Annotated in this window: 52 protein-coding genes (2 of these 52 only partly in view); 22 read left to right on the forward strand and 30 right to left on the reverse strand. The window is 72.2% G+C overall.

Annotated elements, in window-relative coordinates; genetic code table 11:
• The 6 genes from ABD466_RS20095 to ABD466_RS20120 form a co-directional block, all read right to left on the reverse strand.
• Positions 1-143, reverse strand: the start of a protein-coding gene (locus ABD466_RS20095; RefSeq protein ID WP_344658639.1) for a tetratricopeptide repeat protein. Its footprint begins 748 nt before the window's first position; only the first 143 of its 891 coding nucleotides appear in the window; its start codon is at positions 141-143; the stop codon falls past the left edge of the window.
• 177 nt (positions 144-320) lie between these two features.
• Positions 321-3,737: an error-prone DNA polymerase gene (locus ABD466_RS20100; protein WP_344658640.1), complete on the reverse strand. Its 3,417-nt coding sequence runs from the start codon at positions 3,735-3,737 to the stop codon at positions 321-323.
• A gap of 19 nt (positions 3,738-3,756) precedes the next feature.
• Positions 3,757-5,334: a DNA polymerase Y family protein gene (locus ABD466_RS20105; RefSeq protein ID WP_344658641.1), complete on the reverse strand. Its 1,578-nt coding sequence runs from the start codon at positions 5,332-5,334 to the stop codon at positions 3,757-3,759.
• A 69-nt stretch (positions 5,335-5,403) separates the two neighbouring features.
• Positions 5,404-6,351: a hypothetical protein gene (locus ABD466_RS20110; protein WP_344658642.1), complete on the reverse strand. Its 948-nt coding sequence runs from the start codon at positions 6,349-6,351 to the stop codon at positions 5,404-5,406.
• A 125-nt stretch (positions 6,352-6,476) separates the two neighbouring features.
• Positions 6,477-7,052, reverse strand: coding sequence for a DUF6368 family protein (locus ABD466_RS20115; protein ID WP_344658643.1), 576 nt, complete (start codon positions 7,050-7,052; stop codon positions 6,477-6,479).
• Between the two features lie 53 nt (positions 7,053-7,105).
• Complete coding sequence (locus ABD466_RS20120) at positions 7,106-7,294, reverse strand: hypothetical protein (protein WP_344658644.1); 189 nt, start codon at positions 7,292-7,294, stop codon at positions 7,106-7,108.
• A gap of 541 nt (positions 7,295-7,835) precedes the next feature.
• Here ABD466_RS20120 and ABD466_RS20125 point away from each other — a divergent pair.
• On the forward strand, positions 7,836-8,513 hold the full coding sequence (locus tag ABD466_RS20125; RefSeq protein WP_344658645.1) for a phosphotransferase: 678 nt from the start codon (positions 7,836-7,838) through the stop codon (positions 8,511-8,513).
• Between the two features lie 82 nt (positions 8,514-8,595).
• Positions 8,596-9,552: an NADPH:quinone oxidoreductase family protein gene (locus ABD466_RS20130; RefSeq protein ID WP_344658646.1), complete on the forward strand. Its 957-nt coding sequence runs from the start codon at positions 8,596-8,598 to the stop codon at positions 9,550-9,552.
• A 17-nt stretch (positions 9,553-9,569) separates the two neighbouring features.
• On the opposite strand, the gene ku is transcribed toward ABD466_RS20130, so the two are convergent.
• On the reverse strand, positions 9,570-10,553 hold the full coding sequence (ku, locus tag ABD466_RS20135) for a non-homologous end joining protein Ku (protein ID WP_344658647.1): 984 nt from the start codon (positions 10,551-10,553) through the stop codon (positions 9,570-9,572).
• Positions 10,554-10,618: 65 nt separating this feature from the next.
• On the opposite strand from ku, the gene ligD (ABD466_RS20140) reads away from it, so the two are divergent.
• The 3 genes from ligD (ABD466_RS20140) to ABD466_RS20150 are packed head-to-tail and all read left to right on the forward strand — an operon-like array spanning position 10,619 to position 13,711.
• Positions 10,619-12,103 (forward strand): non-homologous end-joining DNA ligase, encoded by a 1,485-nt coding sequence (ligD, locus tag ABD466_RS20140; protein ID WP_344658648.1) that lies wholly within the window; start codon positions 10,619-10,621, stop codon positions 12,101-12,103.
• Positions 12,093-12,977 (forward strand): non-homologous end-joining DNA ligase, encoded by an 885-nt coding sequence (ligD, locus tag ABD466_RS20145; RefSeq protein WP_344658649.1) that lies wholly within the window; start codon positions 12,093-12,095, stop codon positions 12,975-12,977. The genes ligD (ABD466_RS20140) and ligD (ABD466_RS20145) overlap by 11 nt, the downstream gene beginning before the upstream one ends.
• On the forward strand, positions 12,974-13,711 hold the full coding sequence (locus ABD466_RS20150) for an HAD family hydrolase (protein WP_344658650.1): 738 nt from the start codon (positions 12,974-12,976) through the stop codon (positions 13,709-13,711). Before ligD (ABD466_RS20145) ends, ABD466_RS20150 begins: the two co-directional genes overlap by 4 nt.
• Positions 13,712-13,819: 108 nt before the next feature.
• On the opposite strand, the gene ABD466_RS20155 is transcribed toward ABD466_RS20150, so the two are convergent.
• Together ABD466_RS20155 and ABD466_RS20160 are read right to left on the reverse strand one after the other, a co-directional pair.
• Positions 13,820-14,284 carry a DUF2690 domain-containing protein gene (locus ABD466_RS20155; RefSeq protein ID WP_344658651.1) on the reverse strand — a complete coding sequence of 155 codons (465 nt, stop codon included), beginning with the start codon at positions 14,282-14,284 and terminating at the stop codon, positions 13,820-13,822.
• A 179-nt stretch (positions 14,285-14,463) separates the two neighbouring features.
• A complete protein-coding gene (locus tag ABD466_RS20160) occupies positions 14,464-15,651 on the reverse strand; it encodes an NADH:flavin oxidoreductase (RefSeq protein WP_344658652.1) in 1,188 nt (395 codons plus the stop codon).
• Positions 15,652-15,877: 226 nt separating this feature from the next.
• On the opposite strand from ABD466_RS20160, the gene ABD466_RS20165 reads away from it, so the two are divergent.
• Together ABD466_RS20165 and ABD466_RS20170 are read left to right on the forward strand one after the other, a co-directional pair.
• Positions 15,878-16,684, forward strand: coding sequence for an SDR family oxidoreductase (locus ABD466_RS20165; protein ID WP_344658653.1), 807 nt, complete (start codon positions 15,878-15,880; stop codon positions 16,682-16,684).
• A gap of 304 nt (positions 16,685-16,988) precedes the next feature.
• The gene (locus tag ABD466_RS20170) at positions 16,989-18,188 is read left to right on the forward strand and encodes an ROK family transcriptional regulator (RefSeq protein ID WP_344658654.1); all 1,200 of its coding nucleotides are present in this window, start codon (positions 16,989-16,991) and stop codon (positions 18,186-18,188) included.
• A gap of 78 nt (positions 18,189-18,266) precedes the next feature.
• Here ABD466_RS20170 and ABD466_RS20175 read toward each other — a convergent pair whose 3' ends face one another.
• Complete coding sequence (locus tag ABD466_RS20175; protein ID WP_344658655.1) at positions 18,267-20,168, reverse strand: glycoside hydrolase family 9 protein; 1,902 nt, start codon at positions 20,166-20,168, stop codon at positions 18,267-18,269.
• Positions 20,169-20,374: 206 nt separating this feature from the next.
• On the opposite strand from ABD466_RS20175, the gene ABD466_RS20180 reads away from it, so the two are divergent.
• Entirely contained in the window at positions 20,375-20,863 is a 489-nt protein-coding gene (locus ABD466_RS20180) for a hypothetical protein (RefSeq protein WP_344658656.1), read from the forward strand.
• A 7-nt stretch (positions 20,864-20,870) separates the two neighbouring features.
• Here the strand turns inward: ABD466_RS20180 and ABD466_RS20185 are convergent, their stop codons facing one another.
• The 4 genes from ABD466_RS20185 to ABD466_RS20200 are packed head-to-tail and all read right to left on the reverse strand — an operon-like array spanning position 20,871 to position 24,656.
• Positions 20,871-21,332 (reverse strand): MaoC family dehydratase, encoded by a 462-nt coding sequence (locus ABD466_RS20185; RefSeq protein ID WP_344658657.1) that lies wholly within the window; start codon positions 21,330-21,332, stop codon positions 20,871-20,873.
• A 48-nt stretch (positions 21,333-21,380) separates the two neighbouring features.
• Positions 21,381-22,898 (reverse strand): acyl-CoA synthetase, encoded by a 1,518-nt coding sequence (locus ABD466_RS20190; protein ID WP_344658658.1) that lies wholly within the window; start codon positions 22,896-22,898, stop codon positions 21,381-21,383.
• A 10-nt stretch (positions 22,899-22,908) separates the two neighbouring features.
• Positions 22,909-23,772 carry an amidohydrolase family protein gene (locus ABD466_RS20195; protein WP_344658659.1) on the reverse strand — a complete coding sequence of 288 codons (864 nt, stop codon included), beginning with the start codon at positions 23,770-23,772 and terminating at the stop codon, positions 22,909-22,911.
• On the reverse strand, positions 23,769-24,656 hold the full coding sequence (locus ABD466_RS20200; RefSeq protein WP_425558687.1) for an SDR family oxidoreductase: 888 nt from the start codon (positions 24,654-24,656) through the stop codon (positions 23,769-23,771). Before ABD466_RS20200 ends, ABD466_RS20195 begins: the two co-directional genes overlap by 4 nt.
• Positions 24,657-24,712: 56 nt before the next feature.
• Between ABD466_RS20200 and ABD466_RS20205 the strand changes: the two genes are divergently transcribed.
• On the forward strand, positions 24,713-25,609 hold the full coding sequence (locus ABD466_RS20205) for a PaaX family transcriptional regulator (protein ID WP_344658661.1): 897 nt from the start codon (positions 24,713-24,715) through the stop codon (positions 25,607-25,609).
• Here the strand turns inward: ABD466_RS20205 and ABD466_RS20210 are convergent.
• From ABD466_RS20210 to ABD466_RS20240, 7 genes are all read right to left on the reverse strand, one after another.
• Entirely contained in the window at positions 25,596-26,381 is a 786-nt protein-coding gene (locus ABD466_RS20210) for a DsbA family protein (protein ID WP_344658662.1), read from the reverse strand. The two genes, ABD466_RS20205 and ABD466_RS20210, sit on opposite strands and share 14 nt — an antisense overlap.
• A gap of 82 nt (positions 26,382-26,463) precedes the next feature.
• Positions 26,464-28,620: a 3-hydroxyacyl-CoA dehydrogenase NAD-binding domain-containing protein gene (locus ABD466_RS20215; RefSeq protein ID WP_344658663.1), complete on the reverse strand. Its 2,157-nt coding sequence runs from the start codon at positions 28,618-28,620 to the stop codon at positions 26,464-26,466.
• 17 nt (positions 28,621-28,637) lie between these two features.
• Entirely contained in the window at positions 28,638-29,852 is a 1,215-nt protein-coding gene (locus tag ABD466_RS20220) for an acetyl-CoA C-acetyltransferase (protein ID WP_344658664.1), read from the reverse strand.
• Positions 29,853-29,891: 39 nt separating this feature from the next.
• Complete coding sequence (locus tag ABD466_RS20225; protein ID WP_344658665.1) at positions 29,892-31,037, reverse strand: acyl-CoA dehydrogenase family protein; 1,146 nt, start codon at positions 31,035-31,037, stop codon at positions 29,892-29,894.
• Positions 31,038-31,068: 31 nt separating this feature from the next.
• Positions 31,069-32,412: a TetR family transcriptional regulator gene (locus ABD466_RS20230; RefSeq protein ID WP_344658666.1), complete on the reverse strand. Its 1,344-nt coding sequence runs from the start codon at positions 32,410-32,412 to the stop codon at positions 31,069-31,071.
• Between the two features lie 59 nt (positions 32,413-32,471).
• Positions 32,472-34,109: an APC family permease gene (locus ABD466_RS20235; protein ID WP_344658667.1), complete on the reverse strand. Its 1,638-nt coding sequence runs from the start codon at positions 34,107-34,109 to the stop codon at positions 32,472-32,474.
• A 57-nt stretch (positions 34,110-34,166) separates the two neighbouring features.
• Positions 34,167-34,469: a hypothetical protein gene (locus ABD466_RS20240; protein ID WP_344658668.1), complete on the reverse strand. Its 303-nt coding sequence runs from the start codon at positions 34,467-34,469 to the stop codon at positions 34,167-34,169.
• Between the two features lie 335 nt (positions 34,470-34,804).
• Here ABD466_RS20240 and ABD466_RS20245 point away from each other — a divergent pair, with 335 nt between their 5' ends.
• From ABD466_RS20245 to ABD466_RS20265, 5 genes are all read left to right on the forward strand, one after another.
• Positions 34,805-34,900 carry an Ms4533A family Cys-rich leader peptide gene (locus ABD466_RS20245; RefSeq protein WP_344658669.1) on the forward strand — a complete coding sequence of 32 codons (96 nt, stop codon included), beginning with the start codon at positions 34,805-34,807 and terminating at the stop codon, positions 34,898-34,900.
• A gap of 121 nt (positions 34,901-35,021) precedes the next feature.
• Positions 35,022-36,749: an ABC transporter substrate-binding protein gene (locus ABD466_RS20250; protein WP_344658670.1), complete on the forward strand. Its 1,728-nt coding sequence runs from the start codon at positions 35,022-35,024 to the stop codon at positions 36,747-36,749.
• Between the two features lie 14 nt (positions 36,750-36,763).
• The gene (locus tag ABD466_RS20255; RefSeq protein ID WP_425558688.1) at positions 36,764-37,714 is read left to right on the forward strand and encodes an ABC transporter permease; all 951 of its coding nucleotides are present in this window, start codon (positions 36,764-36,766) and stop codon (positions 37,712-37,714) included.
• Entirely contained in the window at positions 37,711-38,700 is a 990-nt protein-coding gene (locus ABD466_RS20260) for an ABC transporter permease (protein WP_344658671.1), read from the forward strand. The genes ABD466_RS20255 and ABD466_RS20260 overlap by 4 nt, the downstream gene beginning before the upstream one ends.
• Positions 38,697-40,487 carry an ABC transporter ATP-binding protein gene (locus ABD466_RS20265; RefSeq protein WP_344658672.1) on the forward strand — a complete coding sequence of 597 codons (1,791 nt, stop codon included), beginning with the start codon at positions 38,697-38,699 and terminating at the stop codon, positions 40,485-40,487. Before ABD466_RS20260 ends, ABD466_RS20265 begins: the two co-directional genes overlap by 4 nt.
• 52 nt (positions 40,488-40,539) lie before the next feature.
• On the opposite strand, the gene ABD466_RS20270 is transcribed toward ABD466_RS20265, so the two are convergent.
• From ABD466_RS20270 to ABD466_RS20280, 3 genes are all read right to left on the reverse strand, one after another.
• A complete protein-coding gene (locus ABD466_RS20270; RefSeq protein WP_344658673.1) occupies positions 40,540-41,622 on the reverse strand; it encodes a lysylphosphatidylglycerol synthase domain-containing protein in 1,083 nt (360 codons plus the stop codon).
• Positions 41,623-41,686: 64 nt separating this feature from the next.
• The gene (locus ABD466_RS20275; protein WP_344658674.1) at positions 41,687-42,619 is read right to left on the reverse strand and encodes a ketopantoate reductase family protein; all 933 of its coding nucleotides are present in this window, start codon (positions 42,617-42,619) and stop codon (positions 41,687-41,689) included.
• A gap of 70 nt (positions 42,620-42,689) precedes the next feature.
• A complete protein-coding gene (locus tag ABD466_RS20280; protein WP_344658675.1) occupies positions 42,690-44,066 on the reverse strand; it encodes a hypothetical protein in 1,377 nt (458 codons plus the stop codon).
• Positions 44,067-44,260: 194 nt separating this feature from the next.
• On the opposite strand from ABD466_RS20280, the gene ABD466_RS20285 reads away from it, so the two are divergent.
• The gene (locus tag ABD466_RS20285) at positions 44,261-45,025 is read left to right on the forward strand and encodes a VOC family protein (protein ID WP_344658676.1); all 765 of its coding nucleotides are present in this window, start codon (positions 44,261-44,263) and stop codon (positions 45,023-45,025) included.
• On the opposite strand, the gene ABD466_RS20290 is transcribed toward ABD466_RS20285, so the two are convergent.
• A complete protein-coding gene (locus ABD466_RS20290; RefSeq protein WP_344658677.1) occupies positions 45,022-45,474 on the reverse strand; it encodes a DUF6234 family protein in 453 nt (150 codons plus the stop codon). The genes ABD466_RS20285 and ABD466_RS20290 overlap by 4 nt on opposite strands.
• Before the next feature lie 93 nt (positions 45,475-45,567).
• On the opposite strand from ABD466_RS20290, the gene ABD466_RS20295 reads away from it, so the two are divergent.
• Entirely contained in the window at positions 45,568-46,332 is a 765-nt protein-coding gene (locus tag ABD466_RS20295) for an HNH endonuclease family protein (RefSeq protein ID WP_344658678.1), read from the forward strand.
• A 71-nt stretch (positions 46,333-46,403) separates the two neighbouring features.
• Here ABD466_RS20295 and ABD466_RS20300 read toward each other — a convergent pair whose 3' ends face one another.
• Together ABD466_RS20300 and ABD466_RS20305 are read right to left on the reverse strand one after the other, a co-directional pair.
• The gene (locus tag ABD466_RS20300; protein WP_344658679.1) at positions 46,404-47,675 is read right to left on the reverse strand and encodes a glycosyltransferase; all 1,272 of its coding nucleotides are present in this window, start codon (positions 47,673-47,675) and stop codon (positions 46,404-46,406) included.
• A gap of 91 nt (positions 47,676-47,766) precedes the next feature.
• A complete protein-coding gene (locus ABD466_RS20305) occupies positions 47,767-48,084 on the reverse strand; it encodes a hypothetical protein (RefSeq protein ID WP_344658680.1) in 318 nt (105 codons plus the stop codon).
• Between ABD466_RS20305 and ABD466_RS20310 the strand changes: the two genes are divergently transcribed.
• Positions 48,076-49,368, forward strand: coding sequence for a hypothetical protein (locus ABD466_RS20310; RefSeq protein ID WP_344658681.1), 1,293 nt, complete (start codon positions 48,076-48,078; stop codon positions 49,366-49,368). The two genes, ABD466_RS20305 and ABD466_RS20310, sit on opposite strands and share 9 nt — an antisense overlap.
• Before the next feature lie 170 nt (positions 49,369-49,538).
• Here ABD466_RS20310 and ABD466_RS20315 read toward each other — a convergent pair whose 3' ends face one another.
• Both ABD466_RS20315 and ABD466_RS20320 read right to left on the reverse strand, forming a co-directional pair.
• Entirely contained in the window at positions 49,539-49,745 is a 207-nt protein-coding gene (locus tag ABD466_RS20315) for a hypothetical protein (protein WP_344658682.1), read from the reverse strand.
• Positions 49,746-50,067: 322 nt separating this feature from the next.
• Positions 50,068-50,622, reverse strand: a complete 555-nt coding sequence (locus tag ABD466_RS20320; protein WP_344658683.1) for an EF-hand domain-containing protein — start codon at positions 50,620-50,622, stop codon at positions 50,068-50,070.
• A gap of 278 nt (positions 50,623-50,900) precedes the next feature.
• Here ABD466_RS20320 and ABD466_RS20325 point away from each other — a divergent pair, with 278 nt between their 5' ends.
• From ABD466_RS20325 to ABD466_RS20345, 5 genes are all read left to right on the forward strand, one after another.
• Positions 50,901-51,983 carry a DUF7507 domain-containing protein gene (locus ABD466_RS20325; RefSeq protein WP_344658684.1) on the forward strand — a complete coding sequence of 361 codons (1,083 nt, stop codon included), beginning with the start codon at positions 50,901-50,903 and terminating at the stop codon, positions 51,981-51,983.
• 24 nt (positions 51,984-52,007) lie between these two features.
• The gene (locus ABD466_RS20330; protein ID WP_344658685.1) at positions 52,008-52,760 is read left to right on the forward strand and encodes a bestrophin-like domain; all 753 of its coding nucleotides are present in this window, start codon (positions 52,008-52,010) and stop codon (positions 52,758-52,760) included.
• A 125-nt stretch (positions 52,761-52,885) separates the two neighbouring features.
• Positions 52,886-54,391, forward strand: a complete 1,506-nt coding sequence (locus ABD466_RS20335) for an FAD-dependent oxidoreductase (protein ID WP_344658686.1) — start codon at positions 52,886-52,888, stop codon at positions 54,389-54,391.
• 17 nt (positions 54,392-54,408) lie between these two features.
• Entirely contained in the window at positions 54,409-55,572 is a 1,164-nt protein-coding gene (locus tag ABD466_RS20340; RefSeq protein ID WP_344658687.1) for a hypothetical protein, read from the forward strand.
• A 4-nt stretch (positions 55,573-55,576) separates the two neighbouring features.
• Positions 55,577-56,182, forward strand: coding sequence for a TetR/AcrR family transcriptional regulator (locus ABD466_RS20345; protein ID WP_344658688.1), 606 nt, complete (start codon positions 55,577-55,579; stop codon positions 56,180-56,182).
• 185 nt (positions 56,183-56,367) lie between these two features.
• Here ABD466_RS20345 and ABD466_RS20350 read toward each other — a convergent pair whose 3' ends face one another.
• Positions 56,368-57,370 carry the 3' portion of an acyl-CoA dehydrogenase family protein gene (locus ABD466_RS20350; RefSeq protein WP_344658689.1) on the reverse strand. Its footprint extends 164 nt past the window's final position, so the window shows 1,003 of its 1,167 coding nt (coding positions 165-1,167); its start codon lies beyond the right edge, outside the window; it ends in the stop codon at positions 56,368-56,370.

Genomic DNA, 57,370 nt, shown 5'->3' on the forward strand with positions numbered 1-57,370 from the left:
GTGCTGAACTCGGTATCGGGGAACGCGTCCAGGAACTGCTCATAGCAGGCTGCCGCGACGGCCCAGTCGCGCGCCTCGGCCGCCGCCTCGCCGCGCTCCAGCAACGCCGTCGCCTCTTCGTGGGAAAGCCGCACCTCACCCATGAGCCACCCCATGATCCGTTCCGCCGAAGTGGTCAGCCTAGCGGGCAGGGCGCCCGGCGCAACCGGGACTTGCCCTGTCCTTTGCCCTCCCGTCGTAAACGACCGCGAAGGCTGCGAAGGCTGCGAGGACGCAGACCTCCGCCCCGCGCTGCTCGCCTCCTGATTCGGGCCGGATCCTCACCGGAAGTCCCGTGCCTTCCGTCCCACTCCCGCCCGCAGCGGCTCGATCCGGCCGGCGACCACGTTCACCGCCCCGTCGGTCCGTTCCAGCGTCCCGTGGATCAGCAGGGCGCCGTGCCCGAGCGCGACCCGGCGCTGTCGTTCCCACACCGGTGCCGGGCAGATCACGTTGATCAGCCCGGTCTCGTCCTCCAGGCCGAGGAAGCAGGTGCCGTGCGCGGTCGGGGGCCGCTGGCGGTGCGTGACGAGCCCGGCGACCCGGACCAGGCTGCGGTTGCGGGCGGTCTTCAGGTCCGCGGCCGGGAGCACGCCGCGCAGCGCCAGGCGGGCCCGCAGGTGTCCGATCGGGTGGTCCTCGGGGCTGGTCCCGGTGGCCCACAGGTCGGCCAGCGTGGTCTCCACCGGTGTCAGCGGGTCCAGGTCCGGGACCGTCACGCCGGGCGCCGTGCCCGGCAGGTGCCCGGCGGTGGTGCCGGCCAGCGCCCCGGCGGTCCACAACGCCTCGCGGCGGCCCAGTCCGAAGCAGCCGAACGCGCCGGCGGTGGCCAGTGCCTCCAGCGCCGGGCGGGACAGCCCGGTGCGCACGATGAAGTCCTCGAGTCCGGTGAACGGCCCGCCGGCCTCCCGCTCGGCGACCACCGCCTCGGCCGCGTCGTCGCCGAGGTCGCGCACGCTGGACAGGCCCTGCCGGATCGCCGGCTGCGGGATCGGCGAGGCGTGCTTGTGCCGCGGGCGGCGGGGCGTGCCGGCCGCGCCGGCCGCGGCGGCCGTATCAGCGCCCTCAGCGCCCTCAGCGCCCTCAGCGTCCTCAGCGTCCTCAGCGTCCTCCAAAGTGGCCTTCGCCCCCGACGCGTTCACATCCACCCGCCGGACCCGCACCCCGTGCCGTCGCACGTCGGTGATCAGCGAAGCCGGGCTGTAGAAACCCATCGGCTGGTTGTTCAGCAGCGCGGCGGTGAACGCGGCCGGGTAGTACCGCTTCAGATAGCAGCTGCACCACACGATGTACGCCATCGACACCGAGTGCGACTCGGGGAATCCGTACCCGGAGAACGCGTGCAGCTTGGTGTAGATGTCCTCGGCGACCTCCGGGGTGATGCCGCGCTCGGCCATCCCGGCCATCAGCCGCCCCTTCAGCTCGGCCATCCGCTCCGGCGAGCGCTTGGAGCCCATGGCCTGCCGCAGCCGGTCGGCCTCGGCGGCGCTGAACCCGGCCGCCGCGATCGCCATCTGCATGGCCTGCTCCTGGAACAGCACGACGCCCAGCGTCCGCCGCAGCACCGGCTCCAGGCTCTCGTGCGGGTAGGCGACCTCCTCGTCGCCGTTGCGGCGGCGCAGGTAGGGGTGCACCGCGCCGCCCTGGATCGGCCCGGGCCGGATCAGCGCCACCTCGACCACGAGGTCGTAGAAGCTGTTCGGCTTGAGCCGGGGCAGCGTCGACATCTGGGCCCGCGACTCGATCTGGAACACCCCGACCGTGTCGGCGTCCTGGATCATCGCGTAGACGGCCGCCGCCTCGGGGTCGCCGTCCTGCGGCAGTTCGTGCAGCCCCAGGCGGCGGCCGTGGTGCTCGGCGATCAGGTCCAGCGCGTCGTGGATGGCCCCGAGCATGCCCAGGCCCAGCAGGTCGAACTTGACCAGCCCGGCGGCCGCGCAGTCGTCCTTGTCCCACTGCAGCACGGTGCGGCCCTCGCGGCGGGCCCACTCGATCGGCACCACCTGGGCCAGCGGCCGGTCCACGATGACCATGCCGCCGTTGTGGATGCCCAGGTGCCGGGGGCGGCGCTGGAGCTGCCCGGCCAGTTCCAGCACCTGATCCGGGATCTCCTCGGAGCCGTCCGGTACGCCCTCGTGCGGCCCGACGGTGCCGGCCCAGGCGTCGACCGTGCCCGGGGAGTAGCCCAGCACGCGCGCCGAGTCGCGCAGCGCCAGCCGGGCCCGGTAGGTGATGACGTTGCAGACCATGGCGGCGCGGTCGCGGCCGTACTTCTCGTAGACGTGCTGGATCACGTCCTCGCGGCGGCCGGCCTCGATGTCGACGTCGATGTCCGGCGGCCCGTCCCGCACCGGGGACAGGAAGCGCTCGAAGACCAGGCCGTGCCGGACCGAGTCGACGCTGGTGATGCCCAGGGCGAAGCAGACCGCGCTGTTCGCGGCCGAACCGCGGCCCTGCGCCAGGATGCCCTTGGCCCGGCAGAACTCCGCGATGTCGTAGACGATGAGGAAGTAGCCGGGGAACTCCAGGTCCGCGATGACGTCGAGCTCGTACGCGATCTGCTTGTACGCCTCGGGATTCTCGTTCTCCGGCCCGTAGCGCAGCGCCGCGCCCTCGTAGGTCAGGTGCCTGAGCCAGCTGGCCTCGGTGTGGCCCGGCGGCACCGGGTAGTCCGGCAGCCGCGGTTTGACGGTGTCGAAGTCGAAGGCGTGGTCGGCGGCCAGGTCGGCGCTGAAGGTGACGGCCGGGCCGAACTCGCGCTCGGGGAAGCGGGCCAGCATCTCGGCGCCGCTGCGCAGGTAGGCGGTGGGCGCGCCGGGCAGCCAGCCGTCCATCTCGGCCAGGGTGCGCCGGGCCCGCAGCGCGGCCAAGGCGGTGTGCAGGCGGTAGTCGGCCGGGCGGGCGTAGTGGACGTTGCCGGTGGCCACGGTCGGCAGCCCGTGCCGGGCCGCCAGCCGGGCCAGCAGGCGGTTGCGGGCGTCGTCCAGCGGCTGGTCGTGGTCGGTGAGCTCGACCACGACGTTCCCGCGGCCGAACCGGTCCATCAGCTTCCTGAGTTCGGCGTCGGCGGCCGCGGCGCCGGCCTCGGTGAGCCCGTGCCGCTCCAGCGCCTGGCGGACCGTGCCCTTGCGGCAGCCGGTGAGGATGGTCCAGTGGCCCCCGCCGTGCTCCCCGGCGGCGGCCGCGGCCAGGTCGTCGAGGTCGTACACCGGCCGCCCCTTCTCCTTCCCGGCCAGCTGCGCCTTGCCGATGGCCGCGGACAGCCGCCGGTAGCCCTCGGCCCGGCGGGCCAGCACCAGCAGGTGGCTGCCGGCCGGGTCGGCGGTCCCGGTGCGCGCCGCCGTCAGCTCCAGGGACAGCTCGGCGCCGAAGACCGTGGCCAGCTCGGGCGCCTGTTCCTGAACGGCCTGCTTGTACTGCATGGCGCCGGCGAAGCCGTCGTGATCGGTGACGGCCAGGCCGTGCAGGCCCAGGCGGGCGGCCTCGGCGACCAGTTCGGTGGGGCTGGAGGCGCCGTCGAGGAAGGAGAAGTGGGAGTGGGCGTGCAGCTCGGCGTAGCGGGGGTGCAGCTTGGCGGTGCGGCGCGGGCCGGCCGCCCCGGACGGTTCGGGGGCGGCCTGCTCGGCCTCGCCGTAGCGGCCCCAGGTGAGGCGCTTCTCCAGCTCCCGCCACGGGATGACCGGGTTGAAGGCGCCCATCAGCCGTCCGCCGTGCCCATCAGTCGTACACCGCCTCGACCAGCCAGGCGCCGTCCCGCACGGCCAGCAGCCAGGCGCGGCCGTCGTCGGTGACGACCTGGAAGCGGGCCTGCCGCACCGCCGCCGCGGGCTCCCACCAGCGCTCGGTCAGCGGCCAGGGCCCGGCCCAGGCCAGGATCCGCAGGCGCTCGCGGGTGCCGGGCAGCACGAGCTCGGCGGGCGGCGCGGAGACCCGCAGGCGCCCGGAGACGGTGACCGGGACGCCGTCGCGGTCGGCGACCTCGGCGGGGCGCGGACTGCGGGGCACATCGGCCGGCGCGGGGGCCGGGAGCGCGGCGGGCCAGGGCGCGGCCTCGGCCGGGTCCGGCGGGAGGTCGCCGTAGGGCGTGCGGACGCCCTGGTCGAGCGGGGTGCGGCCGCCCCGGCCGGCGGGGAGGGTGACGGCGTCGGGGCCGTACATGGCCTGCAGGCGTTCGGCGGCGCGGGCGATGCGGTCGGGCGCCTCGTCGGCGCCCCACAGCCCGGGCTGGACGCCGCGGGCCGGGATGAGGTGGTCGGGGATGAGGCGCAGGCGGGTGATGCCGTGGTCGGCACCCGCCTCAAGACCAGACTCCTGCTTCCCCTGGAGGGTGGTCTGCCAGCCGGACAGCTGCCACCGGACCCGTTCGGCCACCGCGGTGCTCGACAGCAGCCCCTCGTGCCGCCACAGCCGGTACGACACCTCGGGCTCGGCCCCGGCGCCGGCCGCGCCGTGGATCTCCACCGCCACCCGCACGCCCGCGACACCGGCCTGCGCGAGCACGGTGTGCAGCTCGTCGGCGAGCGCCTTGGCCGCGAACACGATCCGCTCCGAGCCGTCGGCCGGCGGGTCGAACACCGCCTCCACGGACAGGTCGGGGCCCTGTCGCAGCGGGGCCGGGGGCCGGGCGTCCAGGCCGCGCGCCAGCCGGTGCGCCGCCACCCCGTCCGCGCCGAACCGGCCGGCCACCGCGTCCGCCGGGAGCCCGGCCAGCCGGCCCAGCGTCGGCACGCCCAGCCGGCCCAGCGGCTCGACCAGCTCCGGCAGCTCCAGCACCGAGGTCGGGAACGGGGCCAGGAACTCCGCGGTCCGTCCCGGCACGACGCGGGTGTCGCTGCGCGCGGCCAGGGCGGCGGCGAACACCCCGTCGGCCACCCCGACGCCCGCGCCGACGCCGAGCTCCCCGATCCGGTCGCGGATGCCGCGCACGACCAGGTCCTCACCGCCGAAGTAGCGCGCCGGGGCGTCCAGCGGCAGCGCCGCCAGCCCCGGCCGCACCACCTCGAAGCGCGGCGTGTACTCGGCCAGCACGGCCAGCACCGGTTCGAAGGCGCGCGCCTCGGCGGCCTCGTCGCGGGCGTACAGCACCAGGCCCGGGGCCAGCCGCTGGGCGTCCCGCGTCCGCTGGCCGCGGCGCACCCCGTCGGCGCGCGCCGCGAAGGAGCAGGCGACGATCACGTTCTTGACGACCACGGCCGCCGCCGTGTCGGGGTCGGCGCCCACCGCCACCACCGGCCAGTCCGGGCACCACACGGCGAGCGCGCGGTCGGGGACGGCGGGGACGGCGGCGGCGGACATCGCGATGGCTCCTTTCCTGGGTGGTGCGGTTCGTCAGACTGCTCACAAGGCGGTTTCGGGGCCCGGCCGTCACGCGCTCCAGAGGCGCACGACCTCACCGCCTTCCCGGATCTCCGCCGACACGCCGAAGGGCTGCCGCCCGGCCGCGGACACGTCGCCGGTCTCCATGGCCTCGCCGGCCCATTCGCGCACCGCGCCGTCGGCGGCGGGCAGCCACAGCCGGGCGGTGCGCTCGCGACCGGCCGCGCCCCGGCCGTCTGCGGCAAGCGTGACGCGGCGTCCGGTCAGGTGCCCGGTGCCGGCGCCGAGGCCGGACCACGCCGCGTCGGTCAGGCGCAGGCGCAGGTCGGCGCCGGGCCACTCGCCGGCCACCACGAGCGCGGCGCCGCGCTGGCGGACGGTGCGCCGGATACGGGCGCCGATGCGCCGGACGTGCTCGCCGTTCGGGAGGCGCGGGGGACGCACCAGCAGCAGGTCCACCGCGCCGGCCAGCACCCCCACCGCCTCGGCCCAGCGGTCCCCGGGTTCGTCCACCATCAGGAAGCGGCCGAGGTCGGCGCCCATCCCCGCGGCCGCCGCGATGCCGAAGGCGGGCAGGCCGACCACGCCGCACCACGCTCCCCCGGCCGAGGCGCCGGCCGCGAGCGCCAGGGCCAGATAGCTCGGGGCCTCGCCCCAGGACCGCGTCCGGTCCTGCACCGCCACCACACCGCCGCGGCGGAGGACGCCGCCGGGCAGCACGCCGCGCAACGCCGGTAAGGCCGGCACGTCGGGGGCTTCGGCGTCTTCGGCGCCGCCGATTCTGCCGCCGACACTGACACCGACACCGATACCAACGCCGACACCGACACCGTCTTCGAGCAAGCCGCCACCGGCACTGCCACCGACGCCGACGCCGACGCCGCCCGCCGATCCCCCGAGCAGCACCCGCAACCGTGCGACCTCCGCCGCCCGCTCACGCTCCGAACGCCCCCGCGCCCCGCCCTCCTCGTCGAACACCTGCGCGATCATCGCCACGCGGCCATACTCGAAGTTTTGTTCGAACGTGTCAACCGGTGAGCAGGAGCTCCCCACATCGGAGCGCCGCGGCTACCTGTGGTGACGAATAATGCCTCTCAGCTGTGAGAGAAGTGACGCGAGTGTCAGAAGTGGCTCCTGGGGCGCCCGGCCCCCACCGCGTGATCCCCGAACCCCGGATCGGCCGCCCACGCCCGGAGGAACTCCGCGTTCCCGAACACCCGCGGCGACCCGTCCTCGACGGCGACGACGGCGGCCACCCCGGGCAGTCCCCGCACCCCGTCCACCAGCCGCGAGGACACCCTGATGTCGGCCAGTCCGCCGACCACTTCCTGCACCACCGCCCCGAGCTCGACGAGCAGCAACCGGTCGCTCAGCTCCCGACCCCGCGTCGCGATCACCACGTCGTGCGTCGGCGTGAACCCGATGACCGGCTCCAGATCGGGATCCCCGTCGTGCTCGGCCCGGAAGACCCCCTCGTCCCCGAACCCGGGCCCCGCGATGCTGACGGTGAAGAGCCGAGGCCCTCCGCCCTCCGGATCCGCCACCCCGAGCCGCCCCGGCTCGACCTCCACGTCGTACGATCCGGCCCGCGCCTCCTCGAAGCGCCCGCCGAGCCCCCTGAGCACCGTCCCGAGCTCCGCCAGCCGCTCCGCGGCCACCGGACCCGGCAGATCGATGATGATTAGTGACCCCATCATGCGGCCACGGTACCGCGAGTGAATAAGGGGGCAGAGAAACGACGGAGCGCCCCCTACGGGTTGACGCCCATCAGGTCGTCCTCGCGCGCCGGCGCCACCCGCGCCAGCCACCCCGCGGCCTCCTCCGCCCCCAGCTCCCGCTCCAACCGCACCTCGGGCAGCATGTGCTCGAACACCCGCCCGACCGACCAGCCGAAGGCGCCGCGCGGCGGGTGCAGCACCAGCACGCGGGTGCCGTCCAACGGCTCGATGTCCGCGGGGCGCCTTCGGGGAAGACGTAGGCGCCGTGGCCGTCGAACAGACGGAAGCGGCGGTAGACGGGCTCGGCGAGCGGGCCCGGGTGGCCGGTGCCGGCCGCGTCGACCCGCGCCGGGTCGGGGCGCTCCCCCGGCAGCAGCCCCGGCCCCAGCAGGCGGTCGGCCAGCAGGGTGTGCAGCTGGTAGTTGTCGCCGACGCCGCTCATCGTCAGGGCGAAGCCGCGGCCGGAGGCGGGGTCCAGGGCGAGCCGACCAACGCGCCGGCGAGCACCGCGGTCTTGGCGAAGACGCCGCCGCAGCCGACCAGCAGCGGGGCCAGGCGCTCGACGCCGGCCGTCAGTTCCGCGGGCGCGGCCTGCTGCGCCGCCGCCCACGCCGCCCCGCTGCACCGGTGGAACGTGCGGGGTCGTCGGCGCGGACCGCCGCGCCGAGCTCGTCGATCAGTGTCAAGAGAGCACTGGACATGGCCGCTCAGAGTAGAACACCCGAACGGCGCGGCGACGCCCCGAGCGGCTACCGTTCGGGCATGCAGACCGGTGAACTGATCGGCTCCGGCCGCGACGCGGACGTGTACGCCCTCGACGACTCCTGGGTCCTGCGCCGCACGCGGGACCGGCGCCCGCAGGCGCGCGAGGCCGCGGTGATGGCCCACCTCCACGCACACGGCTACCCGGTGCCGGAGGTGCGGCCGGACGGCGGCACGCCCGAGGATCTGGTGATGCGCCGGGCGGCCGGGCCGACGCTGCTGGAGGCGGCGCTGGCCGGGGAGCTGGACGCCGACCGGGTCGGGGCGATGCTCGCCGAGCTGCTGGTGCGACTGCACACGGTCCCGGTCCGCGACGGCGCGGGCACGGCCATCCTCCACCTCGACCTGCACCCGCTGAACGTCATCCTCACCGCCGAGGGCCCGGTCGTCATCGACTGGACCAACACCCGCGAGGACGACCCCGTCCTGGACTGGGCCATGTCAGCCCTCATCCTCGCCCAGGTCGCCCTCGACGGCTCCGAGCTGGCGCAGCCCGCCGACGATCTGCTGTCCGCCCTGCTGGCCCACCGCCCGCCGGCCGTCGTCCTCGACGAGGCGGCCATGGCCCGGGCCCGCGCCGAGCGTGCCGGCAACCCGCACGACGTCCACCAGCACCTCGACGAGGCCGTGACGCTGGTGATCGCCCGCGCCGGGTGGAAGGATCGGGGTCAGGACTGAACCCCCAGGCCGACTCCAGACCGACCTCAGACCGACCTCAATCTGACCCCCGAGGACCGACCCCACCCGAAAGGCCACCGCCGTGAAAGCCTGGCAGGTCCCCACCCACGGCGAGCCCGCCGACGTCCTGCGCTCCACCGACGTCCCCGCCCCGGCCCCCGGCCCCGGCCAGGTCCTGGTGAAGGTCCGCGCCGCCGCCCTGAACTTCCCCGACGTCCTCATGTGCCGCGGCCAGTACCAGGTGCAGCCACCCCTGCCCTACACCCCGGGCGTGGAACTGTGCGGCGAGGTCGTCGACACCGGCGAGCGCGTCATCGGCATGCCGGTCCTCCCGCACGGGGCCCTGGCCGAGTACACCGTCGTGGCGTCGGACTCCGCGTACCCGGCCCCACCCGCCCTCGACGACGCCGAGGCCGCCGGCTTCCTGCTCGCCTATCAGACCGGCTGGTTCGGCCTGCACCGCCGGGCACACCTGCAGGCCGGCGAGACGCTGCTGGTGCACGCCGCGGCGGGCGGCGTGGGCAGCGCGGCGGTGCAGCTCGGCAAGGCGGCCGGAGCGCGCGTGATCGCGGTGGCCGGCGGCGAGGCGAAGGCCGACGCCGCCCGGGCCCTGGGCGCCGACGTCGTCATCGACCGCCACGAGCAGGACTTCGTCGCCGCCGTCAAGGACGCCACCGGCGGGCGGGGGGCCGACGTCGTCTACGATCCGGTCGGCGGCGCCGCCTATCAGGGCTCGACCAAGTGCGTCGCTTTCGAAGGCCGCATCATCGTGGTCGGATTCGCCGGCGGTGTCATCCCCTCGCCGGCTTTGAATCATGCGCTGGTCAAGAACTACTCGATCCTCGGCTTGCACTGGGGGTTGTACCGGAGCAAGGACCCTGAAGCGGTTGCGGCTTGTCACCGGGAGCTGACGCGGATGGCGGAAGCCGGTGTTGTCAAAACCTTGGTCGGTGAGCGGTTGGCCTTTGAGGAGGCGCCGGCCGGGTTGGCGCGGCTGGCTGGTGGGGAGGCGATCGGACGGCTGGTGGTTCTGCCTTAGTCAGGCCAACCGCAGCATCACGCACTCCGCCGCGTCGACGTCGACTTCGCCGCAGTCTTCTTCCGCCCCGGCTTGGCATGCGGGTCCGCAGCCTTCGCCGTCGCCCGGGCGCCCTTGGCCGCCCGCTTCGGCGTCGCAGAGCTTTTCGCCGCCGAAGCCGCTGCCTTCTTCGCCCCCGCCTTCTTCCCCGCCCCAGCCGCCTCCTCCTCCACGGCACCGCGCGTCTTCTTCGCCACCTCCACGCTCGCCTTCAACGCCGCCATCAGATCGATCACCTGCGCGCCGCCCTCGGCCGGGGCCGGCGGCGTCACCACCTCACGCCCGGCGACCTTGGCCTCGATGACCTCTTCCAGCGCCTCGCGATAGTTGTCGTGGTAGTCCTCGGGGTGGAAGTCGGCGCTGAGGGAGTCGATCAGAAGTTCGGCCATCTTCAGCTCGGCGGCCTTCGGTTCGGCCTTGTCGCCCTTCTCCAGGACGTCGAAGTCCGGCTCGCGGATCTCGTCGGCCCACAACATGGTCTCCAGCACCAGGACGCCATCGCGGACCCGCAGCGCGGCCAGGCTCTCCCGCTCGCGCATCGCGAACCGCACCACCGCCACGCGGCCGGAGGACTCCATGGCGTCGCGGAGGAGGGCGTAGGGGCGGACGCCGAGCTTGTCCGGGGCCAGGTAGTAGGACTTCGAATACATGATCGGATCGATCTGCTCCTCCGGGACGAAGGACTCGACCGCGATGGTCTTGGCGGTCGCTTCGGGCAGGTCCTCGAAGTCCTTGCCGGTGAGTACCACCACGTCGCCGTCGGGCAGCTGGTAGCCCTTGGCGACGTCGGCCAGCTGCACCTCCTCGCCGTCCAGCTCGCAGACCCGCTTCTGCCGCACCCGGCCGCCGTCGGCGGCGTGCACCTGGTGGAACGCGACCCGCTTCTCCTCGGTCGCGCCGTACATCTTCACCGGGACGGCCACCATCCCGAAGGAGATCACTCCGCTCCAGATCGCCCGCATGACCCCGACGCTAATTCGGATCACCCGGACTCGCACCATAAGCATCCACAGGTTGTCATGGAGCAGTGGCACCCGGAGCAGCGGAGAGACCGGACCGGCTGCGGGAGTACCGCGCCAAGCGGGACGCCGCCCGCACTCCCGAGCCGGTGCCGGAGGGCGGACCGAAGTCGCGTGAAGGTGACCGGGAGCCGATCTTCGTGGTGCAGGAACACCGTGCGACCGCCCTGCACTGGGACTTCCGTCTGGAGCACGACGGGGTCCTGGTCTCCTGGGCGTTGCCGAAGGGCGTCCCGACCGATCCGCGGCGGAACCACCGTGCCGTGCCCACCGAGGACCATCCGGTGGAATACGCCGACTTCGCCGGGCGCATCCCGGCCGGCGAGTACGGCGCGGGCACCGTGGCCACCTACGACCGCGGCACCTACACGCTCCTGAAGTGGACCGACGACGAGGTCAAGGTCGACCTCGCGGGCGAGCGCCTCAGCGGCCGCTACACCCTGTTCCGCACCGGCGGCGCCGACTGGATGATCCACCGGGAGAAGGGGCAGGACCCCGAGCCGGCACCGATGCCGGACACCCTGCGGCCGATGCTCGCCGTCCTCGGGCCGGCGCCGGCTCCGTCCGACCGCGGCTGGGCCGCCGAGTTCAAGTGGGACGGCATCAGGGCCCTGTGCCGCATCGAGGGCGGCCGGGCCCGGCTGCGCTCGCGCAACGGCAACGACATCACCGACAGCTATCCGGAGATCAAGGCGCTGGCGAAGACGGTGAGCAGTGCGCAGCTGCTGCTCGACGGCGAGATCGTCGCCTTGGACGAATCCGGCCGGGTCAGCTTCGCCGCGCTGCAGGGCCGCTTCGGCGCCAAGAGCTCGGAGGCGCTGCGCCTGTCCCGCACGAACCCGGTCTCCTACCTGGTCTTCGACCTGCTGCACCTGGACGGCCGCTCCACCCTGGAGCTGCCCTACTCGGCGCGCCGCGAGCTGCTGGAGGCGCTGGAGCTGTCCGGGCCGAACTGGCAGACCCCGCCCTCGTTCCCCGGCACCCCGGTGGCCGACGTGCTCGCGACGGCGCGGGCGGCCGGGCTGGAGGGCGTCGTCGCCAAGCGCCTGGACTCGCCCTACCAGCCCGGGACGCGTTCCCCGGCCTGGCGCAAGATCAAGATCACGGCCTCGCAGTCCGTGGTCGTCGGCGGCTTCACCCCGCTCAAGCGGGAGGGCGCCGCCGCGGGCCGGCCGCCGCGCGGGATCGGCGCGCTGCTGCTGGGCGTGCCGGACGCCGCCGGGGAGCTGCGCTACGCCGGCAAGGTCGGCAGCGGCTTCACCGAGCACGACCGGCGGGCCCTGCTGGAGGCGCTGACGGAGCTGGCGGTGCCGGAGAGCCCGTTCGCCACCGCCGTGGACGCCCCCGACGCCCGGGTGGCCACCTGGGTGCGGCCGGTCGTGGTGGCCGAGGTGACGTACGGCGAGTGGACGCCGAAGGGGCGCCTGCGGCACCCGGTGTTCCAAGGCATCCGGCCCGACATCGACGCCTCGGAGGTGACCCGTGAGTCCTGACTCCCGCACCCCGGCCTCGCAGACCGTCGAGATCGACGGCCGCAGGGTGAAGCTGACCAACCTCGACAAGGTGCTGTATCCGGAGACCGGCTTCACCAAGGGTGAGGTCCTGAGCTACTACGCGCGCGTCGCGCCGGTGATGCTGCCGCACCTGGCCGGCCGCGCGGCGACGCTGATCCGCCACCCGGACGGCGTGGACGAGCCGGGGTTCTTCGCCAAGCACGCCCCGTCGCACCGCCCGGACTGGGTCCGCACCGCCTCCGTCGCCGCCACCGGCTCCGGCAAGCACATCGAGCACGTCCTCATCGACGACCTGCCCTCGCTGATCTGGGCGGCGAACCTGGCGGCGATCGAGTTCCACGTGCCGCAGTGGCGCGTGGCCGACCCCGAGCACCACGACCTGCTGGTGCTGGACCTGGACCCGGGCCCGCCGGCCACGGTCCTGGACTGCGTCCGCGTCGCCTTCGCCGCCCGCGAACTGCTCGCCACGCACGGCATGGACCTGCGCGCGAAGACTTCCGGCGGCAAGGGCCTGCACCTGTACGCGCCGCTGGACGGCGTCACCGCCGAGCAGGCCCGCGAACTCGCCCACACCATCGCCCTGGGCATGGAGGCCCAGCTCCCCGACCTGGTGGTGTCGAACATGGCGAAGCGGGAGCGCCCCGGGAAGGTGTTCATGGACTGGTCGCAGAACACGCACTCCAAGACCACCGTGGCCGCCTACTCGCTGCGGGCCCGGCCCCGGCCCACGGTGTCGACACCGGTGACGTGGGAACAGTTGGCGGCCGCCGAACGTCCCGATGACCTGCGCTTCTCCCCGACCCGGGCGCTGGAGCAGGTCGCGGAGCACGGCGATCTATTATCGGGGCTGTGAATCAGACTCCGGAGACACCGAAGGCCCTTCTCCTGGACTCCGGCGGCGTCCTGATACGGCCGATCGGCGGCCGCTGGAACCCCCGCGCGGACTTCGAGCCGACGGTCAGGGCACACGCGCCGCACGTCACCGCCGACCAGCTGGCCGCGGCGGTCTCGGAAGGCGACCGGTTCATGGCCGCCGTGACGACGACCCCCGACAGGCACGACTACCATCGCGCGATGCTGGCGCGGATCGGGGTGGAGGCGACCCCGGAGCTGTTGGCGGACCTGGTCCGGGAGGTCCCGCCGAGCGGGATCCTGGAGTCCTTCCCGGACGTGATCCCGACGCTGACCGCGCTGCGGGCCCGCGGCGTGCCGATGGCGGTGGTCTCGGACGCCTGGCCGAACCTGCCGGACCTGCACGCGGCCCTGGGCTTGAACGGGTTCTTCGCCGCGTACGCGATCTCGGCGGTGCTGGGCTGCACCAAGCCGGATCCGCGGATGTACCGGCACGCCAGCGACGCCCTGGGGCTGGAGCCCGGCGAGTGCTTGTTCGTGGACGACGATCCGGAGTTGGTCGCGGCCGCGATCGCCCTGGGGTATCAGGGCCGCGCGATGGTGCGGGAGGCGGGGGCCGGGGACGCGGGGGACGGGGACGTGGACGTGGACACGGCGGCCGGGAGGGGAGCCGGGGCCGCGAGCGGCGGCGTCGCCACCATCAGCTCCCTGACAGAGCTCCTGGACCTGGTCTGAACGCCACGGACGACCCGATGCGCACATGAGTGCGGGGCGGGCGCCAATGTCGTGCGCCCGCCCCTCGTTAGGAGACGTCCTCGGTCACCAGTGTGCGCCTCTGGCGGCTCACACGCACGGCGTGGTGGCGCTGACCCCGTTCACCGTCCCGGTCGCGGCCACGCACAGGTCCCGCCCGAAGATCATCGGCGTCCACAGCACGGTGCCCCTGCCGCTGGCCGACATCTTCGCGTGGTCCTGGCGGGTGGCGGTGGCCGACAGGTTCGCCGACACGCCGCCGACGGTGGTCACCCGGGCCCAGTTGTTGCCGCAGAACGGCGACCAGCGCAGCTCGACGGTGCCGATCTGCTTGCCCTTGCTCATGATCGGCGTGGTGCGGATGGAGCGGGCCTCGAAGGTGCTGGAGCAGCCGGTGGACTGCGGGTCCTTGCCGTTGCAGCCCTTGTTGCTGCAGCTGGCCGGCGGCCTGGAGGGCGCGTGCGAGGCGTTGGCGTACGCCACCACCGGTGCGCTGGCCAGGGCGACCGCGCCGAGTCCGACGCCGATACGGGAGACGATCCGTCGAGAGAACATGACCCCTCCCCGTGGGATCAGAGGGCGCCGTCGCGGCGGGAGAGCCCGCCGACCCGGAGGCGACGCCCGGTGCCGCAAGGACACCTCGGCTCATCGTCGCGCGGGGTCGCCGACCGGTGTCGCGCTGCCGTGCTCCGTTCGGGCGACCGGCGGAACCGAGGCTCGGCTCAGGGCCGCATCTACGCTCGAACGACGGGCCGTCCGTCCAGCTCCGGGCACCGCGTCCCGGTGTAGATCGTCGGCATGCAGCGATTGCAATGGATGCACAGCGACGGGGTGCCCGGATCGGCACCGATGCGATTCACCAGATCCGGTTCGCGCAGCAGGGCGCGCGCCATCGCGACGTACTGGAACCCGGCGTCCATGGCGCGATCCATGGTGGCGCGGGTGGTGACGCCGCCGAGCAGGATCAGCGGCATGTCCAGTTCGGCGCGGAAGCGGAGGGCCCGCTCCATGAGATACGTGTCCTGATACGGGTACGCACGCAGGAACTTCTTGCCGAACCAGCGGATCCCGAGGCGTTGCGGCAGCGGGAAGTTCGCGGCGAACTCACGCAGCGGCACGTCGCCGGTGAACAGGTACATCGGGTTCATCAGAGAACTGCCGGCGGTGAGTTCCAGGGCGTCGAGGGTGCCGTCCTCCTGGAGCCACCGGGCGACCTGGAGGCCGTCGTCGATGCGCAGCCCGCCGGGGTAGCCGTCCTCCATGTTCAGCTTGGCGGTGACGGCGATGCGGTCGCCGACCTCGGCGCGGACGGCGCGCGCCAGGCCGAGGGCGACCTTGGCGCGGTTGGCGAGGCTGCCGCCGTAGGCGTCGGTGCGCTTGTTCAGGCGCGGGGACAGGAAGGCGCTGGCGAAGTAGTTGTGGCCGAGATGGATCTCGACGGAGTCGAACCCTGATTCGACGGCCAGGCGCGCGGCGCGGGCGTGGGCGGCGGTGACGCGCTCGATGTCCTCGGCGGTGGCGGCCCGGGTGCGGCGCATGCTGACCGGGTTCAGCATCGGCGAGCAGGACAGGGCCGGGGCGCGGTTCGAGCGGGCGTCGGCGACCGGGCCGGCGTGCCCGATCTGGGCCGCGACGGCCGCGCCCTCGGCGTGCACGGCGTCGGTGAGGCGGCGCAGCCCCGGGACGGCCTCCGGCCGCCAGTGGATCTGGCGGCGCTCGGTGCGGCCCTCGGGCGAGACGGCGAGGTAGGCGACGGTGGTCATGCCGACGCCGCCGGCGGCCGGGCGGCGGTGGTAGTCGACGAGGGCATCGGTGACCAGCCCGTCGGGCGTGGCGCCCTCGAAGGTCGCGGACTTGATGACGCGGTTGCGCAGGCGGATCGGGCCCAGGGCTGCGGGGGCCAGGACGTCGGGTGCTGTCACGGCGCGGACCCTAGAACGGCGCACTCCAACACGCCAGTGCCGTCGGCGTTCTCATGACCGCTCTTACGACGGCTCTTACTTTGTGTTCCGGTCCGGCATAGGCTGCCGCCGCCCGGCCGCCGCCGACGACCGACAGCCGACGGCCGACGGCCGACCAGAGGCGCCCCGCCCGACCCGCCCCACCCCTTTGATCCGCCTGATCAACCCGATTCGCAGGGAGTGCACCATGGCCACGATCGCCGTCACCGGTGCCGCCTCCGGCATCGGCCGGACCCTCGCCGCCCGCCTCGGCGCCGACGGCCACCGCGTCATCGGCGTGGACCTGCGGGACGCCGACGTCGTGGCCGACCTCGGCACCGCGGAGGGCCGGGCCGCCGCGGTCGCCGCCGTCACCGAACTCTGTGACGGCCGCCTGGACGCGCTGCTCCCCTTCGCCGGGCTGGCCGCCGCGACCGGGCGGCCCGGCGGCCTGCTGGTGTCCGTGAACTACTTCGGCGCGGTCCGCGTGCTGGAGGGCCTGCGCCCGGCTTTGAGGGCCGCCGGCACCTCCGCGGTGGTCCTGCCCTCCTCGAACTCCGCCACCTGCCAGCCCGGCTGGCCCGTCGATCTCGCCGACGCCTGCCTGGCCGGCGACGAGGCCGGGGCGCGCGCCCTCGCCGAGTCCTTCGGCGGCTTCGGCGCCCTGCAGGCCTACCCCGCCACCAAGGCCGCGCTGGCCTGGTACGCCCGCACCCGCGCCGCCGACTACATCGCCGACGGCATCCGCCTGAACGCCGTCGCGCCCGGCATGATCGACACGCCGATGACCCGGGCCGGCCGTGCCGACCGGCTCACCGCCGAGGGTATGGCGGCCTTCGAGAAGGCGATCCCGCTGGGTCGCGCCGGCCGCCCCGAGGAGGTCGCCGCGCTGGTCGCCTTCCTGCTGTCGGATCAGGCCTCGTTCATCGTCGGCTCGGTCCTCTACTGCGACGGCGGGACCGACGCGCTGTTGCGGGGCAAGGACTGGCCGACGATGTGGGTGATGCCACGCTGAGATGCCGGTTCACCGAGGTCTCACTTCATCACCGGTGCCAGCACCAGGGCCGCCACCCAGAAGGCCCCCCACCCCCACGGGCGCGAACCCCGTGTGTCCTCCAGCGCCGCGGCCGAGGCCGGATCGGATCGCCGGGGCGAGATGAGGCTGGACATCACAGCCTTACGTCGACGCCGGAAATCCCTATCAGGGGTCTGTTGATCTGTATCACTCCGGTCTCTGCGTCGACCGCGCCGCGGCTGAACCGGCAACGGCGGGTCACAGCTGATCGACCACCCCCCACCCCTCCCCCTACCCTGGGGCGATGAACTCTCCCACGGCCAAACCCTATGCCGGGGCCACCTCGGCCACCGTCCGCGAACTGAACCTGCGGACGGTGTGGGGGGTGATCGGGGCCAGCGCGCCGATCTCGCGGGCGGAGATCTCGCGCGCGACCGGGATCTCGAAGCCGACGGTGTCGGCGGTGCTGGAGGATCTGCTCCAGATCGGGCTGGTGGTGGAGACGGCCGACGCCTCGCGCGGGTTCACCTACGGCGCCGTGTTCTTCAAGCCGCGGCCGGAGGCGGCGTACGCGGTGGCGTTCGACGTCGGGGCCCGGCATCTGCGGGGGGCGCTGGCCGGACTGGACGGCGCGGAGGTGGTGCGGCGGGACGCCGACGTGGACGGCCTGGACGCGCCCGGGATGGTGGCGGCGTCGGTGCGGCTGGCGCGGGAGCTGGCCGGGGCGGCCGGGGTCGCGGAGACCTCGGTGCGGCACGCGGTCGTGGGCGTGCCCGGCGTCGTGGACCGGCGGGACGGGCGGGTCTGGCAGGCCGCGAACGTGACCGGGATGGAGGGCTTCGCCGCGCAGGAGCAGTTCAGCGCCGCGCTGGGGATGCCGGTCACCGTCGAGAACGACATCAACCTCGCGGCGCACGGCGAGTACGCCCGCGGCAGCGGCGGCGACGCCGACAGTTTCCTGTTCCTGTCCATCGGCACCGGTGTCGGCGCCGGCCTGGTGCTCGGCGGCAACCTGCACCGTGGTTTCAAGGGCGCGGCCGGCGAACTGGACGACGCCTTCGAACCCGAGTACACCGACCTCGGCGACGGCACCCTGGAGGCCTCGGTCCCGAACGCCATCGACCCCTGCGCCGAGGCGATTCTGCAGTACGCCGCCCGCAAGCTCCCCGCAGAGACCGACCTGACGCCCGAGCGCGTCTTCGAGCTGGCGCGCGCCGGCGACCCTTCCGCCCTGGACGTGGTCCGCGAGGAGGCCCGCCGCATCGCGAACTACGCCGCCGTCGCCTCCGCGGTGGTGGACGTGGAGCTGGTGGTCCTCGGCGGCGGCATCGGCCTGAACGGCGATCTGCTGCTGGCCCCGGTCGCCGACCACCTGGCGGCCCGGCTGCCGTATCCGCCGCGGGTGGAGACCTCGGCGCTGGGCAGCGGCGCGGTGCTGGCGGGCGCGGCGTCGCTGGGGGCGTCGCTGACGGTGGAACAGCTGATCCGGGAGTACTTCGGGTGAGCGATGCGCGGACACGGTTCCGGCCCCTGAGCCGTGGTCATCAGGGGCCGGAACCGGTCTAGGCGCGCCGAGGCGCGATCAACCGCCCAGTGCCTCCTGCATCGCCGCCCCGAGCACCGCGGACCCGGTCATGTCCAGCGCCGGCTCGTCGGTCTGCCAGGACCGCACGTCGTCGGCGAAGCGGCTGGTGTGGCCGGTGAAGGCGTTGTACGGGTCGGCGCCGTTGGCGGGGCACTTCTTCATGCCGTCCTGGAAGTCGCCCAGGCCGCCGGCGAAGTTGTCGGGGTTGTTGGGGCCGTTCATCACGGCGCCGGTCGGGACCGCGCCGGTGCCGTCCAGGCTGCCGGCCAGGTTCGCCACCTGGTGCTGCAGACAGTGCGGGAAGGTGCTGCCCTCGCCGACCATGAAGGCCACGCCCCAGGGGTTGCCGCCGAGCAGCCAGTCGCGCTGTTCGGTGGCGAAGGCGTCGAAGGACCTGTCGCCGCTGGCCTGGCGGTAGAGCGCCTGCGTGGTGAGGAAGCCGAAGGTGTGCGCGTTGACGTCGAAGTTCGTGTAGTCGCCGCCGGCGTGGAAGATGTCCGCCTTGGCCTTGGCCGCCGCGGACTGCACCTGGCGCTTCAGGTCGGCGGTGAGGACGGCCGGGGTGACGGCCAGGCCCGAGGGGTCGCCGGCGGCGGCCATCGCCTTGATCAGGTCGGCGTGCGCCAGGGCGCTGTTGTCGTAAAGGTTGAAGGTGTCGCCGGCGTCGGAGGCGATGTAGTCCTTGGCGTAGGTGGCGGCCTGCGACAGGTACGTCGCCGGGCTGTGCCCGAGCTTCTGCGCGGCCAGCGCGAGTTCGGTGGCGCCGAGTTCCATCGCGTCGTGCCAGATCGCCTCGGGGTAGTACGAGTTCGGCAGCGCGGTGGTCAGCGGGCTCGGAGGGGTGTCGGTGTCGGCGAGCGCGTAGACCGACGCGGCAGCCTGATATTCGGCCGCGGCCTGCTTCGGGTTGCCGGAGGCGTCGATCTGCGCGGCCAGCGCGAAGGCGGCGGCCACGCGGCCGGCCAGGTTCGGGCTGATCCGGCCGCCGGGGCCGGCGGCCAGGAACACCGGGCGGTGCGCGGCGGCGTAGCGGTCGGCCTTGGCGGTATCGCCGTCGTCCTTCTGCGGCAGCCGCCACAGGTCATGGTCGCCGTAGAAGGTCCCGGCGGAGTTGCCCGACCCGATGCCGACCTGCAGCACCAGTGTCTTCGTCTTCTCGTCCCAGGCCTTGTCCAGCCAGCTCTCGCCGAAGTGCGCCTCGGTCGCCAGGCTGGGCGGCGCCGCCGAGCCGAGGGCGCGCTGGGCGGCGAACAGGGTGATGGCGCCGAAGGCCTCGTTGTTCGTGAACTTCAGGTAGTCGCCGGCGTCGAACCAGCCCCCTGAGACGTCGACCGGGCCGCCGCTCTTGGTCAGGTCGCTGGAGGTGATGGTGTCCGAGTCGCCGGAGGCGAACCGGGGCCAGGCGTAGACCGTCGCCGACGCGTCGTGCAGGTGCGAGGGCTGCCGCTTGAGGCTGCCCGCGATGACGTCCGAGCCGTCACGCTGGGTCTGGAAGAAGGTGACACCGTCGGCGACGAGCTTGCCGTACAAGGCGTCCGTCGAGGTGATCTTGAACGACGGCGAGGTCGCCGAAGCGTTGCCGGCGACCTTGATGTGGTACGTGCCGGGAGTCTTCAGGGAGGTGAAGGTGATCGGGTAGACGTCCGGATAGGCGGCGTTCCACTTGCCCAGGCTGGCGGCGCCGACCTTCCCGGTCAGAACGGTCGCGCCGCTGGAGTCCACCACCGAGAACGTCGCCCCGGACACCGCCGCGCCGGTCATCAGGTACGCCTGCTTGACCTCGCCGGTCCCGAACCCGGCCTGGTCGACGCGCACCAGCCCGGCGGTGGCGGCCTGCGCCGGCTGCGACAGCACGGTGGCGGTGCCGACGGTCAGGCCCGCCAGTCCGACGACGGCCACCGCGGCGACGCTCCTGCGACGGCGCGTTCGTGCCCTGGAAACCATGGAAGCCCCTCCGGTGGCAGATAGTTAGGAAAGATTCCTAACAAGATGACGGCGAACCTAGCCGCCCGGCCCCGCTCCGTCAAGGGCCTGAATCAAGCCGGATTAGAGCGGCGTTCCACGCTACGGTGGAAATAAGGGGACAGAGACCGGTGGGGGTGACCATGGCCGACCACATGATGCCGCGGACCTGGCGCGGACTGGCTTTGATCGTCGCGATGCTGGTGATGCTCGCGACCGGGTGCCGATCGACCGGGGGCGCCGACGCCTCCTCGGGCACCGGAGGGGGGACCGGCGGCGCCCAGGCGGCGGCGCCCGCGGCCCCGTCGACGGCGAAGGGCGGCTCGGAGAAACTGTGCGGCACGCCCCCGTGCGTGCGCTACATGTCCCGCGGCGACACCAAGTCGCTCGCCGACACCCTGAAGGACCACCCGCTGGCCAGCACCATCGCCGTGCACCTGGCGCTGGGCATGCTGTGCGGCGGGATCCTGTGCCTGCTCGGCGAGGGTGTGAGCATGCCGTTCGTCGAGAAGAAGGCAACGGAGGCGGCGGACCAACACGCCTGCCTGAAAGTCAGCATCCTGCCGGACAAGGACAAGTTCTCGCTGATGAACATCACGTCGTCGAACGAGAGCCCCTACTGCAAGGACTGACGGGCCGCTACTCGTAGAACCGGTACACCGCCTGCGCCACGCACGCCGGCCGCTTCTGCCCGTCGATCTCGACGGTCAGGTCGACGACGACCTCGACGCCGTTGCGGATCTCGGTGATCTCCGCGACGGTCCCGACGGCGCGGATCTTGGAACCGACGCGGACCGGCGCCGGGAAGCGGAGTTTGTTCAGGCCGTAGTTGACCTTCATGCCGACGCCCTCGACCTCGAGCAGCTCGGTCCACATGGGGATCAGCAGCGCCACGGTGAGGTAGCCGTGGGCGATCGCCCCTCCGAAGGGCCCCGTGGCGGCGCGCTCGGGGTCGGTGTGGATCCACTGGTGGTCGTCGGTGGCGTCGGCGAAGGTGTTCACCCGCTCCTGGGTGATCTCACGCCATGTGCTGTGGCCGAGATCGACGGGGCCGGGGCCCAGGGCGAGCAGTCCGGGGATGCCGGTGACGGTGCGGGGCATGCGGGATCGGCCTTTCGCAGGAGACTGAAGCGGGTCGGAACGATGAAATCAGGAAAAGCGGCGGCGCAGCGGCTCCTTGAGGAGCTTGCCGACGGCGTTGCGGGGCAGGGCGTCGACGACCACGACGGTCTTGGGGATCTTGTAGCGGGCCAGGCGCCCGTCAAGGCGGGAGAGCAGGGTCACGGGATCCGCGGCGAGTCCGGCCGGAGCCCCCGGACGCAGCACCACGACCGCGCAGCCGACCTCGCCCCAGCGCTCGTCCGGAACGCCGATCACGGCGCACTCGAGGATCTCGGGGTGCTCCGACAGCGCGTCCTCCACCTCGGCCGGATAGATGTTCTCGCCACCCGAGATGATCATGTCCTTGACGCGGTCCACCAGCCGCACGTACCCGGCCTCGTCCACGGTCGCCACGTCGCCGGAGCGGAACCACGCCCCGTCCCGGAACGCCGCCTCGGTCTGGGCCGGCAGCTGCCAGTAGCCCGGCGTCACGTTCGGCCCGGCCACCAGCACCTCGCCGGGCTCGCCGACCCCGGCCGGCCCGCCGTCGTCCGGCCGCACGAGCCGCACGTCGGTGAAGAACTGCGGCACCCCGGCGGTCCCGGCGTGCTCCCCGCAGTCCCGCCGGTCCAGCAGCAGCACCCCGGGCGCGGCCTCGGTCATGCCGTAGCCCTGCATGAACGACAGCCCGCGGTCCAGATAGCGCCGGATGGTCCGGGCCGGCACCGGCGCGCCGCCGCACATCAGGTTGCTGAGACTGGACAGGTCCGCCGCGTCCCACCCGGGCTCGGCGGCCAGCATCTCGTACATGGCCGGCACCCCGAACAGGCACGTCACCCGGTACCGCGCGATCAGCTCCAGCGTCCGCGCCGCGTCGAACCCCGATTCCAGCACCGCCGTCCCGCCCTTGAGCAGGGTGGGCAGGCAGGTCATGCCGAGCGCGGCGATGTGGAACAGCGGTGCCGAGACCAGGGTGACCTCCTCGGCGGTGAGGTCCACGTCGATCAGCACGTTGAGGCTGTTCCACGTCATGTTGCCGTGGGTCAGCATCGCGCCTTTGGGCCGCCCGGTGGTGCCGGAGGTGTACATGATCAGGCACAGGTCGTCCGGGCCGACGCGCTCGTCCCAGCCGAGCGGCTCGGCGGCGGCGAGCAGGGCCTCGTACTCCCCACCCTCGGCGGCGAGCGTCGGGGGACGTCCAGCCTCACCGCGTCCACCCAGCTCGCCGGCCAGCGGAGCCCGGACGGCGACCAGCAGCGCCGCGCCGCAGTCGTCGAGCTGATACCGCAGCTCCGGCACCGTCAGCCGGCTGTTCAGCGGAACGAACACCGCGCCCAGCACCCCGGCCGCGAACAACGTCTCCAGGAACGCCGGATGGTTCGGCCCGAGGAACGCCACCCGGTCGCCGCGCCGCACGCCGCGGTCCCGCAGGATGCGGGCCAGACGACGCACCCGGTCGTGCAGCTCCGCGTAGCTGAACGACCGCTCCTCATGGATCAGGGCTACGCGATGCGGCGTCTTGCGCGCCCGCCGCGCGGGCCAGGAGCCTATGCCCTGGTTGTGCATCAGCCCTCCCCTACCCCAGCCCGAGCAGCCGGGCCGCGTTCGCCTTCAGGATCTTCGGCCGCACCGCGTCCTTGACCGGCAGTTTCTCGAAGTCGGCGAGCCAGCGGTCCGGCGTCAGCAGCGGATAGTCCGAGCCGAACAGGACCTTGTCCTGAAGCAGGGTATTGGCATACTGCACCAGCTGCGGCGGGAAGTACTTCGGCGACCAGCCGGACAGGTCGATGTGGACCCGCGGCTTGTGGGTGGCCACCGCCAGCGCCTCGTCCTGCCACGGGAATGACGGGTGCGCCAGGATGATCGACAGGTCCGGGAAGTCCACGGCCACGTCGTCGACCAGCATCGGGTTGCTGTGCTTGAGCCGGATGCCGCCGCCCCCGCGCGCGCCGGCGCCGATGCCGGTCTGGCCGGTGTGGAAGACCGCGATCGCGCCCGCTTCCTCAATGGCCTGATACACAGGGTAGGCCAGCCGGTCGTTCGGCGCGAAGTCCTGCACGTTGGGGTGGAACTTGAACCCGCGCACCCCGAACTCCTCGACCAGCCGCCGCACGTGGCGGGCGCCGAGCCTGCCCTTGTGCGGGTCGACGGAGGCGAAGGGGATGATGACGTCGGGGTTGGCGGCGGCGGCCTCGGCGACTTCCTCGTTGGGCACGGCCGGGGTGCCGGTGGCGGCTTCGGCGTCCACGGTGAACACGACGCAGGCCATCTTCCGCTCGCGGTAGTAGGCCGCGATCTCCGGGAGGGTCGGCCTGCGGTGCGCGGCGTGGAAGTACTCCCCCGCCGCGGCGTCCAGCTCCTCGGACAGCGAGCCCTGGCCGGAGGACGAGACCTCGGCGTGGGTGTGGACGTCTATGGCGACCAGGTCGTCGATGTTCACAGGCCGACCGTCTCCGGCGCGCGCCCCACGCTGACCGGCCACGCCGCCGCGATCGCCTCCGCGCTCCACCCGCCGTCGGCGTAGGCGACCGAGACCTCCCGCGGATGCGACCACAGCGCCAGCTTGTCGCCGCCGATCCCGACGCACTGACCGGTCACGCCGGCGGCGGCGTCGGAGGCGAGGAACACCACCAGCGGGGCGACGTCCTCGGGCGTGCCGAAGCCCTCACCCTTGCGCAGCGCGTCCGGCAGCGGGACGCCGTGCTGCTCCAGCGCCTCGATGTGCGGGGCGAAGGCCGGCATGGTCTTGGTCATGGCGGTGGCGGCCACCGGGATCACGGCGTTGGCGGTGATGCCGGCCTTGGCCAGCTCCATCGACCAGGTGCGGACCATGGCCGCGATGCCGGCCTTGGCGGCGGCGTAGTTGGTCTGACCGAAGTTCCCGCGCTGCCCGGCCGGGGAGCCGGCGACGATGATCCGGCCGCCCCCACCCTGCTCGCGCATGCGGTTCGCGGCGGCGCGCGCGCAGGTGAACGTGCCGCGCAGGTGCACCTCGACGACCGTGTCGAAGTCCTCGTCGGTCATCTTCCACAGCACCCGGTCCCGCAGCACGCCGGCGTTGGTGACCATGACGTCGAGGCGGCCGAAGTCCTCGACGGCGCGCGCCACGAGCGCTTCAGCGGCCTGAGTGCCGCCGACCGCGGACACCTCCGCGACGGCCCGGCCGCCGGCGCCGGCGATCTCGCGCACCGCTGCGGCGGCGGCCTCGGCGTCGACGTCGTTGACGACCACGGCGGCGCCGGCGGCGGCCAGAGCCCTGGCATAGGCCAGGCCGAGTCCGCGCCCGGCTCCGGTGACGACCGCGACCTTGTTCGTGAGGATCATGCCGCTCAACTTAGGCAGTTGCGTGACCGCCGTCAAGAGTTTGCCGAATATGAGTGATGCCCTACCCTGACCAGGTGAACAGCCCCGAGTCCGGTCCCCGGCCGCAGTCCCTGATGCTGACGTTCCTCGGCATCCACGTGCTCGGCCGCGGCCTGGCGGTGTCCTCGGGCTCGGTGATCGACGTCCTGGGCCGCGTCGGCGTCACCGAGGAGGCGGCGCGCTCGACGCTGACCCGGATGGTCGGCCGCGGGCTGCTGGAGCGGCACCGTCAGGGCCGGAAGATGTACTTCGCGCTGACCCCCCGCGCGGCGTCGGTGCTGCAGGACGGACACGACCGGGTGTGGCGGCGCGGCGCGGCGAACCTGGACTGGGACGGGCAGTGGACGCTGGTCGGCTTCTCCCTGCCGGAGGCCTGGCGCCGTGAACGCCACGACCTGCGCTCCCGCCTGACGTGGGGCGGGTTCGGGCCGTTGCAGAGCGGGCTGTGGGTGGCGCCGGGCGCGGTGGACGCCGCCGCACTGCTGGCCGACCTGGGGCTGGACGCGCACCTGCGGGTCTTCCGCGGCACGGTGCTGAAGCCGACCGAGGTGTCGGCGGTCGTGGAGACGGCGTTCGACACCGCCGCGATCGCCGCGGAGTACCGCGCATTTCTCGAGCGCTGGAGCAAGCCCGGCGCGGGCGCCCGCGACGCGCTGGGCAGCCAGCTGCTGCTGCACACGGACTGGCTGGAGCTCGTGCGGCACGACCCGCACCTGCCGGCCGAGCATCTGCCGGCGGACTGGCCGGCGATCAGGGCGCAGGAACTGTTCCACACGCTGTCGCAGGGTTATGACGAGCAGGCGCGGCGGGAGGCCGAGCAGGTGCTGGACACCATCCCGGTGCCGACCGCGACCCGCGGCCGGCCCTCCGAGGGGACCGGCCGCGAAACGGCTGAGGGCGTCAGCCCGCCTTGATCGCGTCCGTGAACGCGGCGGCCAGGTCGCCGGAGGTCGGGACCTGCCACTGCTTGCCGTTGATGAAGATCGCGGGCACGCCGTTGAACTTCGAGGCGCCGAGAGTGGCGTCGTACGTGCTCTGGATCGAGGCCGCGTAGGGCTGGTTCTTCACGCAGTCCTCGAACGCCGGGCCGTCCAGGCCGTTGACGCCCTTCGCGACGTCGATCAGCTTGTCCGGCTGCGCGTAGGCGTCGTCGTTCTCGTTCGGCTGCGCGGCGAACAGCGCCTCACGGTAGGACTGGAACTTGCCGGCCTTGAACGCGCAGCTCGCCGCGTTCGCCGCCGCCAGCGACCCCTTGCCGCCGGAGGCGTGGTCGATCAGGTTCACCGCGTGGAACTCGACCTTGACCGAGCTCGCCGCCAGCGCGGCGTTCAGCGCCGGCTGGATCTTGTCGTGCACGTTCTTGCACACCGGGCAGCGGTAGTCCTCGTAGATCGTCACCTGCGTCTTGCCGACGCCGACGACCACGGTCGCGTCCTCACCCGGCAGCGGGCCCGCGCCGGTGACCGGGCCCGAGGCCGAGCCGGACGCCGACGACGCGGCCGTCGACGGCGCCGAGCCCGTGGTGGAACCGGTCGAGGAACCGGCTGCCGGCCCCGGAGCCGGCGAACGCGAACCCGCGGTGGACGCGGTGGACGCGGTGTCCCCTCCGGGCCCCGTGACACCGCTGGACGAGCAGCCCGCCAGCAGGGCACCGGAAAGGATCAGCAAAGTCAGTCTCCCCCTCATGGCAATCATGGTATAGGTCGGGGGCCCACTGGCGTACCGCAGGTTGCGAACCCTGATCTCAGTGCTGGATTCTCACGTCCTGCTACTCCACCCGCTCCCCTCGCTCGGCCTTCTCCACCAGCGACCGCGGCACCTCGAAGCGCTCGCCGTACTTGTCGCGCAGCTCCTTGGCGCGGGCGACGAAACCGGTGACGCCGCCCTCGTAGCCGTTGATGTACTGGATCACGCCGCCGGTCCAGGCCGGGAAGCCGATGCCGAGGATGGAGCCGATGTTGGCTTCGGCGACCGAGCGCAGGACGCCCTCGTCGAGGCAGCGGACGGTGTCGAGGGCCTCGGCGAAGAGCATGCGCTCCTTCATGTCCTCGAACGGGATCTCGGCGCCGGGCTTGCCGAAGGCTTCGGCCAGGCCGGGCCACAGGCCGGTGCGCTTGCCGTCGCTGTACTCGTAGAAGCCGGCCCCGGAGGAGCGGCCGCCGCGGTGGTAGTCGTCGACCATGCGGTTGATGACGGCTTCGGAGCCGTGCTCGACCCAGGTGTCGCCGGCCGCGGCGCGGGCCTCGTTGCGGATCTTCTGCGGCAGGGTGAGGGTGAGCTCGTCCATCAGCTGCAGCGGCGGGGCCGGGTAGCCGGCTTGGGAGCCCGCCTGCTCGATGGAGTTGGGGTTCAGGCCCTCGTTCACCATCGCCATCGCCTCGTCCAGGAAGCGGCCGATGACGCGGGAGGTGAAGAAGCCGCGGCTGTCGTTGACGATGATCGGGGTCTTGCGGATCTGCTTGGCCAGGTCGAAGGCCTTCGCGATGGCCGCGTCCGAGGTCTGCTCGCCGGCGATGATCTCCAGCAGCGGCATCTTGTCCACCGGGGAGAAGAAGTGCAGGCCGATGAAGTCCGCCGGGCGGTCCACCGCCGTGGCCAGGCCGGTGATCGGCAGCGTCGAGGTGTTGGAGCCGAGCAGCGCGTCCGGGGCGACGACGTCCTGGATCTCCTGGAACACCCTGCCCTTCAGCTCCGGCGACTCGAACACGGCCTCGATGACGAGGTCCGCACCGGCGGCGTCGGCCGGGTCCGCGGTCGGGTGGATGCGGCCCAGCACCTCGTCGGCCGCCTCGCGCGTCATCTTCCCGCGCGCGACCGCCTTGTCCAGGATCCCCGCCGAATACGCCTTGCCCTTCTCCGCGGCCTCGACGCTGACGTCCTTGAGCACGACCTCGATCCCGCCGCGCGCGCAGACGTGGGCGATCCCGGCGCCCATCATCCCGGCGCCGAGCACCGCGACCTTCGTGGCCTTCCACGGCTCGAAACCGGCCGGGCGCGACGCGCCGTTGGCGACCTTCTGCATGTCGAAGAAGAACGCCTGCGTCATGTTCTTCGCGACCTGCCCGGTGACCAGCTCCACGAAGTAGCGGGCCTCGATGGTCATCGCGTTGTCGAAGTCGACGCGCGCACCCTCGACCGCGGCTGCCATGATGTTGCGCGGCGCCGGGTAGTTCGCGCCCTTGAGCTGCTTGCGCAGGTTCGCCGGGAACGCCGGAAGGTTCGCCGCGAACTTCGGGTTCTTCGGGTCGCCGCCGGGGATCCGGTAGCCGGCCACGTCCCAGGGCTGCTTGGCCTCCGGGTTCGCCAGCACCCACGCCTTGGCGTTCGCCAGCATCTCCTCGCGGGTGTCCACCACCTCATGGACCAGGCCGGTCTCCAGCGCGGCGCGCGGCTTGTAGCGCTGGCCCTGGAGCAGGACCTTGAGCAGCGCGTCGGTGATGCCCAGCAGCCGCACCGAGCGCACCACGCCCCCGGCGCCCGGCAGCAGCCCGAGCGTGACCTCGGGGAAGCCGATCTCCGATCCCTTGGCGTCCAGCGCCACCCGGTGGTGGCAGGACAGCGCGATCTCCAGGCCGCCGCCGAGCGCCGCGCCGTTGATCGCGGCCGCCACCGGCTTGCCGAACGTCTCCAGCTTCCGCAGCAGCGCCTTGATCTGCAGGTTGCGCGCCATCACGTCGGCCGCGTCCTCGGGACGCGCCTGGATCAGCTCATTGAGGTCCCCGCCGGCGAAGAAGGTCTTCTTCGCCGAGGTGACCACGACGCCGGCGATGGCGTCCTTCTCGGCCTCCAGGCGGGCCACGACCCGCGCGAAGGCCTCGACGAAGGCCCGGTTCATGGTGTTGGCGGACTGGCCCGGCGCGTCCATGGTCACGGTGACCACGCCGTCGGCGTCCCGGTCCCAGCCGATGTAGTTCTGCTCGCTCATAGTCTCCGCACCCGTCCTCAGACCCGCTCGACGATCGTGGCGATGCCCATGCCGCCACCGACGCACAACGTCACCAGCCCGCGCCGCAGATCCCGGCGCTCCAACTCGTCCACGATCGTGCCGAGCAGCATCGCGCCGGTGGCGCCGAGCGGGTGGCCCAGGGCGATCGCGCCGCCGTTGACGTTGACCTTCTCCAGCGGGAAGCCCATCTCCCGCACGTAGCGCAGCACCACGGCCGCGAACGCCTCGTTGATCTCGACCAGGTCGATGTCGTCGACGGTCAGGCCGGCCTTGGCCAGCGCCTTCTTCGACGCCGGGGCCGGACCGGTGAGCATGATCGTGGAGTCCGCGCCGGACACCGCGGTGGCGACGATCCGGGCGCGCGGCGTCAGGCCCGCGGCCCGGCCGCCGGCCTCGTTGCCGATCAGCACCAGCGCGGCGCCGTCGACGATGCCGGAGGAGTTGCCGGCGTGGTGGACGTGGTCGATCTTCTCCACCCAGTGGTACTTCTGCAGCGCCACCGCGTCGAAGCCGCCGAGGTCGCCGATCACCTCGAACGACGGCTTGAGGCCGGCCAGGGTCTCGACGGTGGTGCCGGGACGGATGAACTCGTCCTCGTCCAGGATGGTCAGGCCGTTGCGGTCGCGGACCGGGATCACGGAGTTCTTGAAGTGACCGGCGGCGCGCGCGGCGGCGGCCAGTTCCTGCGAGCGCGCCGCGAACCCGTCGACGTCGGTGCGGGAGAAGCCCTCGATGGTGGCGATCAGGTCGGCGCCGACGCCCTGCGGGATGAAGGAGATGTCGTACGCGGTCTCCGGGTCCTCGAACCACGCGCCGCCGTCGGAGCCCATCGGCACCCGGGACATCGACTCCACGCCGCCGGCCAGGACCAGGTCCTCGCCCAGGCCCGAGGCCACCTTCTGGGCGGCGGTGTTCACGGCCTCCAGGCCCGAGGCGCAGAACCGGTTGAGCTGGAAGCCGGCCGTGGTGTCCGGCAGGCCCGCGGCCAGGGCCGCGATCTTGGCTATGTCCGAGCCCTGCTCCCCGATCGGGGACACGACACCGAGGATGACGTCCTCGATGAGGTTCGGGTCCAGGCCCGGGTGGCGGCGCCGGACCTCCTCGATCAGCCCGACCGCGAGCGAGATCGGCTTCACGGTGTGCAGCGAGCCGTTCTGCTTGCCCCGGCCGCGCGGTGTCCGGATCGCGTCGTAGACGTACGCGTTCGACATCGCAGTGTCCTTTCTGTGCTCCGTCATACGGACCGGCCGCTACAGCGAGCGGGCGATCAGTTCCTTCATGATCTCGTTGGCGCCGCCGTAGATGCGCTGGATCCGGCCGTCGGCGAACAGCCGGGCGATGGGGTACTCGAGCATGTAGCCGTAGCCGCCGTGCAGCTGCACACAGCGGTCCACAACCTCGGTCTGACGGTCGGTGATCCAGTACTTGGCCATCGAGGCGGTGGCGGCGTCCAGCTCCCCGGCCAGGTGCTTCTCGACGCAGTCGTCCAGGAACACCCGGGCCACGCGCGCGATCGTGGCGCACTCGGCGAGCTCGAAGCGGGTGTTCTGGAGTTTGAACAGGGGCCGGCCGAAAGCCTCACGCTCCTTGGTGTAGGCCACGGTGTGTTCAACGGCGGACTCCAGCATCGCCATTCCGATGGCCGCCACCAGCAGGCGTTCCTGCGGCAGCTGCACCATCAGCTGCACGAAGCCCTGACCCTCGGTGCCGCCGAGCAGGTTCTCGGCCGGCACCCGCAGCCCGTCGAAGAACAGCTCGGCGGTGTCGGTGCTGTGCTGGCCGACCTTCTTCAGCACGCGGCCGCGCTGGAAGCCGGGGGTGTCGTCGCCGACCTCGGCGACCAGCAGCGAGACGCCGTGGGCGCCCTCGCCGGGGCCGGTCTTGGCCGCGACGATGACCAAGCCCGCGTTGTGGCCGTTGGTGATGAAGGTCTTGGCGCCGCTGATCACGTAGCCGTCGCCGTCCCGGACCGCCTTCGTGGCGATGCTCTGCAGGTCGGAGCCGGTCCCGGGCTCGGTCATGGCGATGGCGCCGATGAGCTCCCCGGACGCCATCCGCGGCAGCCAGCGGAGCTTCTGTTCCTCGGTGGCGTAGGCGTTGAGGTAGTGCGCGACGATCCCGGCGTGCACGACGATCGCCATCGCCCCGGCGCCGGACCGCGTCTGGGCCTCGATGACGGCCATCTCGTGCGCGAAGGTGCCGCCTCCACCGCCGTACTCCTCGGGGATCGAGGCACACAGCAGACCGAGCTTCCCGGCCGCCCGCCACAGGTCCTTGCCGGGGAAGCCCTGCGCCGCGAACTCGTCCTCCCGCGGCAGCGCTTCCTGGGTGAAGAAGGTCTTCGCGAGGTCGCGCAGCGCCTCGACATCATCCGTCGCCCAGGACGATCTGCTCATCACCAGCTCCATGTCCGCCGAGGCCCACCGCCTAACGGCGATTAACATCGCGCGCTCCGGGGTCCGGTGTCAAGAGCACCGCCAGCATCACCGCCCGCAGCCGGCCCGCCAGCCCGGGCCGGTCCATCAGCCGCCGCGTCCGCGCCGTGTCGTTCACGACGGCGAACGCCGCCAGGACGCGGATGCGGACCTCCTCCGGCGACCGTTCGGGACAGGCGGCCGAGAGCAACGCGGCCCAGTGCGCGGCATAGGCCCGCTGGAAACGGCGCGTGTCGGCCCGGTCCCGGTCGGGCAGGTTGTGGCCCTCGGTGAAGTAGGCCGCGACGAGGTCGCGGGAGGTCAGAACGGTGGCGACGTAGCGGGCGGCCAGGGCGCAGAGCGCGGCGCGGGCCGCGGACGGGGTCGGGGTCGGCGTCGTGGGCGCGGTGGTGGCACGATCACCCGCGATCGGGGCTCGGCCCGGCGGCGGTGCAGGGGCAGCGGCGGGATCGCCGGCCGCCGCGGCGGTGAGCGCGTCCACCGGCGCGGCGCCCACAGCTTCCTCCTCGGCGAGCGTCAGCCGCAGCCGCTCCCCGATCCGCTCGGTGATGGTGCGCAGCAGGTCGGTCTTGCCGGCGAAGTGGCTGTAGATGCTCGGGCCGGCGATGCCGGCGGCGGCACCGATCTCCTCTAACGTCACCGCGTGATAGCCGCGATCCCAGAAGAGCTGTGCCGCCGCGGCGAGGATCTGTTCCTTGCGGTCTTCCCGGCGGGGCTCTTGGGGCCTGTTATCCGTTTCCTCCGGTCCGAACTCCGTCGACGCCACGTCCATGGCGATCCCCGCGAGCAGGTCCTCGAACGCCGCCCGCGGCGGCCGCACGCGGTGGTCCGAGATGCTGCCCAGCACGCTCAGCGCCGCCCACGCCAGCAGCTCCGCGTCGGCGGCGGGCAGGGCCGGGCGCAGGCGGCGGATCTCGGCCACCGCCGTGCCGGACGCCTCCCCCATGCGCTTGGCCAGCTCGGCCGCGTCGGCGGGCGCCAGGTGGCGGTACTCGCGGCGCCACATCACGCCGAACTCCGGGCGGCGGATCACGAAGGCCGCGAGGTCGCGGTAGACCGTGTGCAGGCGCTGGGCCGGGTCGGGGCTCCCGGCCAGGTCCGCGGCCACCGCTCCGGCCATCTCGTCGAAGCCGGAGCGGACCACCTCGGCCAGGATCGCCTGTTTGCCGGGGAAGTGGCGGTAGATCGCCGGGCCGGACAGACCGGCGGCCGCGGCGATGTCGCCGACGGTCACGTTGTGGTAGCCGTCGCGGGCGAACAGGGTCGCGGCGATCGCCGTCAGCTGCTCGCGCCGGGAAGGGCCGGGCTGGGCGCCCCGGCTGGTCCGCGTCGTCATGCCGACAGCTTGATCCGCGACCTGGGCCGCTGACAAGGCGGGCACCGGCTCACCCGGGCTCAGTGCTCGGGCGCGGGGATCACCGACACGTCCGACACGTGGGCCCGGATCCGCTCCGCCGGCAGCGCCACCGCCTTCGCCCAGTAGTAGACGACCAGGCTCACCGCCGCCACCACCGCCAGCGACCACCACTCGTTGAACCAGGGGTGCTTCATCGGGCCGAACGCGCTGGTGCGCACGATCAGCCCCATCACCAGCAGGTAGGGGATCAGCCACTGCGCCGAGCGCAGCTCCAGCGGCGGGTGCGCGGGGTTCAGGTGGAACACCCGGGAGACGGCCACCAGCACGTAGCCGATGACGATCGCGACCCCGAGGCGCCAGTCGGTGTCCCAGCCGGACCACAGGATGATCAGGTTCGCGACGATGAACGCGAACGGGGCCATCACCGCGCCGCCCCACAGCCGGTACGGCCGCTCGACGTCCGGCAGCTTGTCCCGGAACACGCCGAAGGCCAGGGGGGCGCCGGCGTACATCAGCACGCTGGCCGAGGTGATGAACCCCACCAGCTTGTGCCAGCTGGGGAAGGGCAGGAAGCAGATGCAGCCGACCAGACCCGCCGCGAGCATGCCCAGCCACGGCACGCCGCGCCCGGTCACCCGCTCGAACTGCACGGGGATGTACCCGTTCTTGCTCAGCCCGTAGGTGATGCGGGAGACCGAGGTGGTGTAGATCAGACCGGTGCCGCCAGGCGAGATGATCGCGTCGATGTACAGGATCGTGGCCAGCCAGCCCAGCCCGATCAGCGTCGCCAGCCCGGCGAACGGCCCGCTGATGCCCTTGTAGTCCAGGTTCGCCCAGCCCGCGGCGAAGGTCACCGCCGGCAGCGCCGCGATGTACACCACCTGCAGCAGGATGTAGATCGTCGCCCCGATCAGGATCGAGCCGATGGTGGCGCGCGGGATGTCCCGCTTCGGGTGGCGGGACTCCCCGGCCAGCTGGATCGCCTGTTCGAAGCCGAGCAGCGCGAAGATGATGCCGGAGGTCGACACCGCGGCCATCACGCCGTGCGCCCCGTACGGCAGGAAGCCGCCGCCGGACTCCGCCGTGAAGTTCGAGGTGTGGAAGTTCGTGATCGCCAGGGCGAAGATCGCCAGCAGCGGCACCCCGACCTTCCACCACGTCGCGGCGTTGTTCACGGTGGCCAGCTTCTGGATCCCGAGGAAGTTCACGGCCACGAACACCGCCATCAGCGCCACCGCGATCCCCAGACCGGAGGCGGTCAGCGTCCCGTCCTTGTGCTGCCAGCCGTCGGCCCACGAGTAGTGCTGGGCGTAGCCGATCATCGCCTGCACCTCGATCGGCGGGACGGTCACCGCCTGCAGCCAGGTGAACCAGCCGAACGAGGCGCCGGCCGCCCCGCCGAACGCGTAGTGCGGATACCGCGCGGTCCCGCCGGCCACCGGGAACATGCCGCCGAGCTCGGCGTGCACGAACGCCAGGGCGATGATCGCCACCGCCGCGATCCCCCAGCTGATCAGCGCCGCCGGACCGGCCGCGACCAGCGCCTCCTTCGCGCTGTACAGCCAGCCGGACCCGATGATCGACCCCTCCGAGGCCCACAGCAGGCCGATCAGCCCGATGTCCCGGCGCAGGTGCGAGGAGGGTCCGGAGGCCCCGTGAGCCGTTTCTGCCGCCATACCGGGAGATTCTGCACCAATCGGTCATGAAACTCACTCATCAACACCCGAACGAGGTCACGGCGGGCAGGTCGAGGAGCGGCTCTCCGGCATGGCGGTGTAGAGGTGCAGGCGGCCGTCGTTCGACCGGGCGGCCACCTGGCAGGCGACCGGGACGCCGACGAGTTCATAGAGCGGGCTGCCATCAGGAACGAAGGTCGACCCGGGATCGGTCCAGTCCGGCTCGGTGCGGCGATTACTGTCGTGCTGGGACTTCGAACAGCGCACGGTGGCCACGACGGCCCCGAGCTTCGACGGGTCCGCCAGCCCTTCGTTCGGCCCCGGGGGGCTGTAGTAGGTCCGTCCGTTCAAACGGACCACGTCGACGTAATCGCGAGACTCCCCGCGGCCGGATCCGAGCGGCTTGCCGCTCGGACAGGCCCTCCCAGGCCCGGTCACCCCTTCCCCAGGCTTCGGCTGGGCCACGGACCTCGAACCACATCCAGCCGTCGCCGACACCGCCAGCACGGCAACGCAAACCCCTGCGGCAACCCACCCGAACCCGCGCGTCATGGTTCTTGGACGCTTCGGATCACCGAACAGTTCCGTGCCCGTTGATCTCGGCCGGGGCACCCACCGGTAACGATCACATCAAGGTCCGGTCCATATACCGATCTGGTTTGACCACCGTCCAACTCGCGACCTACCGTCAACACATGTCCTCGACCTCCACGGCCCGCCTCGCGTTCATCGAACGCGCGCTGCTCGCCGTGACGAATCACTGCGTCGCCGACATTCTGTGTAGCCGCTAGCCCTCAGCCGGCTTGCTGTCCACCCTTGCGTGGAAACCCCTAAAGCGTTTCGCTAACTAGCGTGCCTCTACGTCCGGTGCGCCACCCCAACACGTCTCCCCCTCGTCCGAGAGGTTTTCCGATGCGGAAGATACCCGTCCTTTCGGCTGCCCTGGCGCTGGTGATCGCCGGGACGGCCGCGTGCGGTTCGTCGTCGAGCCCTGCGTCCGGCAAGTCCGGCTCGACCGGCGGCACGGCCGGTGCCGCCTTCGACCCCAAGAGCTGCCAGGGCGGCACGCTGGAGGTGCTGAACCAGGCCAGCATCAGCAAGCTGGACCCGGCACGCCTCTACACCTCCGGCGGCGGCAACATCCCGTCGCTGCTGTTCCGCACGCTGACCACCCGCAACCGGCTGCCCGGGCAGGAGGGCGCCAAGCCCGCGCCGGACCTGGCCACCGACCTGGGCACGCCCAGCGACGGCGCCAAGACCTGGACGTACCACCTGAAGGACGGCCTGCAGTACGAGGACGGCACGCCGATCACGGCGCAGGACGTCAAGTACGGCATCGAGCGCTCCTTCGCGCCCGAGCTCTCCGGCGGCGCCCCGTACCTGCGGGACTGGCTGGTCGACGCGTCCTCCTACCAGGGTCCGTACAAGCAGCCCGACGGCATCAACGCGATCGAGACCCCGGACACGAAGACCATCATCTTCCACCTGAGCAAGCCCGAGGGCGACTTCCCGCTGCTGGCCACCGCCACGCAGTTCGCGCCGGTGCCGAAGGCCAAGGACACGGGCGTCGACTACGAGAAGCACCCGATCTCCTCGGGTCCGTACATGGTCGCCAGCTACGAGAAGAAGAAGACGCTGGACCTGGTGCGCAACCCGCACTGGTCCGCGACCACGGACCCGCTGCGCTACGCGTGCCCGGACAAGATCAACATCACCGCGGGCCTGGAGTCGGCGGTCATCAACCAGCGCATCGCCACCGGCACCGGCCAGGACGCGAACGCCGTCACCACCGACGCCACCGTCGGACCGGACCAGCTGGCCCAGCTGAACAGCAACCCGGAGCTGGCCAAGCGGGTGTCCAAGGGCGAGTTCCCGGCGACCACCTACCTGGCGTTCAACACCAAGGTGAAGCCGTTCGACGACATCCGGGTGCGCCAGGCGATCTCCTACGCCGTGAACCGCACCACCGCGGTCAACGCCGCCGGCGGCACCGCCGTGGCCGGCGCCTCGACCACGTTCCTGCCCCCGCAGAAGGCCCTGGGCTACCAGGCCTACGACTACTTCCCGGCCGGCGCGACGGGGAACGCGGCCAAGGCCAAGGAGCTGCTGGCACAGGCCGGCTACTCCAGCGGTCTGTCGATCGACCTCTACCACGAGGCCGACGACGCCGACAACCTCGGCCCGAAGCTGGCCACCTCGATCCAGGAGGCCCTGAAGGCGGCCGGCATCACCGTGAACCTGAAGCCGACCGATGACACCGGCTACCGCGACCTGACCGGCAAGCCCAGCACCGAGCCCGGCCTGTCGCTGCAGTACTGGGGCGCGGACTGGCCGTCCGGCGGCCCGTTCCTGATCCCGGTGTTCGACGGCCGGCAGATCGTCGAGAGCGGCGGCAACTTCAACCTGGCGCAGCTGAACGACCCGGCGGTGAACGCCGAGATCGACGCCATCAACCAGATCACCGACCCGGAGCAGGCCCAGGCCCGCTGGGGCGCGCTGGACGCCAAGCTGGGCCAGCAGGCGCTGACCGTGCCGCTGTTCTACGAGAAGGACGTCTACCTGTTCGGCAAGAACGTCAAGAACGCGGTGCCGGACGGCTGGCGCGGCCAGTACGACCTGGCCCGCGTCTCGGTGAAGTAGAGCAGGGAACCGCGTTGACGGTCATCACCGAAGCGGCGGCGGGCCCCGGCCCGTCGTCGCTCCCGCGTCCCCGTTCCGCCGTCTGGCGGCGCCTGCGCCACGACCGGGCCGCCGCGGCCGGCCTGGTCATCATCGCCCTGATGGTGCTGGTGGCCGTCTTCGCCCCGGTGCTCACCGCCCTGGAGGGGCAGGACACCACCACCATGCACCCGGAGCTGGTCGACTCGGCCACCGGCGGGACGCCGCTGGGCTCGCTCGGCGGCGTCAGCGGGAGCCACTGGCTCGGCGTCGAGCCGCAGACCGGCCGCGACCTGTTCGCGCGCCTGGTCTACGGCGCCCGGATCTCCCTGGGCGTCGCCCTCGGCGCGACCGCGCTGCAGGTGTTCATCGGCGTCGCGATCGGCATCGCCGCCGGCCTCGGCGGCCGGCTGACCGACGCCGCCCTGGGCCGGCTCACCGACCTGGCGCTGGCCTTCCCCTCGGTGCTGTTCGCGATCGGCCTGATGGCGATCGTGCCGGACTCGATCCCGCGGCCGCTGATCCTGGCCGTGGTCATCGCGCTGCTGGGCTGGGGCGGCACGGCGCGGCTGGCCCGCGGGCAGGCGCTGTCCCTGAAGACCCGCGACTTCGTGGCGGCCGCGAAGCTGTCCGGCGCCCCGCCGCTGCGCGTGGCCCGCCGGGAGATCCTGCCCGGCCTGATCACCCCGGTGCTGACCTACGCCGCGCTGCTGGTGCCGGCCAACATGATCTCCGAGGCCGGGCTGTCGTTCCTGGGCGTCGGGGTACGGCCGCCGACGCCGTCCTGGGGCCAGATGCTGTCGCAGGGCACGACCTGGTTCCGGCCGGACGTGATGTACGTGCTGGTCCCCGGCGGCGCGCTGTTCCTGACCCTGCTGGCGTTCACGCTGCTGGCCGACGGCGTGCGCCGGACGCTGGACCCGAAGAACATCGAGGTGGCCGCGTGATCGGCTACGTGGTGCGGCGCCTGGCCGGCGCCGCGATCGTCCTGCTGGCGCTGTCGGCGATCGTCTACGCGCTCTTCTACGCCGGGCCCTCCAACCCGGCGCTGCTGGCCTGCGGCAAGGGCTGCACACCGGACCACCTCGCCGAGGTGAAGTCCGCGATGGGCCTGGACAAGTCGCTGGCCGACCAGTACCTGGCGTTCCTGCACGGGATCTTCTTCGGGCACGACTACTCCTCCGGCCCGAGCGTCCGGCAGTGCCCGGCGCCGTGCCTGGGCTACTCGTTCGAGACCGACCAGTCGGTGACCGAGATCCTGGGCAGCGCGCTGCCGGTGTCGGCCTCGCTGGCCCTGGGCGCCCTGACGCTGTCGCTGCTGCTGGGCATCGGCGCCGGGCTGGTGACGGTGCTCAGCCGGCGGCGCTGGCTGGACCGCTTCCTGAACGCGGTGGTGCTGCTCGGCTACTCCACGCCGGTGTTCCTGGTGGCGCTGGTGCTGTTGATCGTGTTCTGCGCGGACCTGCGGTGGCTGCCGTTCCCGACGTACGTGCCACTGACCCAGAACCCGGCCGAGTGGGCGCGGAACCTGCTGCTGCCCTGGATCGCGCTGGCCCTGATCCAGGCCGCGGCCTACGCGCGGATGACGCGGGCGCAGACGCTGGAGACGCTCGGCGAGGACCACGTGCGCACGGCGCGCGCCTACGGGCTGCCCGAGCGCCGGGTGATCGGCCGCCACGTGCTGCGCGGGGCGCTGACCCCGCTGGTCACGATGGCCGCGATCGACCTGGCCGCGATCATGACGTCGGCGGTGCTCACCGAGACGATGTTCGGCCTGCCGGGCATCGGCCACGCGCTGGTCGGGGCGGTGAGCGGCGGCGACCTGCCGCTGATCGTCGGCGTCACGGTGGCCGCGGGCTCGGTGTACATCCTGGCCAACGCCCTCGCCGACATCCTGTATGCGGCGATCGACCCCCGAGTGGAGCTGGCATGACCTCGCCTGGAGCCGAGATGGCTGAGGCCGGTGCGCCGTTCGGCGCGACGGGCGGCGTGACGGGCGGCACGTCAGGCGGCGCGTCAGACGGCGCGTCGGGCGCGGTACTGGACGTCAAGGGCCTGACCATCGACTTCCCGGTGCGCGGAGGCCAGGTCGTGCACGCCGTCAAGGATCTGAGCTTCTCGGTCTCGGCGGGCGCGGCGCTGGGTGTCGTCGGCCAGTCCGGCTCGGGCAAGAGCGCGACCGCTCTGGCGCTGCTGGGCCTGCACCGGGGCACCCCGGCGCGGGTCTCGGGCCAGGTGTGGGTGGACGGCGTCGACCTGGTGGGGGCGTCGGACACCGCGGTGCGCAAGCTGCGCGCGTCGCAGATCGCGATGGTGTTCCAGGACCCGCTGACCGCTCTGGACCCGTTCCACACCATCGGCGACCAGATCGCCGAGGTGTACCGGGTGCACACCGGGGCGTCCCGGTCCCGGGCCCGGGCTCGCGCGATCGAGGTGCTGGAGCAGGTCCGGATCCCGGACGCCGGCCGGCGCGCCCGGGCGCACCCGCACGAGTTCTCCGGCGGCATGCGGCAGCGGGCCCTGATCGCGATGGCCCTGGCCTGCCGGCCGAAGGTGCTGGTCGCGGACGAGCCGACGACCGCCCTGGACGTGACGGTGCAGGCGCAGATCCTGGACCTGCTCGACGAGGTGCGCGCCGAGACCGGGATGGCGCTGGTGCTGATCAGCCACGACCTCGGGGTGGTGGCCGGGACCGCGGACGAGGTCCTGGTGATGCACGAGGGTGTGGCGGTGGAGCGGGGGCCGGCCGAGCGGGTGCTGCTGGATCCGCAGGATCCTTATACGCAGGGGCTGCTGGCGGCGATGCCGCGACTGGACGCGCCGTTGCCGGAGCGCGAGGTCGTGACGGCCGCGTCCGGGCCGGAGACGCTGGTCCGGATCGAGGACGTCGCCAAGCACTACCGGCGCGGCGGGGCCGTGTTCGGCCGGCGCGCCGAGCCGCTGCGCGCGGTCGACGGCGTCAGCCTGGAGCTGCACGCCGGCGAGACGCTCGGCCTGGTCGGCGAGAGCGGCAGCGGCAAGACCACGCTGGCCCGGATGCTGGTGCGGCTGCTGGCCCCCACCGACGGCCGCGTGGTGTTCGCCGGCACCGACATCAGCGCCCTGAACGAGCGCGAACTGCGGCCGCTGCGCCGCGACCTCCAGATGGTGTTCCAGGACCCGCTCTCGTCGCTGAACCCGCGGCGCTCGGTCGGCGAGACGATCGCCGACCCGCTGCGGATCGAGGGAAAGTCCTCCGACGCCGAGATCCACGCCGCGGTCCGGGAACTGATGACGAAGGTCGGCCTCGACCCCGACTCCTACGACCGCTTCCCGCACGAGTTCTCCGGCGGCATGCGCCAGCGCGTCGGCATCGCGCGCGCCCTGGCGCTGCGTCCCCGGCTGCTGGTGTGCGACGAGCCGGTGGCGTCGCTGGACGTGTCGACGCAGGCGGTGATCCTCGAACTGCTGAAGGAGGTCCAGCGGGACTACGGCCTCACGGTCGTGTTCGTCGCGCACGACCTGGCGGTGGTGCGCCAGGTGGCCGACCGGGTCGCGGTGATGCGCTTCGGCCGGATCGTCGAGCTGGCGGACACCGCGACCCTGTTCGAGGACCCGCAGCACGAGTACACACGGATGCTGCTGGACGCGGTCCCGGTGGTGGACCCGGTGGCGGCTCGGGAGAAGCGCGAGAAGCGGCGGTCGGCCGCGGTCGGCGGCGGGGTGGTGGCGGCGGCGTAGGGGCGGTCGGCTGCACGGCGGCGGCCTGGTTCGTGCAGCCCTGCGGCACCTGCTAGGAACCGGACCCGGCCGTTCCGGTGGACACACCGGCCCGGCCGCCGCCCGTCCGCAACCGCCACCCGGCGTAGGCGACCGCGCCCAGCGGTATCGGCAGCACGTAGGTCAGGGCCCTGGCGAGGAGCACCGCGGCCAGCACCCGGGCGCTCCCGGCGGCGTCCAGCCCTGCGCACAGGTAGCCGGCCAGGCCCCAGTCGACGACGCCGACGCCGCCGGGCGTGATCGGAATCGCGGACAGGACGCGGGCCAGCGCGAACCCGGCCAGGCACCGGCTCCACGGCACCTGCGCCTGCGGGACCCCGCAGGCCAGCAGGCAGGTCTGGAACACCAGCAGCCAGCCCAGGTCGTTGCCGATGCTGGCCAGCGTCAGCCGGCGGCTGCGGGCCCGGAGCAGGTCGACGGCGTCGTCGCGGAACCGGACGACCGCGGCGGCGACCGTGGTCGGCCCGGACCGGCGCAGCACCCTGAACAGCCGGTCCGACCAGCGTTGCGCGCCGCGCCCCACGGCCTGCGCCGCCCGCTCGTCGCGCAGCGAGCGGTGCACGACGGCCACTCCGGCCAGGAACACGACGGCGCACGCCGCGGCGCCGGCGCACAGGGTGAGGACCGCGCCGGAGCCGGACGTCAGCCGGCCGGTCGCGGCCAGCACCGCGACCGCCACGGCCGGCGTCGCCAGTTTGGCCAGGGTGCTCCACACGCCGGTCACCCCGGCGTACACCGCGAACGAGCGCGAACTCAGCCCCCAGCTGGACAGCATCCGCCAGCTCAGCCCGACCGAGACCGCTCCCCCGGCGGGCAGCGTGTTGGCGACGGCGGTCGAGGCCAGGTTGACCGCCGCCGCCCGCCGCAGGGGCAGTCCGGGGATGGCGGCGGCGATGAACAGCCAGTTCGCGAGCAGGTTGGCGAGCGCGGCGAGCAGGACCACGACCGCCCAGCCGGAGGTCATCGTCCGCAGAGTGCCGAGCACCGCCCGGAACGGCGCCACGTGCGGCAGGCCGAACCCGAACGCCAGCGCGCACACCGCCACCGGCACCAGTACCGTCACCGCGCGCCGCCCCCGCGGACCCACACCCTTCACCTCTGCCTCCCCCCTCGGACTCCGATGAAGGGAGGCTAGTCGAAAGCCCCTGACTATTCCTGGATCAGCGCCCGGATCCGGTCGACGGCCGCGCATTGTGCACGCGCAGGTGGACCGCGGCGGCGCTCAGCAGCGGCACCGCGACGTCGAGGCGGTCGGCTCGGGCCACCAGGTCGCCGAAGATCTGCTCGGCCTCCACCGGAAGCCCGGCGCGCAGATCGCGGAACAGCGAGGAGGTGTCCGCGCTGCCGTCGTCGGTCAGCATCCTGCGATAGGTGTCGAGTTCCCGCTCCGGGACCGGATGGCCGGCCGCCGCCGCGACCGCCGCGCCCTCGGCGATCACCCGTCCGGCCAGGGCCTTGCCGCCGGGCGCCGCCGCGACCTCGCCGACGTTCCCGCCGCCGAGCACGTTGACCGCGCCGAGGCCGGCGATGAACGTCCACTTCGACCACATGGCGCCGAGGATCCGCTCGGACAGCACGGTGTCGAAGCCGGCCTCGGACAGGGCCGCGTGCACCGCCTCGACGCGGGCGTCCACGCTCCCGTCCCGGCGGCCGTAGGCGAGGCGGTGCAGGCCGGCCAGGCGCAGGACGTCGCCGGCGGCGTCGAGCGTGGTCATGACGTAGGCGACGCCGCCGAGCACCGCGTCCTGCCCGAACCGCTCGACCAGCACGTCGACCTGCCGCATGCCGTTCAGGACCGGGACGATCAGCGTGTCCGGGCCGACCGCCGGCGCCAGGTCCTCGACGGCCCCGGCCAGACCGGATTCCTTGACCGTCAGCAGGACCAGGTCGTAGGGGCCTTCTATGTCCCCGGCGAGCACGAGCTTCGGCTCCAGCACGGTCTCCTCGCCGAGCCCGACGATCCGCAGGCCGCGCTCGCGCAGCGTCCGGGCCCGTCCCTCCCGGACCAGGAACGTGACGTCCCGTCCGGCCTGGGCCAGACGCCCGCCGAAGTACCCGCCGGTGGCCCCGGCTCCGACGACCAGAATCCGCATCCCGCGCACCTTCCCTGAAGAGGATGTTCCGCAACGGCGAACGACGCGGGGTCGGTGATCATTCCCGGGATCAGGCCTCGTGGTCGCCGTGGCGGCGGGCCGCCAGGACCGTGCCGATGCCGGCGAGCAGTGCGGTCAGGGCCGTGACGGCGCCGAGCGCCGCCGACATGGGGACTCCGGTGTCGGGTAAACGTGCCGCCTTCTTGGCGGTCTCGTGGAAGGGGCGCTTGGATTCGGGCTTCTTCGGGGTGGAGTGCGGGCGCTCGGGCGCCGGGGGCGTGGCGGGCGCGGCAGGAGGCGTGACGGCGGGCGCGCTGACGGCCGGGGCCGGATCCGGGGCGGTGACCGGATCCGGGGTGGTGACCGGATCCGGGGTGGTGACCGGATCCGGCGCGTCCGGCACGGCGCTGCGGCCCTGGGGCGCGGACGGCGCCTGGACCGGGAAACCGATGGTCCCGGCGGTCAGGTCGAAGCGGATCGGGCCCTTGGCGAACGCCGGGAGCCCGAGCAGCGTGCCACCGGTCGCGGTGGAGGGGCTGTCGGCGACGCTGACGCCGGTGCCGGGCCCGCTGGTGTAGGCGGCGGCCCAGCCGACCTGCGGGACGGCCACCTCGAGCGTGCGCCCCGCCGGCCAGGTACCCGCGGAAGCGCCCGGGACGGCGAGGGCGAGATCCGGGGTCCCGCTGTCGAACATGGCGGGCGCGCAGACCTTGGGGATCCCGGCGGCGGCCACACAGGTCCGCACGGCGCGGGGGTTCCAGGAGGTCGGCGCCGCGGCCCGCACCCGCTCGGCCGTCGGCGTCGCCGGCAGCTGCACCAGACCGTAGCCCGCCGCGGGCACGTCCAGCAGGATGCTCCCGCTGGCCTCGCTCGGCGCGAACCGCACGGCGAACCGGCGCCCGACATGGTTCCCGGCCGCGTCCTGGAGCGTCCACATCGGGTTCACCAGCCCGGCGGCGCCCTCCGGGCTGACGCCCATCACCCCGTCGAGGACGCCGCCGAACATCGCGGGCTTCGCGCCGTTCGCCGCCGGGCAGGACCGCTTGTCGGGGAAGCAGTCGGTGGAGCGGACCAGCTCGATCGGGAGCCGGCCGGTGCGGTAGCCGCCGATGGCGACGTCCGCGTCGGCCTTGTCGCCGTGCAGGCGGACCCCGGACCCGTAGCCGTAGGGGGCGGCAGCGCCGGTCACCGTGACCGCGGCGGCCGGCACCTTCTCCGAGCTCACGCGGATGCCGGTGGAACCGGTGTCGAGCAGGAGCAGCAGCGGCACGCCGCCGATGGCGGCGGTCACCACCGGCCGCGGCGTGGTCGCCGGGTCCGCCACCGAGAACGGGATCGATCCGCCCGGGGCCGGCAGGTCCGCGCGCACCGCACCCGCCGGCCGCATCGCCAGCAGCGCGCCGGCCAGGCTGACCGCCGCCGCCGTTGCCGTGATCCTTGTGGCCAAGATCTGATCCATCCACCCGAGACCGCTGAAGACCCGGCTTACTGTGAGCGATCAGGGCCCGTAGACACGAATCGCTTGCTCTGAACGGGGGAACCGGCGACGTCCGGCCCGGGCGCTCCGCTCGCGGTCCCGACCCGGACGTGACAGCGTGGAGGGAGGCAGCCAGCCGACGAACACCCGTGCGAGGTAGTCCCATGAAGCCGACCGAAGCGACCATCGGCACACCGTGCTGGGCCGAGCTCGGCACCGGCGACGTGCCCGGATCCGGCGCCTTCTACGCCGGCCTGTTCGGCTGGACCGTGGAGACCGACCCCCGCGAGGAGGCCGGCGGCTACACCATGTGCTCGGTGGACGGAGCCCCCGTGGCGGCGATGTCCCCGCTGTACGCGCCCGGCCAGCCGGTGGCCTGGACGGTGTCGTTCGCCGTGAGCGACGCCGACAGCACCGCGGTCCGCACCGCCGACCAGGGCGGCACCGTGATCCTGGCCCCGATGGACGTGTTCGACATAGGGCGCTTCTCGGTCCTGCAGGACCCGGCGGGCGCGGTGTTCTGCGTGTGGCAGCCGCAGACCTTCCAGGGGTTCGGCCTGTGGGACGAACCGGGCGCCGTGTGCTGGGTGGAGCTGGCCACGCGCGACGTGCCGAGCGCCAACGCGTTCTACCAGACGGTGTTCGGATGGTCGATCAGCGACGACGAGTACCCGCACCTGAGCGTCGACGACCGCCAGTTCGGCGGCGTCCAGGACCTGGACAAGAACCGGATGCCGGCCGACGTGCCGCCGCACTGGCTGTTGTACTTCAAGACGGAGGACGCCGCGGCCTCGGCGGCGAAGGCGACGGAGCTGGGCGCGGAGGTGCTGAAGGGTCCGTTCGAGCTGCCGGGGACGGGGCACTTCGTGGTGGTGCGGGATCCGCAGGGAGCGGTGTTCGCGCTGTATCAGGCCGAGGCGAAGGACTAGCGCGCGAAAGGCGCGGGCGTGCCGTCGATGGTGCAGCCGCTGCCGCTGTAGCAGCGGACGACCGGCCGTGTCGGTGTCGGTGTCGCGGGCGCGTGCGCCGGGGTGCTGGGCTGCGCTGACGAAGAGCTGCTGAAGACGCCGATCCCGAAGAACGCGACGACCACCGCCAGGACCACCTGCGACGTCCCTCCCTTCTGCCAGCGCAGGCGCAGCAGGACGGCCCCGAACAGCCCCAGCGCGCCGGCGATGATCAGCAGCGCGATCCCGTTGTGGCGTGGGACCGCGTCCGGAGGCGACTTCGCGTTCCCCCACGCGCTCAGCGACACGCGGACACTGACCCACAGCATCGCTATCGCGCACGCCGCGTCAAAGGCGAGGATCACCAGGATCCGCGTCGCGGTGTTCGGTTGAGACGCGTCGACCTCTCCCGCCTGGCCCCGTGTCGGCATGACAGCATCATCGCAGGGCCCGAACGCCAGTTCATCTTCGAGGGCGGCGGATGGCATCCTTCCCAGGAACAACCGCGCCTCCTGGAGACTGCCGTGATCCCGATACGCCGCTCGCTGCCCGCCGTCCTGATCCTCGCCCTTCCCGTCGCCCTGACACTCACCGGCTGCAAGTCGACGACGAGCAGTTCCGCCCCGGCCTCCACCGGTTCCACGGGCCCTGACACCCGTTCGGTCAACCCCCTGACCAACCAGGACGGCCTCAAACCGGGCCTGGCCCCGATCACCACCGCCGCCGACAAGAACGGCGCCCGGGACCTGATCACCAAGGTCAGCACCGGCGCCACCGGCCCCAAGACCGGCTACAGCCGCGACCTGTTCGGCGACGCCTGGACCGACACCGCCGCCGGCGCCCCCCTGTCCGGCAACGGCTGCGACACCCGCAACGACGTCCTCGCCCGCGACGGCCAGAACCTCGCCTACACCTCGGGCTCCCACTGCGTCATCTCCTCGATGACCCTCTACAACCCGTACAAGTCGGAGACCATTACCTGGACGAAGGCCAAAGCCAGCTCCGTCCAGATAGACCACGTCATCCCCCTGTCCTACGCCTGGCAGATGGGCGCCGCCCGCTGGCCCGAAGACCAGCGCAAGCAGCTCGCGAACGACCCCCTCAACCTCCTCGCCGTCGACGGCCCGGACAACGCCTCCAAGGGAGACTCCGGCCCGGCCGAGTGGCTCCCCCCGAACCAGGCCATCCGTTGCTCGTACTCGGTCCGGTTCGCCGAGGTCGCGCTGAAGTACAAGCTGGCGGTGGCGAAGGAGGACAAGGCGGCGATGTTGTCACAGTGCGCGGGGTGAGGCGGGAGGCTTTCTCACCGAGCCGAGCCACAAGCTGTCACGGTGCCCGTCGTCAGCCGCGATTGGGCGCCTCAGACCAGCAACAACCCCCCGCACCGCACCGACTCGTCCTTCACCGCGATCAGGTTCGCCGCCACATACGAGATCTGACACTCCGCATGCCACTCGCTCGGGTAGTACGTCACCAGCCGCGAGGTCTGGAACCGCGCCGTGATCTCCGGCACGTATCGCCGGTACTGCTCGTCGGTGTAGTACCAGAACGAGTTCTCGTTGTAGAACGCGACGTGCCTCGGGTCCTGGTACGCCCCGCGCCCGTCCGTGCTCGGTGTCATCGAGATCAGCATGCCGCCGGGGGCCAGCAGCCGGTGGAGCTCGTTGATCAGCGGGATCTTGTCCGCGACGTGTTCGAGGAAGTCCACGGCGCGGATGACGCCGACCGAGCCCTCCGGCAGGTCGATCTTCTCCGGCAGGGTCGCGATGATGTCCACGCCGTCGCCCGCGTACTGGTCGACGCCGAGGTAGCCCTCGGGCTTGTTGTAGGCGGCGCCGAGGTCCAGGGCGTGGAGGCCGCGGCGGGCGGACCAGGCGAGGAGGTTGGCCTCGATGTGGGTGTCGTACAGGGTGATGGTCTCGGCCTGGATGTGGGCGTTGACGTCGCTGTCGAGCTGGGTGTTGGCGCCGTGCATCCGTTGCAGGTACAGGCATTCCGGGATCAGGTGGAAGTCGCCGGCCTGGAACAGGCGGCACATGAGGTCCTGGTCGTCCAGGACGTGGCGGGAGGCGTCGTAGCCGCCGACCTGGTGGTACGCGTCCTTGCGGAAGGCGCGGACGTGGTTGGGGGCGTACCAGATGTACGACACGTTGTGCGGGGTCGGAGCCATCGAGTGGGCCTGGAGCAGCTTCCGGCCGTCCACGTCGGCCTCGCTGTACTCCCAGCCGTGGGCCTCGTTGAAGCGGCTCTCGTCGCGGCTGCCGTCCTCGAGGATCTGCGCGGTGTTGCTGTAGACCAACACGGCCTCGGGATGATCGTCGAAGGCCTCGCGCAGGCGGGCCAGACAGGTGCTCGCCAGCAGGTCGTCGTGGTCGAGCTCGACGAGGATCTCGCCGCGCGCGAGTTCGCACGCCCGCCGCTTGGCCGCCCCGACACCGCGGATGCCGTCGGCGATCTCCACCCGCACGCGGTCGTCGGGGGTCTCGGGACGCCAGCGCGCGCCGTTGTTGAGCAGGACGATCCACTCCCAGTCCGGATCGGTCTGCGCCCGCAGGGTGGCGAAGCACTCGTCGAGGAAGCGGGGCCGATGGCTGGGGGTGAACACCGTGAAGCGCGGCGTGCTGCGAGTCATGGAGGAACCTCTGCGTACGAGTGGGAACAGAAGAGCATCGTGGCCGCAGCGGTGAAGAGACCGCGGCCACGATACGGGGATCAGCGCTCGATCACGGGAAGGGAATCGTCACCCAGCCGACCGGGCATGCGACGCTGGGCGGGTTGTTCTGCTCCAGGCCGGTCGCCCCGTTGAGCGTGCAAATCAGCTGTCTGGCATTGCCAGCCGCGTCGACCACGACGAAGGTCATCGTGTCGCCGCCCTGGGCGGTGTGCACGTTCTCGGCGATGTCGGCGACACCGTTGGTCGGGAAATTGGCGAGGCCCGACAGATCCTGCGCGGCACCGGTCCCGACACCGGGGAGGGTGACGAAGGCTTTGCCCGTCGAGCCCTGCACGGTGGCCAGGATCTCCTGGTTGCCGTGGTTCACGATGTCGATGTCGTTGGAAGAGGCAGCCGCGCCCTGCGCGCCCTGGGCACCCTGCGCGCCCTGGGCACCCTGGGCACCCTGGGCACCCTGAGCGCCCTGAGCACCCTGAGCGCCCTGGGCACCCTGCGCACCCTGCGCGCCCTGGGCACCCTGCGCACCCTGCGCGCCCTGGGCACCCTGCGCACCCTGAGCACCCTGCGCACCCTGAGTACCTTGGGCGCCCTGGGCACCCTGAGCGCCCTGGGCGCCCTGAGCGCCCTGGGCACCCTGAGCGCCCTGAGCGCCCTGAGCGCCCTGGGCACCCTGAGCACCCTGAGCGCCCTGGGCACCCTGAGCGCCCTGGGCACCCTGAGCGCCCTGAGCCCCCTGGGCACCCTGAGCACCTTGGGCACCCTGAGCACCCTGAGCCCCCTGCGGGCCCTGCGGACCGCCGGCGGGGCCCTGCGGACCCTGCGGGCCCTGAGCGCCGTTCATCCCCGGAAAGCCCATCGGCCCCCGGTCGCCCTTCGGACCCTGCGGCCCGGGCTTGCCCTCGCACTTGCACTCGTGGTGGCTGTGGTGCCTCTCGTCGCAATTCTCGTGGTCGTAGCGGTGGTGCGCCGGCATCGGCTTGTGGTGCACGGGCAGCGGACGCGGAGCCGGGAGCGGCATCCCGTCGGTCTTCACGCTCTGGTGGACCGGCGCCACGTGCACCGGAATGTACTTGGGCAGCTTGTGCGGCGCGGCGAGCGCACGCACCGCGTTGTGGTGCAGCGGCTGGCCCTTCACCGGCGCGGCGGCGTGCGCCGTGGCCGAGGCGTGGTGCACGCCGACGGATGCCGAGTGCGCCGCCACCCGAGCGGTGTGGGCCGGAGCAGCGTGGACCGGAGCGGTGTGGGCCGGAGCAGCGTGGACCGGAGCAGCATGGGCCGGAGCGGTGTGGGCCGGAGCAGCGTGGGCCGGAGCAGCGTGGACCGGAGCAGCGTGGACCGGAGCAGCGTGGACCGGAGCAGCGTGGACGGCGCCCGAGGCCGCGACCACTGCGGCCGGAGCCGCGTGCGCCGGGAGGTGGAGTTCTGGCGTGAGTCCCGCGCGCGCCGGCCGAACGTGCTCGTCAAAGCTCTGTGTGAACCCCGGAGACGCGAAGACCGCCCCCGTGATCACGGCGGCGCCCGCCGCCACCGTCACGACTCCCGTGTTCCGACCGCGCCGCCCGGTGCGGGGCGAAGTGCCCTCAGCGGGCTTCCTGGGTTCTTCAAGCATTGTCCGTCGCCGCCTTTACTGCAGGAGGTGGATGAAGGGTGATTGTCAATCGCCCTAGTGACGGCACTTACCGTCGACCGATAAGTCGGGTATCCAGGGTAGTCGCTGCCCATGTCTATCCAGTCACCCAATCACCCAGTCAGCGCACTGATGAAAGGGCTATTGAATACGAATGGCGGGATAGGCCGTTAATCTGATAAACGGCAGCGCGCTCACACCGCGGGCGGCACCGCGACGTCGAGCCCTGCCAGCCGTCGCGAGTCGGCGATCACCGAGTACTCGGCGGTCCTCCCCTCCCGCACGACGAGCGTCAGCGCGAGCACCATACGGCCCCGCGGCACCACGACCAGTCCCACGCGGCCCTCGACGAGGGCGACACCCGCGGACAGCGCGTTCCGTGTGAGCAGCAGCGTCTCCACGACCGGCAGCAGCCCCGAGGCGGGCCCGGCGGCGAGCTTCTTGGCCGTGGCCGGCGTCCGCGACGGCCTACCGGCTCGGGGAGCGGGCCGAACGGATCGCGACGGTATACCGGCTCGGGACCGGCCTGCGGCGGGCACCCGGGCCGGCCCTCGGGCGGTCGGCGGCGGTCTGAGGACAGGGCCGGAGGGCAGCGGTGCGAGGCCGCGTCCCGCCGCGAATCAGGACGGGTCGACGCCGGACAACAGCCCGAAGGCTGCGTCCTACCACGAATCGGGACAGGCCGACGCCGGACAGCGGTGCGAGGCCGCGTCCTGCCGCGAATCAGGACAGGTCGACGCCGGACAGCGGCTCGACCGCGCCGAAGACCCAGGTCCCCGGCTCCCGCGGATCGTCGCCGGCCCAGAACTGGGTCCACAGGCGGCGGAACTCCGCGCGCGAGATGTGGCCGTCGCCGTCGAGGTCGAGCCGGCCGAAGACCTCGTCGGTGCCGGCCGGCCGGCCGTTCCAGGTCTCGATCATCTGCCGGTACTCGGCGCGCGAGACGCGGCCGTCGCCGTTCTCGTCGACGGCCTCGAACATCGCGTCCGCGGTGGCGTTCACCGCCTCGGCCATCCCCGGCAGCAGGTCGACGACCGCCAGCACGTCCGCGAGGACCACTCGCGCGGGATCGGCCGCGGCCGCGCTCAGCGACGTCCACCACCCCAGCATGATCTCTCGCAGGCGCGCGGCCTGCTCCGAGCCGGGCGCGACGCCGCGGATCGCCGTCCACCTCGCGGCCAGCGCCTCGAAGTCGCCGGCCACCAGGTGGCCGCGCCGGTCCGGGTCCATCGCGTCGAAGACGCCCGCGACCTTGCGCCGCTGGAATTCGCTCGCCATGACGTCATAGTCCGGCGACGCCGGGCAAAGCGGCGCCATCGGTCGGTCAAACCCCTCGATCGGATGAACTACCAGCCCGCGAAAGGCGCCTTTCATCGACGTCATTCCATTCGCCAATCTTCGCCATCCTCGGGGGCTCTGGCAGGGCCCTCAAGCCAGCGCTACGTTGCGCCTCGATGACCCTCTCGGCATATTCCGTATCGTTTTTGTGCGCGCTTCTCGCGCCTTGGTCCTTGTCGGGATCGCTGTGCCACCCTTGTCCTCCGGCGCAGCTGACCATGTCCGCGACAGTGAACACGCGCCCGGGTTCCTCCTCGCCGCCGATCCGGGCCGGTGGGCAAGTGGTCGTCGACTACCGGCTCACCAACAGCGGCGGTACGCGGCTGGTGGACGTGCGGATCGCGGAGCCTGACGCACTCGGAGGGACCGTCAGCTGTGCGGGTGGCGGGAGCTCGGTGGTGCTGCCACGCGGGACCGGCGTGGACTGCGTCGTCCGGATCACGGCATCGGCGGGAATCCATGCGGGGACGGCTGTCGCCACCGCCCGCGTGGTCCGCGACGACGAGGACGACGACAAGGGCGAGGACGGCGGCTCGAAACACGACGGCGAGCAGCAGGTCAGTGCGTCGGCGTCCGTCGGATACCAGGGGATCGCCAGTGCCGTCGACGTCGCAGACCACGTGTCCATGAGTTCTGACACGACCGGGGCTATGGTGACCCTTGCCTACGTCATCAGCAACACCGGCAAGGCCCCACTGTTCGACTTCGGCGTGACCGACGCGGTACTGCCCTCCGGCGTCACGTGCCCGAATACCGGCTCCGGACTGGCTCCCGGCGCATCGCTGACGTGCACCGGGACGGCCCACCTCGCGCCCGGCACGTATCGCAGCGCTGCGACGGCCTCCGCGGACGACCACACGGCCACCGTCGGACCGGACGGGCAGTCGGTGCCGCCACCGAGACTGACCGCGAACGCCTCGACGGACTTCACCGTCGTCGCGCTGCCGTCACCGGCACCGCCGCCGTCACCGAGTCCCCCGCCTCCACCTCCGATCCCGTCGCCTCCACCTCCGCCGCCCAGGACGCCGAGCCCACCGAGCACTCCGCCGCCGGCCTCCGTACCGCCGCCGACCGCTCCCCCGCCGCCGACACTGCCACCGACACCGACACCGACACCTTCGCCCCCGTCTCCGACGCCTCCGCCCTCACCCGCCCCGACGCCCCCACCGTCGCAGCATCCGCCGACGCAGGCGGCGGCGAAGCTCACAGCGCGTCCGGGGATCAGAACGCCCCTGTTCCTCCTCGTCATGATGATGCCGGCCGCGGGCGCCGCGGCTGTCCTGGCGGCGCGCCGCAAGTAGGCCACGACCCTCGCGGGAGCACGGATGTCCAACATAGTGAGCGGCCTGATCGTGGTCGCCTTCGCAGCCCTGGTCGGCTTTTTGGGCCTGCTCGTGAAGGTGCGCTTCTTCCCGGTCAAGGAAGAAGAGGAAAAGGAGGACGTCGCCGGGTACGTGACGATGGTGGTCGGCGTGATCTACGCGCTGATCCTGGCCCTGGCACTGGTGGCGGTGTGGGAGAACAAGGACAGCGCGGAGGGCCACGTCGCCGCGGAGTCCAGTTCGCTCCACGAGGTCTCCCAGCTCGGCACCACGATGCTCCCCACCGACCGCCAGCGGATCCAGGACGCGGCGAACGCCTACGCGCACCAGGTCGTGGACACCGAATGGCCGGAGATGCGCAAGGGCGAGGAGGTCGGCGAGGCCGGATGGGGCCTGCTGACCGACCTGCGCACCGCCGTCCTGTCGTCCGACGTCGCGACCACCGCTCGCCAGGATGTCCTCAGCGACGCCACGAACCAGCTGAGCATCCTCGCCGACGCCCGCCGCGGCCGGCTCGACGACGCGGGCAAGCGCATGCCGCCGGTGCTGTGGATCGGCCTGGTCCTCGGCGGCGTGCTGACCATCGGCCTGACCTTCGCGTACGGCATCGAACAGCGCTTCACGCACATCGGCATGGTGATGGGCATGGTGGCGCTGATCGGCTTCATGCTGATCCTGATCTACAACCTGGAGAACCCTTTCAACCACGGGCTGGGAGCCGATCCGGAGCCGTTCACGCGGTTGTTCGGCGGGTGAGGTGGTCGCACCCGCGTCCGTGACGCAGCACGGTGGCGATCGCCGCACGACCGAAGCCCCTTGACCTCTTCAGCCCTCGTTCATACATTCACTCATCATCTGTATGAATGAATGAGGGGCGACCGATGGGCAGAGGCACGGCGGTCGTGCTGGGCGGCAGCGTCGCGGGACTATGTACGGCGGGGGCTCTCGCCCGGCACTTCGAAAACGTGATCGTCCTGGAGCGAGACCGGCTGCCGCCGGATGCGGAGCATCGGCGGGGTGTGCCGCAGAGCAAGCACCCGCATTTTCTGCTGAACTCGGGGCGGCGGGCGATCGGGGAGATCTTCCCAGGGTTCGAGGATGCGCTGATCGCCGCGGGCGGGATGCTGCTGATGCCGTCGAGGGATGCGGCGTACTGCGATCAGAACGGCTGGGCGCCGCGCAAGAGCGGTTCGATGACGATGGTCTACAGCTCCCGGGTCCTGATCGAACGGGTGCTGCGCGACAAGGTCCGCGAGCTGCCGGTCATCGAGTTGCGGGAAGGCGTGACGGTCACCGGGCTCAGGTCCGCCGGTGGCGGGGCCGCGGGCGGGCGTGTCACAGGAGTCGAATACCGGACGGCGGACGGAGCCGGCACGGACATCGCGGCCGATCTGGTCGTCGACGCGCTGGGCCGCGGATCGTCGGTCGTGGACTGGCTCGGCGCCGCGGGCTGGGCCGCGCCGCCGGAGAAGACCCTCGATGCCAAAGTCACCTACACCTCGCGCTGGTACGACCTGCCGCCCGTCGCCGAGCGGCCGGCGTCGTGGTGGTGGAAGCACCTGGTCATCGCCCCGGTCCAGGACCGTGGCGGCCACCCCGAGGAGCACGAGTTCCTCAGCAACTTCTTCCCGATCGAGGGCGATCGCGCCATCGTCTGCATGGGGTCGTGGGGCATCGCCATGCCGCGCGACGTCGACGCCTTCGAGGCGGCGGCGGACCGGGTGCGGGCCACGTCCTTCGGCGCGGCGGCCAGAGCCTGCACGCCGACGTCGCCGGTCCACCTGACGCGCGCGACCGGCAACAAGTGGCGCCGCTTCGACCTGCTCGACCCGCCGCCGATCGGCCTGGTGTGCGTCGGGGACTCGATCTGCGCGTTCAATCCGTTCTACGCCCAGGGCATGAGCTCCGCCGCCCGCTCGGCGCTGATCCTCGGCGCCATGCTGGACGAGCGCGATGTCTTGGACCTGGCCTTCTTCCGGGAGTTCCTCGCCCGGCAGAAGAAGTCGCTGGCCGTGCCGTGGATGCTCGCGATGGCACGGGACCAGGAGTACGACTTCGCCACCGGGACCGAGGTCGCCCCGCGCTGGCGCCGCCGGCTGGCCGCCCGCTTCAGCTGGCCCGTCTTCAACGCCGTCAACGCCGCCAGCAGGGAGGACGCCTACGTCGAGCAGGCGTTCGCGCAGGTGTTCAACCTCGACAAGTCGCTGCGGCAGCTGATCGCCGATCCGCGCTTCTGGTACGGGATCGCCCGCTACAAGCTGCGGCAGCGGCTCGGCCGCACCGTCGTGCCCGGCGGGTTCGACCACCGGCGGGATCCGCCCGCCACCGACTACACCGGATACACCGGAGCCGCGAAGACGGCCGCGTCCGATCTCATCGGCGCCTGAGGACGGAGGCACCAGCGTTGGACCCGACCTGCGATCCGACCGCCGAGCGCATCGCCGAGGGCCTCGGCTTCTCGTGCCGGCACGCTCACCCGATAGTGACCTTCCGCGACCCGTTCAGCCTGAGCAGCGGCACCATGCCGGTCCTGGAACTGCTCATCGTGGGCGGCGCCGTATTCGCCCTCTGTCATGCATGGCGCCGATGGCGGCGCGGCGGCGACCCGGTCAGCCTCACGCTGTGGTTCGCTTCGGTCGCCTACCTGGCCGTCATCGAACCGCCGTTGTACTTCCCCGGCTGGTTCGGCCTCGACAAGCAGGTCGGTTTCATCTTCTCGCACAACGTGTTCACGGTGCAGTTCATGTACGACCGGTTGCCGCTCTACATCGTGGCCTTCTACCCCGCGCTGTCCCAGCTCGCCTACGAACTGGTCCGGACGCTGGGCGTGTTCGCACGCCGCGGCGCGTTCGCCGGAGCGCTGGCCGTCGCCTTCGTCTGCCAGGTCTTCTACGAGATCTTCGACCAGCTCGGCCCCCAACTCCGCTGGTGGGCCTGGAACCCCGACAACACCAAGGTCAACCGGCCCTCACTGGCTTCGGTGCCGATGAACAGCATGTTCTTGTTCGCCTCCGTCTCGTTCGCGGGGCTGGTCTATCTCGTCGTCCGACTCGCCGGCGCTGGAACCGGAAAAGGGGCGGAAAATCGGGCCGGTGCTCGAACCGGTCCGGGGATCGTCTGGCGATCCGTCGTCGCGGGGATCCTGGCACCGGCGGCGATGTCCATCGCGGGCGCACCCGCCGGCCTCTTCCAAGGCCATGGCCACCTTGCCGTACAGAGGACCGTCATCGGCGTCGAACTCGCCCTCGTATGGATCGTCGGCTTGGGTCTAATGGCCGACGCGTGGCGCGCGCCCCACACGGATCCGCCTCCTTCTCCGCTGTTCGCACACGCCTATCCCCCGATCTACCTGGGCGTCCTGGTGGCACTGTGGCTAATCGCGCTGCCCGCCTACTTCGCCGCCCACGACGGCGTCACCGAACAAGGAACGCCGATCGGCAGCCTGTGGTACTCCACGCTGTGCGCGGCTGCCGCCGCCGGCATCATCGTCGCCGCGTGGCGTGCGACCTCGTCACGACAAGCGCGCACGACCATGTCGGCGCCGATGAGCGACCCGGTAAAGTCCTGAAGCCATGGCACACCACGGTTGGGGCGGCCGCCCTCCGGCATCGGAGGCCGAGGCCCGGCAACGGATCATCGACGCGACCGCCCGCTGCGTCGACCGGTTCGGCGTCACCAAGACGACCCTCTCCGACGTCGCGACCGAGCTGGGTGTCACCCGCCAGACCGTCTACCGCCACTTCGCCGGGGTCGGCGACATCGTCGCCGAGGTGGCCGCCCAGGGCGCCGACGCTTTCGTGGACCGGCTCGTCGCCCACCTGCACGGCGTCACCGACCCCGCCGACGCCGTGATCGAGGGCATGGTCTTCTGCGTACGGACCATCCCGGCCGAACCCCGGGTGAGCCTGCTGCTGCAACGCGGCGACACCGACGCCTTCGGCCGGGGTGCCACCACCGGCACCACCATCGCCTACGGAGCACGGATGCTGCGGCGCTTCCCCGTCGACTGGGCCGCCGCCGGAATCACCGACGGCGACCTCCACGGGCTCGCCGAGATCATCATGCGGCTGCTCACATCCCTGCTCCAGCACCCCTCCGACCCGCCTCAGGACGACGTCCAGCTGCGGGCGCTCCTCCACCGATGGCTGGCGCCGGCTCTTCGCGGGCCGGTCGGCTGAGACCCGTCACCTGACCGGTCAGCTGCCGTCCGGCAGCGTGGTGACGGCGGCGGGCCCCAGTCTCCCCGGTCACGGCATCCGGCACCCTGGAAGCGGCTCGCAGTCACCGCGACCAGGCCGGAAGATGACGCTGGCCGCCGCACTCTCCGAGTGCGGCGGCCAGCGTCTTTCTCAGCGCGCTGATCCTAGATGCTCACGCCGCCCAGCACCTGACGCGCCATCACGATCCGCTGCACCTGGTTCGTGCCCTCGTAGATCTGCGTGATCTTCGCGTCCCGCATCATGCGCTCCAGCGGGTAGTCCTTCGTGTACCCGTACCCGCCCAGCAGCTGCACGGCGTCCGTCGTGACCTCCATCGCGACGTCGGAGGCGAAGCACTTCGCCGCGGCGCCGAAGTAGGTCAGGTCGGAGTCGCCGCGCTCGGACTTCGCGGCGGCGGTGTAGGTCAGCTGGCGGGCCGCGGTCAGCTTCATCGCCATGTCGGCGAGCATGAACTGGATGCCCTGGAAGTCGCTGATGGGCTTGCCGAACTGCTTGCGCTCCTGGATGTAGCCGGTGGCGTAGTCCAGGGCGCCCTGGGCGATGCCGAGGGCCTGGGCGGCGATGGTCACGCGGGTGTGGTCCAGGGTGCGCATCGCGGTGGCGAAGCCGGTGCCCTCCGGGCCGATCATGCGGTCGGCGGGGATGCGGACGTTGTCGAAGTAGACCTCGCGGGTCGGGGAGCCCTTGATGCCGAGCTTCTTCTCCGGGGCGCCGAAGGTGACGCCCTCGTCGGACTTCTCGACGACGAAGGCGCTGATGCCGCGGCTGCGGGCGGTGGGGTCGGTGACGGCCATCACCGTGTAGTACTCGGACACGCCCGCGTTGGTGATCCAGCGCTTGACGCCGTTGAGGACGTAGTGGTCCCCGTCACGGTCGGCGCGGGTCTTCATGCCGGCGGCGTCGGAGCCGGCGTCGGGCTCGGACAGGCAGTAGGAGAACATGCCCTCGCCCGCGGCCAGGGGCGTCAGGTACTTCTGCTTCAGCTCCTCGGAGCCGGACAGGATCACCGGCATCGAGCCCAGCTTGTTCACCGCCGGGATCAGGCTGGAGGACGCGCAGACGCGGGCCACCTCCTCGATCACGATGCAGGTCGCGAGGGCGTCCGCGCCCTGGCCGCCGTACTGCTCGGCCACGTGGACCGCCGCC

It is taken from the genome of Catenulispora subtropica (assembly GCF_039531675.1).
GTDB classification, from domain to species: Bacteria; Actinomycetota; Actinomycetes; order Streptomycetales; family Catenulisporaceae; genus Catenulispora; species Catenulispora subtropica.

Coding starts and splice junctions, on each gene's coding strand:
- ABD466_RS20100 (WP_344658640.1), bottom strand. CDS start 3,737: ATGGGCGCCTTCAACCCGGTCATCCCGTGGCGGGAGCTGGAGAAGCGC.
- ABD466_RS20105 (WP_344658641.1), bottom strand. CDS start 5,334: ATGTCCGCCGCCGCCGTCCCCGCCGTCCCCGACCGCGCGCTCGCCGTG.
- ABD466_RS20115 (WP_344658643.1), bottom strand. CDS start 7,052: ATGATGGGGTCACTAATCATCATCGATCTGCCGGGTCCGGTGGCCGCG.
- ABD466_RS20125 (WP_344658645.1), top strand. CDS start 7,836: ATGCAGACCGGTGAACTGATCGGCTCCGGCCGCGACGCGGACGTGTAC.
- ku (WP_344658647.1), bottom strand. CDS start 10,553: ATGCGGGCGATCTGGAGCGGAGTGATCTCCTTCGGGATGGTGGCCGTC.
- ABD466_RS20155 (WP_344658651.1), bottom strand. CDS start 14,284: ATGTTCTCTCGACGGATCGTCTCCCGTATCGGCGTCGGACTCGGCGCG.
- ABD466_RS20165 (WP_344658653.1), top strand. CDS start 15,878: ATGGCCACGATCGCCGTCACCGGTGCCGCCTCCGGCATCGGCCGGACC.
- ABD466_RS20170 (WP_344658654.1), top strand. CDS start 16,989: ATGAACTCTCCCACGGCCAAACCCTATGCCGGGGCCACCTCGGCCACC.
- ABD466_RS20180 (WP_344658656.1), top strand. CDS start 20,375: ATGGCCGACCACATGATGCCGCGGACCTGGCGCGGACTGGCTTTGATC.
- ABD466_RS20185 (WP_344658657.1), bottom strand. CDS start 21,332: ATGCCCCGCACCGTCACCGGCATCCCCGGACTGCTCGCCCTGGGCCCC.
- ABD466_RS20190 (WP_344658658.1), bottom strand. CDS start 22,898: ATGCACAACCAGGGCATAGGCTCCTGGCCCGCGCGGCGGGCGCGCAAG.
- ABD466_RS20200 (WP_425558687.1), bottom strand. CDS start 24,656: ATGATCCTCACGAACAAGGTCGCGGTCGTCACCGGAGCCGGGCGCGGA.
- ABD466_RS20205 (WP_344658661.1), top strand. CDS start 24,713: ATGCCCTACCCTGACCAGGTGAACAGCCCCGAGTCCGGTCCCCGGCCG.
- ABD466_RS20210 (WP_344658662.1), bottom strand. CDS start 26,381: ATGAGGGGGAGACTGACTTTGCTGATCCTTTCCGGTGCCCTGCTGGCG.
- ABD466_RS20215 (WP_344658663.1), bottom strand. CDS start 28,620: ATGAGCGAGCAGAACTACATCGGCTGGGACCGGGACGCCGACGGCGTG.
- ABD466_RS20220 (WP_344658664.1), bottom strand. CDS start 29,852: ATGTCGAACGCGTACGTCTACGACGCGATCCGGACACCGCGCGGCCGG.
- ABD466_RS20225 (WP_344658665.1), bottom strand. CDS start 31,037: ATGAGCAGATCGTCCTGGGCGACGGATGATGTCGAGGCGCTGCGCGAC.
- ABD466_RS20230 (WP_344658666.1), bottom strand. CDS start 32,412: ATGACGACGCGGACCAGCCGGGGCGCCCAGCCCGGCCCTTCCCGGCGC.
- ABD466_RS20235 (WP_344658667.1), bottom strand. CDS start 34,109: ATGGCGGCAGAAACGGCTCACGGGGCCTCCGGACCCTCCTCGCACCTG.
- ABD466_RS20245 (WP_344658669.1), top strand. CDS start 34,805: ATGTCCTCGACCTCCACGGCCCGCCTCGCGTTCATCGAACGCGCGCTG.
- ABD466_RS20250 (WP_344658670.1), top strand. CDS start 35,022: ATGCGGAAGATACCCGTCCTTTCGGCTGCCCTGGCGCTGGTGATCGCC.
- ABD466_RS20265 (WP_344658672.1), top strand. CDS start 38,697: ATGACCTCGCCTGGAGCCGAGATGGCTGAGGCCGGTGCGCCGTTCGGC.
- ABD466_RS20275 (WP_344658674.1), bottom strand. CDS start 42,619: ATGCGGATTCTGGTCGTCGGAGCCGGGGCCACCGGCGGGTACTTCGGC.
- ABD466_RS20285 (WP_344658676.1), top strand. CDS start 44,261: ATGAAGCCGACCGAAGCGACCATCGGCACACCGTGCTGGGCCGAGCTC.
- ABD466_RS20290 (WP_344658677.1), bottom strand. CDS start 45,474: ATGCCGACACGGGGCCAGGCGGGAGAGGTCGACGCGTCTCAACCGAAC.
- ABD466_RS20300 (WP_344658679.1), bottom strand. CDS start 47,675: ATGACTCGCAGCACGCCGCGCTTCACGGTGTTCACCCCCAGCCATCGG.
- ABD466_RS20320 (WP_344658683.1), bottom strand. CDS start 50,622: ATGGCGAGCGAATTCCAGCGGCGCAAGGTCGCGGGCGTCTTCGACGCG.
- ABD466_RS20325 (WP_344658684.1), top strand. CDS start 50,901: ATGTCCGCGACAGTGAACACGCGCCCGGGTTCCTCCTCGCCGCCGATC.
- ABD466_RS20330 (WP_344658685.1), top strand. CDS start 52,008: ATGTCCAACATAGTGAGCGGCCTGATCGTGGTCGCCTTCGCAGCCCTG.
- ABD466_RS20335 (WP_344658686.1), top strand. CDS start 52,886: ATGGGCAGAGGCACGGCGGTCGTGCTGGGCGGCAGCGTCGCGGGACTA.
- ABD466_RS20345 (WP_344658688.1), top strand. CDS start 55,577: ATGGCACACCACGGTTGGGGCGGCCGCCCTCCGGCATCGGAGGCCGAG.